We start from the raw sequence: 57,671 nt of genomic DNA on the forward strand, positions 1-57,671 counted from the left end.
AAAGCCCTTCATAAATCATTTTCAAATCAAAATATAGAAAGCAATAAAACTTGGAAAGAGCAAGTAAATGATGATTTTAAAGAGTTTCAAAAATTCGGCCTACCATCAGAAAACTTCAAAAAGATTTTACGAGTTTTAGAATAGTCTATCTCTAACAATCCAAAAATCTAATAGTCTAACAGTCTAACAGTCTAACAGTCCAACAATCCAACAATCCAACAATCCAGCAATCTAGAAAATGATAGCCACTTACCAAAAATACATCTTAAACTTCAAACGACCATCTGGAACCTCTAGAGGCGTTATGAACGAAAAAGAAACGTGGTTCATCATTCTAGAAGAGAACGGAAAAAAAGGAATAGGAGAGTGCGGCATCCTTCGCGGACTTTCAGCAGACGACAGACCCGATTATGAAGAAAAACTACAATGGACTTGTCAAAACATCCATCTGGGAAAAGACCAACTTTGGGAGGCACTTTTAGAGTTTCCTTCTATTCAATTTGGCGTTGAAATGGCGTTCCAATCATTAGCTTCAGAAAATCCTTTTTTATTGTTTCCATCAGAGTTTACTGAAGGCAAAAAAAACATGGACATTAATGGTTTGGTTTGGATGGGTGATGAGGTGTTTATGAAGGAGCAAATTGAAGAAAAATTAGCGCAAGGTTTCCATTGCATCAAACTAAAAATAGGTGCCATAGATTTCCAAAAAGAACTCGATTTATTACACTTTATACGTCAAAATTTTGATGAAAACACTATCGAAATTAGGGTAGATGCTAACGGTGCTTTTAGTGAAGATTTAGCTTTAAATAAATTAAATCAATTAGCTGGTTATAAATTACATAGTATCGAACAACCTATCGCAAAAAACCATACTGACACTATGGCAGAGCTGTGTAAAACCACTCCAATTCCTATTGCTTTAGACGAAGAGCTTATTGGTGTGTTTTCATACGAAGAGAAAGAACAACTTTTGCAAAAAATAAAGCCACAATACATCATTTTGAAACCTAGTTTTGTAGGCGGATTTCGTGGTACAAACGAGTGGATTGATTTAGCTAATAAGCACCAAATTGGTTGGTGGATAACTTCTGCATTAGAAAGTAATATAGGTTTAAATGCCATCACACAATGGACATTTTTACACCAAAATCCAATGCATCAAGGACTCGGAACTGGAGGATTATATACCAATAATTTTGATAGTCCGTTAGAAGTAAAAAATGGGCAAATTGCTTACAATACTTCTTTAGATTGGGTGTGTAAATTAATCTAATTATTACTTCCGAATTTCATTAAATTTTCGTATATTTGATAGGCGATTTCATTCGTTTAATACCTTTTCAGATGCGATATTTTCTAATTTCTTCCATAGTCATAGGTTTTCTATTGATTTCTTGTTCTAAAAAAGAACTAACCGAAACACAACCCAAAAAAGGTGATGTAACCGAAAGTGTTTATGCTTCGGGAATTGTAAAAGCAGAAAATCAATATATTGTTTTCTCAACGGTTAATGGTGTTTTACAAACTATAAATGTTGAGGTAGGACAAACGATAACCGAAGGTCAAGCTTTATTTCAAATAGAAAGTGATAAAGCAAACCTAAATACTGAAAATGCACAACTTGCTTATCAACTCAGCAAACAAGACAATAATTACATTCGAGATAAAATTTCCGAAATGGAAACTAAGGTTCAAGCTGCTAAAGATAAATTGGCATTGGATTTATCCATTTATAACAGAAATAAGAACATCAAGAAATACAATATTATTTCTGAAGTAGATTATGAAAGGATTGAATTGGCTTATAAAAATTCTAAATCCAATTATGAAGCAGCTGTAAAGCAATTAGCACAACTTAAATCGCAACTGCAAAATGACCAAACTCGTAATAGTATCAATTTAAAAATTAGTCAAAAAACTAAAGCTGATTATACTATTAAAAGTGCCTTCTATGGCGAGTTATTTGATGTTTTAGTCAAAAAAGGGTCTATGGTTACTACACAAACACCACTAGCCATTATTGGAAAGAAGAATTCTTATTTACTCGAATTAGAAGTCGATGAAAACGATATGGTTCGCGTCAAATTAGGTCAAACCATGCTGGTAAGTATGGATAGTTACAAAGGAAAAGTATTTGAAGCAACCGTTGATAAAATTTATCCGATTATGGATGAGCGTTCCAGAACATTCAAGATAGAAGCTCATTTTATAAATACACCACAACAATTGTATCCAAACTTAACAGCCGAAGCTAATATTGTAATAAAGGTTAGAAAAGACGTAATTACTATTCCGAAAAGTTATCTTATTGATGGCGAATATGTTTTGGTTAACAAAGACGAGAAACGTAAAGTAAAAGTAGGATTAAGCGATTATCAAAATGCTGAAATTTTATCAGGTTTAACGGTTGACGAAACCATTTATTTACCACAATAATGAATTTCAAGCTAATTTTTAATATTGCCATCCATTTACTTAAAGCCAGACTCAAACAAACCATTGTGGCTGCAGTCGGAGTTACGTTCGGAATTGCAATGTTTATCGCTTTAGTGAGCTTTATGAATGGTTTGAATGATCTATTAGATGGGTTAATGTTAAATAGAACCGCTCATGTTAGACTTTACAACGAAATAAAACCTACTTTAAAGCAACCCATTGAATTGTCTGAAAAATACAAGAACAGTACTAATTTTATAAGTTCTATTAAGCCAAAAGACAGAGGAAAAGCCATCTACAACAGCCAAGCAATTATCAATTATCTAAAGCAAGATAACCGTATTATTGATGTGGCACCCAAAATCAATGTACCTGTTTTTTTTAATTCCGGAACCATTGAAATTTCTGGAGTTATTAACGGAATTGATGTTTTGCCAGAAGAAAAACTATTCAAAATAAGCGATTATGTTATCGAGGGTAAAGTGGCTGATTTGATTCAAAACAACAGTATCATTATTGGTAAAGGATTGGCTGATAAAATGTTACTTGCTGTTGGTGATATGATAAAAGTAACCTCGGCAAAAGGAAATCTTGCGTCGTTAAAGATTGTTGGAATTTCACAATTTGGTATCGCAGAATATGATAACACAATGAGTTATACTTCTTTGGCAACAGCTCAAAAACTGCTTGGCGAGTCTACAAATTACGTTACTGACATTCAAGTAAAATTGTTTGATATAACCACAGCTCCGAGTGTTGCAGTTGAATTTCAAAACAAATTTGAAATTGATGCAATTGATTATCAAACGGCAAATTCACAATTTGAAACAGGAAGCACAGTGCGAAGTATTATTTCCTATGCTGTTGGCGTTGTGTTGCTTATAGTAGCTGGATTTGGAATTTATAATATTCTAAACATGATGATTTTTGAAAAAATGGACAGTATTGCCATTCTAAAAGCAACTGGTTTTTCAGGTAATGACGTAAAATGGATTTTTGTTTTGTTAGCGCTAATCATCGGATTGGTTGGTGGTGTTTTTGGATTGATTTTTGGGTTTGTATTTTCCTCAATCATAGATGTAATTCCGTTTGAAACGGCTTCGTTGCCAACAATAAAGACTTATCCAATCAATTTCAATCCATTATTTTACGTAATCGGAATTGTTTTTGCGTTGCTTACGACCATTATCGCTGGACTTTTTCCAGCACTCAAAGCCAGTAAAATTGATCCTGTAGAAATCATTAGAGGAAAATAAAATGAGTAAAGTATTAGAAACAAAAGGTTTGACCAAATATTTTTACGACCCAGTTAAATTTCAAGTACTGAAAGGTATTGACATGACCATAAATCATGGCGAGTTTGTTTCCATAGTTGGAAAATCAGGTTGTGGAAAATCTACATTACTGTATTTGCTTTCAACAATGGATACCGATTATGAAGGACAATTGTTTATAAACGAAGAGCTTATAACAGGAAAATCAGATAAAGAATTAGCAGCAATCCGCAATGAAAAAATTGGATTTGTATTTCAGTTTCATTATTTACTTTCTGAATACAATGTGCTTAAAAATGTCATGTTGCCTGGAATGAAACTAGGAAAACTATCAAATTCTGAAATCGAACACAATGCGATGGAGCATTTGAAAACTCTTGATATGCAAGAACAGGCTCTAAAAATGCCAAATCAATTAAGTGGTGGACAAAAGCAACGTGTAGCTATTGCAAGAGCGTTAATCAACAATCCATTAATCATTATGGGCGATGAACCAACAGGAAATCTGGACAAAAAAAACAGCGATTTAGTTTTTGATATTTTTAAAAAACTTACGTTAGAAGAGAAGCAAACGCTATTAATAGTAACCCACGACAACGATTTTGCCTCAAGAACCAACAGAATCATAACAATGGAAGACGGAAAAATAATTAAAACCTAAAACTTCCCACTTCTCACTTCGTACTTCGTACTTCTCACTTAACAATAATATCATATTTCTCTAAAAGTCCTTTCAATCCGTCTTGTGAGAAAACAGCTTTTTTAATTTTGTTTTTATCTGGGTCGAAAGCGTAATCATAACTAGTAGAAAAATCAGCTTTATTGGCGATGGTATCAATGAAAACAGCTCTTCTTAGGTTGCAATTATCAAACAATACTTCGGTTAAATCACTGCTCATAAAGTCGGCTGAAATCAAACTGCAATTGATGAACTGCATTTTCTTTAGCTTTAAAGCATAAAATTTAGCGTAGTCTAACAAGCAATCTTTAAAGTGAAATTCAAACAGTACTTGGTCGGTCATGGCAAAATTCACATTCGTGAAATTACATTTAGTAAAAAACACACCACGTAAAGAAATATAATTGATTTTAGTTTCCGCAAAATTGCAATCAAAGAAATTACAATCAATAAAAGTTACCGTTTGAAACGTACAAGCTCTGAAATCGCAATTGTAAAAAGTACAATTCTCAAAATCTTTAAACTTGGTATTGGTATCGTCAAACGTTTGGTCTCTAAATTCTTGGTCTAAAATATAATCGGTGTGCATGTTTTTTATTTTGTGAGCGTAAAGTTAGGGAAAAATAGTGTTTAGTGTTCAGTATTCAGTGCTCAGTGTTCAGTATTCAGTTTTCAGTTCTCGGTTTTCAGTTCTCAGTATTCAAGTTTACAACCACCGTCACTTCGAGTGTTTTTTATATAATTGCGACCAAGTAATTATATAAAAAATTTATCGAGAACTTAGAAGCAATAAATAGCATTCTTTAACTGTGAGCCACCAAAAAAATCCGCCTCAATCCGCGTTTGCGAAGCATCCGTTTCATCCGCGTTCCAATTTCATTACAAAAACACCAATTATTCTGCCACTGATTCACAGATTATTCTTTGTACTCTATTTAAAGCGAAGCGACTTTATGTTCAAAGAAAATCTATGTTTCTATGTGGTTTAAAAAAAATGTGTAACTCTGTTCACCAAAAAAATCCGCCTCAATCCGCGTTTGCGAAGCATCCGTTTCATTCGCGTTCCAAAACTAAAAACTCACACCTTTTTGTTAATAAATTCCAATAATATTATTTCATATAAACCCAACGATATGATACATTTGAACGTAATGTAAACGAACAAGAAATGAGAATAGAAACCGAACTAAAATTAGGATTTAAAGATGTAATGATAAGACCAAAACGTTCTACACTAAACAGTAGATCGCAAGTGTCATTAGAAAGAGATTTTAAGTTTAAACACAGTACCGTTACATGGACAGGAGTTCCAATAATGGCAGCCAACATGGATACTGTTGGAACTTTTGAAATGGCTTTGGCTTTGGCAAAAGAAAAACTATTTTCATGCATTCACAAACATTATACCGTTCAAGAATGGAATGATTTTATTAAAAAAGCTCCTTCAGATATTTGTGATTACATTGCAGTAAGCACAGGAACTGGTAAAGCTGATTTTAAAAAGATTGCAGAGATATTTGAACACAATCCGCAACTCAAATTCATTTGCATTGACGTAGCTAATGGCTATTCTGAGCATTTTGTGTCGTTCTTGAGACAAGCGCGCAAACAATATCCTGATAAAGTTATCATTGCAGGAAACGTTGTTACTGGCGAAATGGTAGAAGAATTGCTTTTAGAAGGTGCTGATATTGTAAAAGTAGGAATCGGACCAGGTTCGGTTTGTACTACAAGAGTTAAAACAGGAGTAGGATATCCACAACTTTCTGCAATTATTGAATGTGCCGATGCGGCTCATGGTTTGGGCGGACACATTATTAGCGATGGTGGCTGTGCCATTCCAGGTGATGTTTCTAAAGCGTTTGGAGCTGGAGCTGATTTTGTAATGCTGGGAGGAATGTTAGCCGGACATACCGAAAGCGGTGGTGAAACAATTGAAATTAACGGAGAAAAGTTCAAGCAGTTTTACGGAATGAGTTCGGAAACTGCAATGAAGAAGCATGTTGGAGGAGTAGCGGAATACCGAGCTAGTGAAGGAAAAACGGTTCAAGTTCCGTTTAAAGGTGATGTAATTGATACCTTGCATGATATACTTGGTGGCATTAGAAGTACTTGTACTTATGTTGGGGCTTCTAAGTTGAAAGAATTAACTAAAAGAACCACTTTTATTAGAGTTTTAGAACAAGAAAATCGAGTTTATACCAAATAGTATGTCAGATAACGAAGCTTCCTTCTTTAAATACTGTCCCAATTGCAGTTCGCAAAACCTAACTTATGTGAACAATTTTAAGTTGCATTGTTCCGATTGTGATTTTGTTTTGTATCACAATATTGCTGCAGCCGTAGCCATAATTTTTACTTATGAAGATAAAATTCTTTTCACAGAAAGAAACGTCGATCCAGACAAAGGAAAACTAGATTTACCAGGCGGATTTATAGATCCAAATGAAACTGCTGAAGAAGCGGCTTGTCGTGAAATAAGTGAAGAATTAGGGTTAACCATTACTTCAAATGATTTGACCTATATTACCACAGCACCAAATAATTACCTATATAGAAATGTGCCTTATAGAACTATGGACATCTTCTACGAATGTCAACTCAAGAGTGATGTAATTTCCATCAATGCAGCCGATGAAATCAAGTCGTTAATCTGGATAAAGAGAAGCGAAATCGACTTAAATAAAATCGGATTTGTATCCATTCGAAAAGTTATTGGTGAGCGATATTTGTTATAGTTTTCGGTTTTCAGTTCTCAACTAAAATAAAATCCGCGACTATCTGCGTTTGCGAAGCATCAGTTTCATCCGCGTGCCATTTTTAAACACAAAAGGCACAAAAGATTTCTCAGATTATTCCAATCTGTGTTCCAAAAATTACATTGTGTAACTCTGTGCTAAACTCCGTGCAACTCTGTGTTACAAAATCACCAAGTTCCATTTTTAAACACAAAAGTCACAAAAGATTTTAAAGATAATTCCAATCTGTGTTCCAAAAATTACATTGTGCAACATCGTGTCCAACTTTTGAGAAACTTTGTGCTCCTATAAAAATTTGTAACTTTACCCCATTACAAATCACAATGACAGCTGACCAACCCAAACCCAACCATTTCAAAGCCCTTACAGGAGTTCGTGCCATTGCAGCCATAATGATATTTGTTTACCATAACCGCAAATATTGGAAAGACGATATACATCCAGAGCTGTTTCGCTTTTGTAACGAACTAAATTTAGGCGTTCAGTTGTTCTTTGTGTTAAGCGGATTTCTTATTGCCAAAAGCTATGGAAGCAAACCTTTACAATCATTAACGCATTACAGGAAGTATTTTGTTCAGCGTATTGTTCGCATTATGCCTTTGTATTGGCTGTTGCTTACATTATATTATTTGGATGCTGGTTTTGGTAACTACCGTTTTTCTTTACCTCATTACCTTTTATTACAAGGTTTTTCCTCAACTCACTCCTTAGATGCAATTTCGCAATCTTGGTCGCTTACGGTTGAGATGACTTTTTATGCTTTTGCACCATTAATGCTATTACTATTAGAAAAAAACCTCAAATACCTATTACTTTTTTTGATAGTACTATTTACAACTACATTGCTGTTAGGTCATTTGTGGACACTTTACAACGGTAATCCCGATAAGTATTTAGTTCCTATAGAATTTGTAACCATGAGCACTTTTGCAGGTCAATCGCTCTTATTTCTTGCCGGAATATTTTTAGCCTACTATCCTAAATTTTGGAATCAAATTCCTTTTTCTAAATACGCCACAGTTATTGGTGGTTTCGGTTTTGTATTAACCTTATACGTTATCGGATGGTTCCAAGAGAGTAGAGTAGATCACGGCACCAACCATTGGCAAGGTAAAGTGTTGTTTTTTATTGTTTTGCCTTTTTTTATAGTACTACTATTTCAAGGTTTGATGAGCCAGCGAACTTATTTACAACAGTTTTTATCTTCCAAAGTCATGGTCTTGTTGGGTAACGCTTCTTTTGCCTTTTATCTGGTTCACATAAGTTATGTTAATTTGAAACTTAAATCTTTTGTGTTTTTTCCAGACCGAAATTTTATACTTTTATGGTTGGTATCCATTGCTTTATATTACGGTTTTGAAAAACCAATTTATGATTGGTATAGAAAGAAGCGGTCATAGAGGTGTTATAAATACAAACAGTAAGCGATACTATACGTTAAAAATAAATTTACAAGTATGATAAATAAACAGTTACTTCTTTTAGGAATAGTTTTACTAGTAACAGCTGACATAAACGCACAAAAGAAAGACTATCTCGATTCTAAAAAGCCAATAGAAGAGCGCATCGATTTACTAATGAATCAAATGACTTTAGAAGAAAAAGTAGGTCAAATGAATCAATATAATGGATTTTGGGATGTTACAGGCCCTACTCCTAAAGGTGGTACAGCCGAAATTAAATACGAACATCTTCGTAAAGGATGGGTAGGCGCAATGCTTAGCGTTAAAGGTGTTAAAGAGGTAAAAGCAGTTCAAAAAATTGCAGTGGAAGAAACTAGATTGGGAATCCCAATATTATTCGGATTGGACGTAATTCATGGTTATAAAACATTGAGTCCAATTCCTTTGGCTGAAGCAGCAAGTTGGGATTTAGAAGCCATAAAGAAATCAGCTCAAGTAGCTGCCGATGAGGCCTCAGCATCTGGAATTAATTGGACTTTCGGACCCATGATGGACGTGTCTCGTGAAGCACGATGGGGTAGAGTAATGGAAGGAGCAGGTGAAGATCCTTTTTTGGGTAGTAAGATAGCAGTGGCAAGAGTGCAAGGTTTTCAAGGTGAAACTAGTGCCGATTTAGCTAAAGCAAATACTATTGCGGCTTGTGCCAAACATTTTGCTGCCTATGGTTTTGTCGAAGCCGGTCGCGAATACAACACTGTTGATATCAGTAATTCTAATCTATATAATCTTGTATTACCTCCATTTCAAGCGGCTAAAGAAGCTGGAGTTAGAACCTTTATGAATTCGTTTAGCATTCTAAATGGAGTTCCAGCCACAGGAAGTAGTTTTTTGCAACGTGAACTTCTGAAAGGAAAATGGAACTTTGATGGTTTTATTGTATCCGATTGGGGATCCATAAGAGAAATGAAAAACCACGGATTTGCAAAAGATGCTATCGATGCTACAGCCAAAGCTGTTATCGCAGGCTCTGATATGGACATGGAATCTCATTTTTATGTTGCAGAATTAGTCAATTTGGTTAAATCTGGAAAGGTAAAAGAAGCATTGATTGATGATGCCGTTCGAAGAATACTACGAGTGAAATTTGAATTGGGACTTTTTGACAACCCATATAAATACTGTGATGAAGCAAGAGAAGAAGCAGTTGTAGGAAGCAAAGCCATCAATGAGGCTGTTTTAGATATGGCAAAAAAGTCAATGGTATTGTTGAAAAATGAGAATAATCTATTACCACTAAAGAAGTCCGGACTTAAAATTGCGCTAATTGGTTCCTTAGCAAATGATAAAACAAGTCCGTTAGGTGGTTGGAGAGTAGCTTCAGAGGACGGAACGGCTGTTTCTGTTTTGGAAGGGATGCAAAGTTATAAAGGCAATACCTTAGCTTTTGAAAAAGGAGCCGATTTGACTATTGGAAAAACCACTTTTGTAAACGAACTGGTTTTCAATACCACAGATAAAAGCGGATTTGAAGCCGCTAAAAACCTTGCTAAGAATTCTGATGTTGTAGTGATGGTTCTTGGCGAACATGGCTTTCAATCTGGTGAAGCTAGAAGTCGCTCCAATTTAGATTTACCTGGCGTTCAACAAGAGTTGTTAGAAGAAGTTTATAAAGTTAATCCGAATATTGTTTTGGTTTTAAATAATGGTAGACCTTTAGTGCTATCATGGGCAAAGGAACACATTCCGGCTATTGTAGAAGCTTGGCAACTTGGAACACAAACTGGAAACGCAGTAGCTCAAGTAGTGTATGGTGATTACAATCCGAGTGGCAAATTACCAATGAGTTTTCCAAGAAACGTCGGACAATGCCCAATATACTATAATTATTACAGTACTGGAAGACCAACGAATGATGAGAAAAATGTGTTTTGGTCACACTACACCGATGTTGAAAACACACCTTTATATCCTTTTGGCTATGGCTTGAGTTATACCAAATTTGAATACAAAAATTTAAAAGTTAGCCAACCAGAATACAATAAAGGCGAAACGGTAAAAGTCACCATAGAAGTCACCAACACTGGAAACTTCGACGGAAAAGAAGTAGTGCAACTCTACCTTCACGACGTTGTGGCAAGTATAGCAAGACCCGTTCAAGAACTAAAAGGATTCGAACTAACCAGTTTGAAAAAAGGTGAAACCAAAACCATATCATTCACTCTAACCGACAAAGAATTAGGATTTTTCAACAACGAAGGAAACTATCTTGTAGAATCAGGCACCTTCAAAATAAGAGTAGGCGGTAGCTCCGATAGTGGTCTAGAAACACAATTTGAGTTGAAGCAGGGCTTCGAGTAACCTCAGCCACCGCATAACGTAGGCAGTGACTTCGAGAGCCTCAGCCACCGCTAAGAAATTCTCATAAAACAAAATATCTACGTTGGCTGAGGTCACTCGAAGCCAACGTTACGTGAACACCTCCGTTGTCTGATGCTTTTAATTATAGGATATTCTCTGTTGGCTGAGGCTCTCGAAGCCAACGTTACGAAATGCTCTCGAAGCCAACGTTAAGCAAACATCCTTCAAAACCCTTTTTTATCTTACTCAAATCAATTGGTTTTTAAAGACTTATATTGCTTTTAAACCTTTAATCTGTTTTTTTATTACGTTAATCGAGTTTATTTTATGCATACTTGTATTAAGTTGTAATTTTTCACAATAATTAAAGATTTTAGATATTTTTTCAAAGCAAATTTCTTTAAAAAGGATAGTTTAAGATAGCTAAAACAGTTCATGAAAATAAGGTTAACCTGGAAACAACAACAAAATGAGAAAGATTATTTATGCAATTTTATTTAGTACTACTTTAGGATTTCAAATGAATGCTCAAGTAGGTATAGGTACCACTTCTCCTAATTCAAGTTCTAGCTTAGATGTTAGTTCTTTAAATACAGGTGTCTTAATACCTCGTGTAAGTTTAACTTCAACTATTGTTGCCGCACCAGTAACCACACCGGCAACATCGTTATTAGTTTACAATATCAATACGGCTGGAGATGTTACGCCAGGGTATTACTATTGGAATGGAGTTTGGGTTCGTTTAGCTACTGGAAATCCTTGGACGATTACTTCTAACAATTTTAACAATACTGGAACACAATCTATTGTAACCTCTATTCCCTCTACTATTACTTCAGCAAGATCAGCTTGGTTGGTAGGAACAAATGCAGCCACCACTAATGCTAATACTGCTACTGGATATTTAGGTACAAGTACTAATCAGCATATTGATTTGGTTTCTAATAATCTTGTAAGAGGTAGATTATCCAATTTAGGTGAATTTTTTATAGGAACCACCAACACTGTTTTGGCAGGAGATTTAATGAATGGTGTCGGCAATGCTGCTTTTCCATGGGCAGTTAATGGTTATTCCTCATTTAATGGTAGTGGAACTTTCGGACAAATTACTAGTGGTACAACGGTTTTTGGCGGTGTTCAAGGTGAGTATAATGGAACAAGTTTAACTGGTGCAGGTGTGAGAGGAATAAGTTTTAATCAATCCATAGGAGTTAGCGGACAAGAAATAAGTTTCAATGGTTGGGCATTACGTGCAGATGGTGATGTTGCAACTACTGGTAATTATTTTTTAATTTCTGATGGAAGACTTAAAAAAGATATTGCTCCCATAGAAAAAGCATTAGACAAAATACTAAAAATTGAAGGTGTATCTTACCATTACGATACTGAAAAATACAAAAAATACTCCTTAAATCCACGTCACCAATTAGGTTTTATAGCTCAAGATTTAGAGAAAGTATTACCTGAAGCTGTGGCTACCAAAAATCTTTCTACTACCAATACCAGTAGAGAAGAAGGAGGAAAGGATGTAGAAGTAATACAAGTTAAAACCGTAAACCTTGATGCTGTAATTCCAGTATTAGTAGAAGCTATAAAAGAGCAACAAGCACAAATTGAAGATCTTAAAAAAGAAATTCAATTGTTGAAAAACAACACAAAACCATAAGCAGGGCTTCGAGTACCTCAGCCACCGCATAACGTAAGCAGTGACTTCGAGAACCTCAGCCACCGCCAAAACTCTTTCATAAAGTAAACACCACCATTGGCTGATGCTCTTTATTATAGAATATTCTCCGTTGGCTGAGGTTACTCGAAGCCAACGTTACGTGAACATCTTTCAAAACTCTTTCTTAAACAAAATATCTCCGTTGGCTGAGGCCACTCGAAGCCAACGTTACGTGAACATCTTGCAAATCTCTTTTTTAAGCAAAATAACTCCGTTGGCTGAGGCTCTCGAAGTCAACGTTACGTGAACGTCTTTCAAAAACTTTTTTTCAAGCAAAACACCTCCGTTGGCAGAGGTTTTACATTGAGGCTCTCGAAATGCTCTCGAAGCCAACGTTACGCAAACGTCTTATTGGTGCCTGAGGCCACTCGAAGGCAAATCTCTGTAGGCCTTCGCTAATTCAGGCAATAAATCTAAATTACCTTCAATTAAAGCTTCTTTCTTTTTTCTACTCCAACCTTGAACTTGTTTTTCACGATAGAAAGCCTCATCGATTCTTTGGTATTCTTCATAATATAACAGCGAAACAGGCAATCGTTTCTTAGTATGATTTGCACCTTCACCATTTTGATGTTGCGCCAATCGTCTTTCTAAATCATTCGTACTTCCAGTGTAATAACTACCATCCGAACAAAGTAAAATGTACATATAACCTTTCATAAAATAAAATATAATAATAAAAACATCTCCACAAGCAGTGGCTTCGAGTAACCTCAGCCACCGCTAGAACCTTTTTTTAAGCTACATATCTCCGTTGGCTGAGGTTACTCGAAGTCAACGTTACGCAAACATCTTAAAACCAATCATTCATCATCATCATCATCAAAATCCAAAAAATCATTGATATCAAATCCTTCATTTAGACCATCATCTACAGGAGGAGTTGCGCCTTCTGGATTAAACAATTCCCATTCATCCCAATAATAGTTGGTGGTGTCAAAACTTTTTACCCATTCTATAAAAAGTAGTCTAAAAGCATCAATTTCATTACGAATCAACTTCACATATTCTAAATCTTTATATTCTTTATGAAATCGTAGGCTTCCTACTTGAACATACAGATGCATTGCGTGTTCTCTAATAATAGCTGCATTTTGCATTCTTATGCTATACATATCGCCACCTTCAGCTCCAGCAATTTTTGCCGGAATGATCATAGCGTCTTCCATCATTAAATGTTTTGTTGCTTGTATGTATTCATCCTCCTCAGGAAGTGAAGCAACTAAACTTTGCACCAATTGAAAAAGCAATTCCGCTTTTTGATAAATAGGTAAATTTTTTAGTTCGTCTAAGGCCATAACAGTAGTTTGTATAAAAACAAATTTACACTTTTTATAAATAAAAAACTCCCTAACTTTTGATTAGGGAGAAAAGGATTACTTTTTATTTTTCTGATTTGGATTCAGCTGTTTTCCTCTATTTCCTTGGTTTTGGTCGTATTGTCTATTCGTTCCAATTGTTCCAAAATTTGGATTTTTAATGTTCGCAGCATTGTTTGTTGGTGTGATTTTTTTTGTCATGATAGTTTTTGAGTTATTGTTAATTTTCAGTTGTTATTTGAATTCCTAATTTTTTCAATTCTAAAAGTATCCATTCTATAGCTTCCTCATTAGATACTTCTTTACTAAATACTTCCTCAAGGTATAAAGCTCCTTTGTTGGTTGCTTTTGCAGGATAACCATAACATGAGGAATAATCAGCCCAACCTTCTAATTCTGCAACAGAGAACATCATTCTTCTCAACATAGCAGGATGAGCTAGGCAAAATGCAAGCTCCACCATTTGTAACGGTTGATTTGCTTTCTTGAGTGTTACATCAACTTCAAACCATCTTTTTTGAGAAGTTTCATAAGTTCTGTCAGAAGCGGAATAGGAAGTAGCCATATTGCAAATAAGCTCCACACGATAACCTGCATATTCTATAGCATCAATTAAAGCACAAATGATGGCACCTCTCTGAATAATGATATTTGCAGAAATAGCTGATGAAAAGGATATTGAACATACTATTGTAATAATTTTTCCTTCTTGTTCTTTTTCATCATAATATTTGTTTATGAAACATTCAGGATCATTTGCTAAATAAGTTCCTATGTCAATACTTCCACCACTAATGCTATATTCTTGAGTAGTTTGAACAATCTTATTTGTTAATAATGGACTGATTGATGCTTGAATTTTTTCAATTTTTTTCAATCCTTTTACCCATCCATTTTGAGCCAATTGTTTGGATTGATTCCAAGTCAAATTCCCATTCCATTCCTCCGATAAATCTCTTGAGCTTTTTTTCTTAGAATTACTTTCTCTAAAAGCAAAATCCCAATAATCAGATAAATTTTCAAATAATAAATACTTATCCATTTTACAAATTATTTTTGATTAAGCGAATGGAGTTTTCATCCAATCCACACCATAGAACAGCATTCTCTACTTCGTTTCTTGATATACCAGTATCCAATAATTTAGCACCTTTTATAGATGCTCTTGGGCTAATTAGTAGGCGTAAGCCATTTTTCTTAACCGACTTACGAACACGCTGAACATAAGTTACCCATTCTTCATTTTTAGCGATTTCTCTTTCTAAATCCTCATCAATTTCCCAGTTTAGGAATATAAATCGGTCTAATGATGCAGCATCAAGTTGATTTCTACCCACATATTGTCTGTCTGCACCTGAACCAAAAGTATTGGCTGCAGCAATGCAATAAAAATCTTTATGACGTGGTACCTTTTTATCAGGAAAATCCATGAAATTATTTGCTAATGCAGCATTGAAAGCCAATATTGCTCCAGGCATACTAGCATCAATTTCATCAAATAAAAATAAACCACCATTTTCATAAGCTTTTCTGAATTCTGTAGAAACAATAGTTCCTTGAGCGTTTATGAATCCAGTTAATTTATATTCACTATTAATGGCACCTGTGAAATAAAATGGAATATTTAGTGCTTTTGCAATATTTTGACAAGCGGTAGTTTTACCAGAACCAGCAGAACCTACAAGATAGATATTCTCTTTTGTTTGAACATACTTCAGAAGTTGTCTGAATTGGTAATGTTGTGTACCAAGATCTTTAATTATACCATCATTATTTACTACAATTGAAATGGTTTTTTTATTTTCTAATAAACTAAGTTGTCCTTTTATTTTTTTTAGTTCCGCTTTTAGATTACCATCGTTACTTCCAATGCGTCTGTTTAAAACTTGTAGTATATTTTCTTGATTTTGAAATTTTACCTCATAGCTTTTTTCTAATGAGTTCAGCTCTTTTTTCCATTGTTCTTTTAAAGATAATGCTAATCGTTCCTCCATCTTTTTATCAATGGTAGGAAGGTTCTTTTTGATGGTTTCAACGATATGTTGTTCAATCAGGTTGTTTCCAAAAGTGTTGCTTCTGTTTTTCTTTTTTTGGTTGTTAAGGTCTGGTATCATAATTGGTTTTTAAGATTATGAGTCAAATCTCAGCAGAAACCACAACAGAAAATAATACTGGATAACATTATCCTACAAGGAGGAATGAAAGGGTAAAATAGGAGTAATGAAAGCGGAATTTTAAAGTACGAAGTATAAAATACGAAGTGCTTTCTACTTGATAACAAAAAACTGACAACCGAAAACTGACAACCGAAAACTGACAACTGAGAACTGACAACTCTACAACTTCTTAAACTGCTTCACATCTGCAAAATAATTCTCAGAAACCGGTAAACGTTTGGTGACTGTTTTTCCTGTAGAAAGAAAAACTTCTACCTCAATTTCTTCCTCTTTTTTGTCAAAGAGTATAATGTGGTTTTTATTTACTCTTATCGATTTATGGATGGTAATGAATTGCGATTTTAGGAATCCTTTTTCTTCCATTCTGGTAAACGAAAAATCAATTAGCTTTTCTACTTTTCTATTTTGGAAGTAAATGGTTTTGTTGTTCGATTGCGAACCATGCGCTTTGTCGGCTTCAAGATAGACAATGGAATTCACATTGATTTTATTGCGTTTGCTCGCTCCAAAATCTAAAGAAACATAGTCTTCTTTTGCAAAATAGCTAACCTCTTTTAAGAAGCGTTCAGTGGTTTTTAAAAACTCTTCTTCAGTAAAAGGTTTGGTAATGTGGTCTACACATAAATTATAATTGCGCTTGAGATTTTCAATTTCTTTGATGTATTGCGCCGTATTACTACTCACAAACAGCGTAGGTAACTTGAACAGATGAGCTACTTCCATACCGGTCATGTAGGAATCACCCAAATTCAAATCAAGAAACAATACCTCGGCTGTAGTATTTTTAATTTCTTTAGAAAAAACCTCCGACGAACTACAAGCCAATACCACAGTCACCAAACCAGATTGTTCCAACATATGCTGGTTTTTCAGTAATTGTTCTTTATTGTCGTCAAGAAGAGCAACTTGTAATTTGGTCATGAGTATTAAATTGAGTTCCTAAAACTACATTTTTTTTACTAATATAGCAATTATCCTTATGCTACATGTTTCCGTTGGCTGAGGTATTTTATCATAGGATATTCTCCGTTGGCTGAGGTCACTCGAAGTCAACGTTACGTGAACGTCTTTCAAACTTTCAATTAAACAAAACACCTCCGTTGGCTGAAGTCCTCAAATCTAGAATATCTCCGTTGGCTGAGGTACTCGAAGTCAACGTTACGTGAATACCTCAACCACTTACAATACCTTGACAGGAATCCAAAAAGTGTACGTTTTATTTTTGTTTCGAGCTCTATAACTTAAAAGTATTTTATACTTACCATCTATAACCGCTTTTTCATCAATAGTTGTGGTGCATTGAATGTAGTTATCACTAAAAGCTTTTTCATCATGAAGTATTCTAATGCCTCTGCCTATAACAGCCGTTTTTCTAATATCAATATTTACTGTGCTAATCGTAAACCTTGTTTCTTTATTTAATTCTATTTCGGTTGCGTTGTTTTCTAATGTTAAGGTTATGGTTGCTTTTTTGTCTTTAATGACAAAACTACTTTCTTGCGAATAGATTATCGATGAAATTAAAAGTAATAGGAGTAAAGTAATATGTTTCATTTTGTGCTGTTGTTTTTTAAGACATATAGTTCTGCTTCCAACAATAGTTGTTTTTTGGTTTTAGTAACCAATAAAACAGTACCAATGACATGAAAAATAAATCCCACAATTACAATAGCTCCTCCCATAACCATTTCGGTTTCTTTGTAGGGTTTAGCAGTTGGTATCATTTCTATTTGACTGTAATGGCAATTGCGCTCTCCATTGGTGTTGCCCATACCAAACATACCCAAAGCAACAAGAAACAGACCAATAAATAGGAGTAGTACTCCAAAGAATTTATTCATATTTTTTTCATTTTTCAATGTTGTCAAATTGATTATTGATGTTTTAAATAACTACTCTCTTTCTATATATTTCCAATTTATATGTCTACAATAACCCTCAAGATCTGGGAAGATTGATTTGGCATTTACTCCCATAAGAGTTAGTTTATTTAATAAATCTAACTTTAAATCTGAAGGAATAGTAATTTTAGTTAATTTTTTAGAAATAATAGGATCTTCATCAAGGGCTATAAATTTTTTGTTCTTCAACGAATAGTTGTGTATTGTGAACCAACCAAATTGAGCTATTATTCTTTTATTATTTAATGTTGGTTTTAATATTTTTATTTCTTTTAAAGAAAATGGGTCTTTTTCATCATGCTTACTAATTGCCATATCAGAATTACTGGCTAATATATAAACATATGAATCTTGGTTGTATTTGTATTCTTTTTCAATCGCAAACCAAAGTGCCACCAATGGATTACTCGACCAATCTAATAATCTAGTCAGCATCTTGTTGTGTTGAGCTATTATTAATGTTTCCCAATCATCATTTGAATCCTTTAATTTCATGTAGCCAACTCTTTTTAAGTGGTCTAACATTTCTTTTTCTTTTTTAAGAATATTTTCGTCTTGGTTCTTTCTAGCTATGCCAGGCAGTAAAGAATTATTATCCGATTGTCCTCTAAACAATAAATAATCATATTTTTTTAATCTCAAAGGCTCGATTATTTTTAGATAATCTTCCAAACCTTTTAATGTAATCTCATTCATTTTATAAATTTTTCAAAATAATATTTAAATTATTAATTATAACATAGATATGTTAATACTAATTCAGTCATTTGATATTTTTTATAATTAATAGCCTCTTTATAAACAACAATAAAAACCAATATTATTGCAATAAAAATTGGGATATATAATTTTTCATTACAAATAGGATCATTAATTAAACTAATTGCAAAAGCAGTTGACCAAGAAACTATTGAAAACAATAATCCCTCAAAAGTTGCAGTCTGGACCCAATAGCGTTTTAAAAGAGAAAAAGAATTTAATGCTTTATTATTTTCTCTAACTTTTACCCAAAGCATGCAATATAGTTGTCTCATTGCTTCTTGTTCTTTTAATTTATTCTTTTTTGAATCTTCACTATTTGTTTTAGATTCTGTAAAATAGGATTTATATTTTTTGTATAGTTCATCGTTTTCTGCGTTGTTTGCTTTAAAAAGTGTTTCAATGCTTAAATAACTGATTTCAGGAAATAAATTTCTTATTGCTTTTCCAAGAACCCACGAAATTAAGCCAAGTAAATACGCAATAATTATACTTAAAAAAATTAAGTATCCATTTAGTTCCGAAATTGATTTTAATATTTCTTCGTCAGTAAGATTATGATAAATAAATAATATTGATAATCCTGTAGCGATACCAGAAACAATAAAAGATAAATCAAATATATCAAAGAAATCACCTAGTTTTTGTAAAATAGGTTGTGTTTGTTTTGCTAATTCTTCCATAAGTTTTTTATTTTTTTTTATGTAGATTTTCCATATATACTATTCATTCCATGAGGATAATTACTATAAATATGCTGGTTTTTCAGTAATTGTTCTTTATTGTCATCTAGTTGTGCAGCTTTTAAAGTACTCCTTTTTTTTATTTTATTAAACTAACACTTCGTTGATTAATGTTAGTTTGTCGTTGTGTTAGCACGATTAGGCTAATATTAACCACCGAGTGATTTTAACTTTTTTATGTTTATTGAAGATTATACTAATAGTGTATACATGTTATTGAAAAAAATTAACATTAACTTTTTTATTGAATTGTCTAAATCAATGTTTTTATAATTCAAGATTAACCGGATGAGCCCTTAATTCACCGTCTTTCCATTTTTTTATTGGATTTTTAATTATTGTGATTAGTGATTTATTGCTTAAAACATTTTTCACAATATAAAAACTATATTTATTTCCTTGACCTAATTTGAATTTCTTATACGCTAATGACCATTGATAACCATTAACTGGAAATAGGTCTTTATCGTCCATTTTGGTACTCTTAACTTCAATAAATTCAATTTCTTCTTCTCCTTTTTTGATAATGATATCACATCCAATTCCTTTTTTATTTTCGGAATTAAGAAGTGAAATTGTATATTTTTCGTTATTTGCATCCTCAAATTCTAAAACGCTTTCTGATTCACTTTTAAGAGTTGCTTTTCTAGACCATACTTTTTTTAAATGCTTCATTGCTAAAAATTCTCCTCTTTCACCAATATCATTTTTCATTTGTTGGCTTTGTTGATTACCTGATGGTGTTTTGGGTTTTGTTGGTTCTTGAGAATTATTAGTATTAGCATCAGGAGAATTATTATCAACTTCTTTGCCTTCAACATTAGAATCATCAAATGGTACAAAAGCATCTTCAATAGTTTCCATATCTTCTATATCTGGAGCATTTTCTAATTCTAGCTTTTCTGCTTCTCTATTTGTTTCTCTAGTAATTTCTGCAATTGCAGTTGCTAGATCAATACCTTTTTCGCTACAAAGCTTTTCAATGGCTTCAAATTGGCTAAACAATATTTTTCTATCCTCAGGTAACTGACCTAAAAGTATCTGTTCTGCCTCTGTTTGAAACTTCAAATTTTCAATTAAATAAATTCCTTCATCTGAATTGTTTATATAACCAGAATCTAAATCTTTTAATAAAATTTCTCTTGGTTTCTTTGGGATATCGCTATTGTTGGTGTAAAGCCAATTTGTTTCTTGCAAAATTTTAAGTACTGAACTTCTAAATTTAGCAGTATAATAATATCTGTAAGTCCAACTGTATTCTGATTTAAATAACGTTTTTTTATCACTTTCGTTACTCAAATAGTTTAATAAAATGTTCCAAATTATTTGTGAGTTTTCTTTTGATAAATTTTCTTGCAAAATTATATCTTCCAATCCTTCTAACTTATGGTCCACTATTTTTTCGCCGTGCCATTCTGTTATTCTTGAATCATTTATAAGTTCAAGACGTAGTTTTTCTTTCAGTTTATTTGATAGTTTTAAATCGTTAATTAGTAACCAAGGATGATTTTTAACATTACATTTTTTGAAAAAAGCATATAAAATTTCTTGATCAATATTTTTGTAAACGTTTGTATTTATGAAATATATGTTTTCAGAAAAACTAAAATATTGTTGTAATAATTCTGAAGGTAAATAAACATCCTCATAGTTTTGGTATGATTTTTCTCCGGACATTGCATTTACAGAATGAATGAATTTAATCTTATTGCCTCGCAACAAATCTATTATTTCATCTTTGAAATTATCACTTGATTTACTAAACACCTCTAGAATTAATTGAAAATGTTCTAAATGTGTTTTTTGAGTAATGTTTATTTTACTTGTTTTATATAATGGAATTATATGATTTTTTATATTATCAAAAAGATTAGGCTCTCTGATGCCTAATTTTTCTTTAATAAAGCCCATTGCTCCTTTTGATTGCAATACTTTTGGGCTAACAGTAGTATATGCTAAATTTTGTTTCTTTAGAGGTAGAAAGACTATTGGTTTGTCATTAGAATCAAATGGTTTTGAATGTTCACCATTATTCAACCTTATAAATGCTTTTTGTCTTAATGCTCCTTGATCTTTTTTATTACCACTTCTCCATAAAGATTCTTGTTTTCCATTTAAAAATTCATAGAATTTAATCATCCAAGAATCTGTTTTAGTTATAAAGAAATCGTCGGTAACTTTTCGAGCAAAATCATCTGGAGTGTATTCTTTAATATTTAGTTGATTTGTGAAGTAATTATAAAGTTCTGGAGTTTTATCGACTGTTATTTTGGTATCCATCCAATACTTCTTTTCAAATAAAATTTGCAAATCTGTAACACTTGAAATTAAAGAAGTAAGTTCACGACCTCTAACAATTGCTAAATCTTGAGCTGCTTGATAATTATTTTTAAACATCGTTGGCAAATATTTACCATTGGTTAAAAACTCCTCTTTTACAGCGTTAAAGAAATTCCAGTAAACTATTTTATTTTCATCAATCTTATAATCCAATGGTAATTGGTTTAAGAAATCTAATGAAATAAGTTTATTTTCTCTGAAATGAATAAGAACACGTTTTATTAATTGTCCTAACTCTTCTAGCAATTCTAGATTTACAGGAAGTTTAAAATCAATATTGTCTCTTGCAGGTGTTGTGCTAAAAGGTGCTTGAATTAAGTAATTTAAAAATGTTTCATATCCTGTTTCAAAAAAAGCAAATAGATTACTTGTCTCTGATTTGACAATTTGCAAAACCCCATCTACAGTTTCCTGTTTAAAAGCAACTGCAATATTTGGTTTGTTTTTTAATTTAGAAAACTCCTGACTAACTACATTAGTTTTAAATACTAAATATTGATGTTTTTCTTTATTTACAGATACTATTGAATTGAATGCTATTTCACTTCCTTTAATTGGTTTCTCGTTTTTATTGAAATTGATTTTATTATTATCCCATTTTAGAGTGATATTTTTTAGGTTAGAAAGGAATAATAAATTGTAATATTCAAAGGTTTCAAACTTTATTTCTATTAATTTGAAAATCTCGTAACTACTTAATTTTTTATGTTCAAAATTTAATGTTATTGTTGTATCGGTGTAATTATTATTGTCACTGAATTTATCTGGAAGGACAAAATTAATTATTTGGAAATCATAAATTCCGGATTGAATTCTTGGGCTTTCGGTAACAGCATAAACGGATTTAAAACCAATACCAAATTTTCCAATTTTTTCTAAATCTTTCTTTTTATCATTTTTTAAATTACTAATACCTGTAATTGCATCAATATCAGTATCTGAAAAGTGTATACCGTTATGAGTAATTATTAATTTATCAGTTTGTAAATCAAAAGTAATATCAGTCGCTTTTGCGTCTTCAGCATTTTGTAATATTTCATAAACAAAGTGAGAAGCATCAGAATATAACCCAACTAAAACGGTAGTCAAATCGAACCCATTTTTTATTTGTGCGTCAACAAATTCCTTCCTATTTTTTATTAATTCTTGAATTTTCATATTACTATTTTGATTTTGGACAAATTGATTTCCAATCGCATTTACTACAAACTTGTTTTTCTGGTTTTCTTGGAAATTTGTTTGATACTATTCCATCTATAGCGGAACTTAATTGTGCTTTTGTCTCAGCTATCTTTTTTGGTGTAATTATTACTTCTTTTCTTTCGGCTTTTTCAGCATCTAAATAATGTAAATAAGCTTTGTTGATGTTTTTTTGTAATGCCTCTTGGGCAGCAATGGTATATAATACAACTTGATGCGTGTACTTTTCTTCATAATGACTTTGAGGTTTTCCTGTTTTAAAATCGATTATCTCTAAAACATCTTCTTGACCATCGGCTCTTGAAAGTAAATCAATAGATCCGTTAATTAATGCTTTATTTTCAAAATCCATTTCAAAATTTTGCTCCGTTTTAACAGCCAATGAAAAGTCTTTTTTCCAAAGTTCTATGTAATTTTTTAAACTATTAAAACATGCTTTTCGAAGCATATCTTCTTGTTTAGTAGCTGCATATCTTAAATAAAAATGTTCGTTTACTAATTTTTGAACTTCTTTTTCAGTTGGAATTTTACCATTTCGTTCATAATTAGTGTGCATAAGATTGATTAGATTATGCACTTGTTTTCCATATCCTAATGCTTGGACTAATTCTGGATTGAAACCATAAATAAAACGAATACGATAATCATAACTGCAAGACATATAATACGATAGTTGACTGTAATTTGTTGGAAATCTAAGGTCACTATCAACTCTTTCTATATCACAAGTATTTCTGGTTGTTGGGTCATTAATTGGTGTTATAATAAAGTGATTGTCTTGTAATTCTGTAAAAAATGGATGCAATCCTGATGCTCTAGTATTACCCGTTTTAATTCTATAAGAAGTAACAAAAAGATATTTTTTCGCTCTTGTTACTGCTACATAATACAATCTTCTTTCGTCGTCAATACTACCACCATACCTACTGAAATCAATTTTGGTACTATCTAAAAAAGTAACTCTGACATTATTATTTGCGCGTGTTGCTTTTAAACTTGGAATAAAAACAACTGGGAAACCTAATCCTTTAGTTCCGTGAAGCGTCATTATTTTTACAGCATCAATTAAACCTTCATTAGCATTAGTAGAGCCTTCATCGTATGCATTAGAAACAAACGTATTAATGAAATCAACAAATCGAATAATGTCGTTTTTTGATAAATAAGTTCTTGAACCTTCAAAATCAGATATTGCTTGGCTAAAACGACCTAGATTGTATAATACAACATCATCAGCACTATCATCGTGAAATGAAATTTCATCTAATCCTAATTTTGATAACAGCTTGTAATATAGTTCTTGAAAACTCAATCTTTTTTGTTTTTCACACCAATCAATCAAATCATTAATTGCTTTTTTGAAATCGCCAAATTTTATTGAGAAAGTTAATTGAACAGCTTCGTGAATATCGGTTAGACTGTCATTTGGTTCGTTATCATCTTCTTTTACTGTCTCACCAATATATCTTAGAATTCTTAAAATGGCATTTACTTCATCGGCTTCCATTAAACCACCCATACCTGAATAAATGACATTTATTCCTGCATTTTCTAGTGCGTTTTTATACTCGGTAGCATCAGCACGACGACGGAAAAGTAGAACCATATCTGAATACTTCAGTTTTCTTGGTTCTCCTTTGTCCAGGTATTCTTTACCGTATAAGCTTTGTACTTTTTCTACAATCCAATCGACTTCTTCTTGTTGAGCATCAAAGCAAAGTTTATATAAATCTCCTCGTTCTGTGACTGCATTGTTAGGTAAAATTTGTTTAGGAATTCTGACTGTATTAGTTGCAATAAAACTGGAAGCACAGTTGATGATATTATCGTGTGATCTTCTATTAGTTGTAAGTGTATGGATTGTAACTCCTTTGTAATTTTTATTAAAATCAATAATATTTTTCACATCAGCACCACGCCATTGATAGATGGATTGATCATCATCGCCCACCACACAAACATTTTTTTGTCCTGAAATTAAACGTATAAGTTTTTCTTGAATTGGATTTACATCTTGGTATTCATCGATTGTGAAAAATTTGTATTGCTTTTGAATTTGCTGAATAATGTATGGGTCATTTTGTAAATGATGTACGGCTAAAGTTAATATGCCCGAAAAGTCCAAAAACTTTCTTTCATCCAGTTTGTCTAAATAGACTTGATATGAATTTTTAAAAGTTTCAGAAGCCATTTTATCTGAAGTTATGCTTTCTTCTCTACAGAAATCAACATCTGAAAGAAAAGTTCCTAGTGTCCAATTTTCCCAATAAGAAGGACTATTTATTGCGAAATAACCGTTGTATTTAAATCCTCTATTTTTTAAAGAACCATATAAACCCGCTAAATTAATATCCTGTTTCCATTTTAGAGAAACTGCAAATGCTTTGCGACTATTTTCATCTAACATATCATATCCTCGGTATTTTGGAACAAAATCTTGTAAAATTTTGAATGCAAAAGCGTGGATGGTTCCAATATACATATCGCCAATATCTGGCTGTTTTCCCATTAGTTCCGTAATCTTATCTCTAACCCTAAACTTTAATTCTTCAGCTGCTGCTTCGTTAAATGTTAATGCTACAATCTCAGAAGGTTTAGCAATACCTTGTTGAATTTGGTATGCAATACGCTCTGAAACGAATTCGGTTTTACCCGAACCTGCACAAGCAATAATTTGAACATTGCCTTTTAACAGTTTAGTATTGGATTGAAAAATAGGAAGATTGTGTATTGGCATATTGTTTTATTTTTTTTTTGTTTTTTCAAATACTTCCCAAGTATTTATATCAGTAGTTGGATAAATAAATTCTTTAGTAATTCCATCAGCTTCCAAACGTTTGCGAATATGATCTTCAAGACTTTTATGGATATTAAAGCAACTACAAAAACTATATTCTCTAGCTTCTTCTTCTGATTTAGTTTCCTTATACATTTCGTCACCAATTAATTCTATTGGCTTTGTTGGATGTGCATTCCAAAGGAAAACACCTTGTTGATTTTTTATATTATGACTATTATTTAATGAAAATTGAATTCCGGCATCTATATTTCTGTCACTAAAATATGCCATTGGAAAATTAATTAAGTTATCAATCATTGTGATTTTAGTGATTAGACCTGAACCATTTACTCGATTGATATCTAACGGTTTTCTGCCAGCAAAGTGTATTTCCATTGCAGCTCTTTTTTTCTCATCACCATTAGCAACCAAATTTATCATTCTTTTTAACTCTTCTTCTTGCATACTCTCGATTACATCTTCAATCATATTGCGCAAGTTTCCTTCTTGAAAGTATTCTTCTTCAATGAAATAAACACTACAATAATCTTCAATTTCTATCGTTCCCTCGTTTGCTTGAAGTCCATCTAAAGCGAAATAAACTGCATTCTGAAAACTGTATGTCCAATCCAGTAATGGAGTAGGACAATTATGATGTTGTAAAAAACTTAAAACAGAAATCGGATTTAAAGTATCGACGTGATTTGATTGTAAAAGCTCTATAATATTATCTGCATAATCGTTTTTTCCAATGTCAACTAGTTTACTTACAAAGTCTTCAAAATTAGTTCCTTCGTTAAAAAAATCATCACTTATCCAATGTCTTTGTAGTTTATTGTACAATCTCCATTTGGCTTCTCGTTGTCCTCTAAAAAGAGTGTTTGTCTTGCCTTTATATTCATCATAAATTTTATCGAATTGTTCTTCAGTATCGATGTTTTCCTGAGCAAAACTGTTCCATTTTTGAAGTGTAGACCTATATTCAGAAGCAAATTCAGAGCTGTATGGTGGAGGTATTGAATGTGAACCGAGAAGTGCAAGCATAAAAGCGTTTACTGTTGTACTAACCGTTTCAGGGTCAACTTTGCCATCCGGACCTTTTTTAACTAAAACTAAATCTTCTAGTAATCTAACACTAGGGATTTTCTCAATACCACCATTCTCCAAATATTCTTTGGTAAGCTTGATTTTTAAATCCAGATTTGAAATTACTCTTTTAGCCATTTATTTATGTTTTACAAAACACACTCAAAAACCCCAATCACTTTCAAACTACTCAAATCATCTTCTTCAAGAATAATATCCTCATATTCTGCATTAGTTGAAAGAGGCTTTAAAATAATAGATTCATGACTCCATAATTCTTCTTCAGTTTTTTTCTTGCTTCTATATTCTTTTAAAGTATAACCAGCTCCAAAATCAGCATCTTGTATATTACTATGTTCTACCAAAACAATTCTTCCATCTCGCGAGCCTCCAGAATATTTTCTAAAAAGACAGATGGAACCATTAGGTATAATTTTATTCATTGATTCACCAACCACTTTACAGGCAAATAAATCAGTTGATGGTTTGTATCTTTCTGGTAATGCAATCCAATCACAATCTTGTGCAGTTTGTAACTCGCTAAATTCGCCAGCTGCCACTTTAATATCAAACAAAGGAATGCTATTAATATAGGGTATGACTTCGTTTTGAGGCAAAAAGTTTATTACTTTTTCTACTTTATTTTTAGGTATGAACTTAGAAAGGTACTCTCTTAAATTTTTATCACAAGCATAAATATAGGTTCCTTTAATGCCTCTAAGCATAATGGTTTTATATATGTTTATAATGAAATCTTTTAATTCTTCTGGGTCATTGATAGATTGCTTTCCATTTTTGTCAAAATAGTTCTCTTTGATAATCACTATTTCATTTTTGGTTTTATCATAAGTAATCTCATTGCCAAAAATAATCCCTGCATAATTCAAATCATAACCTTGAGTAGTATGTATACATCCAACTTCATTAACCGAGTTTGGTGAATTTACCCAATCATTTGCTACACTGTTCCATTGTAGTTCAACACCATCAATTACAATATCAAAAAGCTCTTTGTTCTTGTTTGAAATCCATTGCCAAGAATAACCAGCCACTAAACGTGATAATCCATTTTCTTTATCTCTTAATTTAATTTCACTTACAATTTCCTCGATAGAATCAAACAGCATAAACTCATATTCTTTGGAATTGAATATTTTTGAAGTTGTATCTAATTTACAATTTAAAAGATTATTAATGTATTGTACATAATCATTTCCTCCACGAACTCTAAATTGAGATTTTAAATATTCAATTTTAGTCAATGGGCTAGCTTTTAATTTATCAAAATCTTCTTTTTTAGTATCGGAAGGTTTTATGGATTGATTTTCATCATAAAATAAAATGGAAGATTCAGATTGTTTAACAATCCAATCTAATTCGCTGCAATTCATTTTGTCCAACCCTAATTTATTACAAGCTATGTCAAAAGCACCATAATATGCACCTAGATTAATGCGTCGTCTTAGTCTGTGTGATTCATCAACAACAAGAATATCAAAAGTAGAATTAGATACTTCAGCTGGTCCAATAACCATATTGGCATTTAATCCTTTAATGTTTTTGAATACTTTTTTTAAGGTATTTCTAAATGACGACATCGGAACTACTAATGCCATTTTTGGATTTGGATATTTTTCTTTTAATTCATAAACAATTTGCATGAATTCTAATTCATCATTTCCAAATTCTTCAAAGTTGAAATCTTCATTATTGGTGTTTAATAATTTGAATAAAAATATTGCTAAAATAGTTTTACCAGTTCCTGCACCTCCTTCGACAACAATGTTTTTAAAGGTATTGTCTAAAAGGTTTTTCATGATAACCAATAGACCACTTTTTTGCTCTGAAGTTAAAGTTTTGTAGGGTGAATATTTAAATAAATCTGAATTATCAATAAAATCAATTGGATGTTTTGCAATACCTTCAGCTCTTAAATTATCCCATATAGACTTGAAAATATCCCAATAAACCTCTTTTTTTTGATAATAATTGTGATTTGCTAATCCTACATTTCCGTTAATCAATTTAAATTGTCCATCACCAGATATGTATTTTATTAAATTTGATTCAATGTCTAGTGTAGCAGATTTGTTAAACTTTTCACTCATAATTAAATGCAGAGCAGTAAGTTTATTTTTTTTATTGTTTTTCAAGTGACTTGTCATTCTTGCATAGGCATCAGTGGTTTCTCCAACATACGCTTCTTTGTTAATACCATCACTTATAATATAAACTATTGGCCACAAATCTTTTGCATAATGAATATTATGAAATTCATGGAATAAATTATAATCGAAATCAAATCTTTCAATTGAAAATAGAGGATTTAATTTCATAATTCATCATATTTTTTAGCAGTACCTTTAGCCTTGTCTACAGGATATTTTTCTGCATTTCTCTTAATTTTTTCTAGCACAATTTTTTCAACATCTAAGCCAAGTTTATCAGCAAGTAAAAAGGCATAGGCAAAAACATCAGCTAATTCTTCTTTTAGTTTGTCTTTATTTGCATCCTCGTGATTTTTCCAAAGAAATTGTTCTAATAGTTCATTAGATTCAATACTTAATGCAATTGATAGGTCTTTAGGATTGTGAAATTGTTCCCAATCTCTTTCATCTCTAAACTTTTTTAACTCATTAATTAAAAAATGAGTTTGAGGCTTAGAAAAAGGTTCTCTATTTATTAACAAAACAAATTCTTCTTGATAACCATGAGGAGAGAGTGAAACAGGATAATTATCATAAGTATAACCATCATTATTAATTTCATCTAATTCAATAGGATTATAATCATTATCAATTAGAAATTGATTAACTTCTTCAAGCATTTGTACTAAAGAGTCTCTTACTGGAAAGGTCTTGCAGAATATAGTTTCATCATATAGAAAACCTCCATATATTCTAGAACCTTCTTCGCTATTTGGAAAATATTTTCTTAACACTAAAATAAGTTTTAAATGATTATTCAAACCTACCAAAAATAAATCATTTTAACAAGAATTATGTAGGTAGTTTTACGTGATTTATCACAAAAATAAAAACCGCAAAACGATGTGTTTTACGGTTTTCTGTATTAGGGTAAAAATAATTTAAAAAACATAATTAAATTGGGTGTTTGGTTTGAGGTTCGGGTTTTTTGTTTTCTTCGGCAACTAGCGCAGTTTCTTTGTTGGCGTAGTTTTTAATCATGTACACCGTGATAAGTGCTAAAGGTATTCCCAAACAAGATGTAACAATATCAAGGCGCGTTAAATCGATATAGTCTTCAAGAGTTTCACCTTTCAACATTCTTTTAAAAAGGTATTGTCCAACGTAATTGGTAATAATCCAAAGCGTCCACCAAGTGCCAATAATAAAAGTATTGGTAGCCACCTCTTTTTTGGTAGCAGTGGTAAGTAATTCGCTGGTTTCCTCATCGAGTTCCTTCATAATATGGTAAGGTCGATACAAGCTTATGATGGGTACAAACCAACTTCCTGCTGCCCAGCCCTCACTGTGTTGGGTGTTACCAGTGCGCACAGCAAGATTAAAATAAGCCCTACGAAACCACAGAATAAAAAAGACTACACTCGCTATATAAGCAACGATATAGAAGTATCCAATCATTTGTTCGCGCAAATCGTTGTTTTCTAGTACTTCGTCTGGCGTAAAAATACCGTTTTTTAAGTCCATCAAAAGCTGGTATTGAAAATAGGCAGAAACCGCCGAAGCCATATCTATCAACAACACTATCAAGATAGCAATCATTACATATTTGGCTCTGTTTTCGTTGGGTTTTAAATGGTCTTGTTTGTTTTCGGTAGTAGGAATAACTTGTTTGTCTTGTTCAAAGTAAGGGCAAGATTCATCGTCTTTGGGTTTAAACCCTCTAATATTACAGATATCATCAGCTTCGAAAGTGCCTTTTTTTCGATTCAAACAAGTTTTGCATTGCGCTAGTTGTACGTCGGTCATTGGGTGGGTTGGTTTAGTTTTGTCAAACGTATCAAAAATAATTTGTTTGGGCAATTATTTGTGCAGATGTTTAGTGATATTGAGATCAAAAAAGTCATTTGAGATTATCACAGATTGAACGTATTATTGTTAAATAAAAAAAAATCCCAAGTGCTTTGACACACTTGAGATCTCAGTTCACAATTGTACTTCGGTATAACTAACTCCGTTTCCTTATGCGATTACTACCGTACCAAGATATTGGCTAGTAGCATACAGCTTATCGTCGGTGGCGGCAAAAGATGCCCACACTTGCACGGTAAGACCTGTTAAAAAAGCAGGTACTATTACATTGCTTGTACCTTGACTACGCATACCTGCATTGAGCGCATGAACGGTAGTTTTGGTAGTTGCTTCGTAGAGTACTACTACCAGTTTGTCGGTGGTTTCGGCATCACCTTGTCCGCTGTTGTCTGTCCAAGTGATGTCTACACTTTGTCCTGTTCCAGCGGCTGCAGTGGCACCGGTCATTCCTAATAAGTCGCCACGACTGAAGAGTACTTTGCTAAAATCCCAAACCAAATCGGGATCTGCATAGTTGATGGCTTCTCGCATTAGGTACGACATGGCCTGGTTGCGTCGGGTTTTGTCTCCTGTGTTGTTTCCAAAATAGCGACCGACGACGCTTTTTAGAGGAGTTAGGAATTCGGTTACCATTGTGAATTTTTCACGTTGTAACAATTGTGTTGCTGTAGCTACTCGAGTTGTTTTTCGAGGTAAACTACGCATTACGTCTTTGCCGCGCCACGATGCGCCGACAACTGGTCCGACTTTCCCAGAAAATGCACCTAAGATGCCCTTGTTGTATGTTCCCATTTTGTAAAAATTTAAGGGATTAGTAAATAAATTTTTGTTGTAGAGGCGCGCACTCTTCCAACGGTGTCAAAGATAAAACGAAAAATCAATAAAACAATCATAAAATATTGATAGTCAGATAATTGGAATAAATTAGAAGCAAATAAGACTATTGAAAATAATTGCATATTATAGCATAATTTCGGGTTATTTGAAATAGTTTGAAAGGGTTTGAAATCATTGAAAGGAAATGAATAGTTTTGAACTATTTTGAATAGTTTTGGAATAAAATGAACGGTTGCTGGGTAAAAAGTAGGGGTTTGGTTCGTATTTGGTTCGTATTTGGTTCGTAAGCGATTGCTATGCGTTTGGTTGGGAGGGAGGTTTTTGCGAACGAAGTAGGAACGAGGTAGGAGTCAGATGGCAGTGGTCAGTGTTCAGTGTTCGGTGTTCAGTTTTCAGTTTTCAGTTTTGGTGAACTTCAACATTCGTTAGTCAATATTGAATATTCAAAATTTTAAAAATGTATTGAGAACTTAGGAGCACAGAAGTAAATATAAACATTGACAAGGAGGTCCACCGATGATAAAATCAAAGTAGTAATAGCATTTAATTGTAAATTGCTAAGTTGAGGTTTGAAACAATGTATTGAAGATATAACTTTATATGACTTGGTGTAGTCGTTTGTACAACTAGTTGTACACTTTAGAAAAGATAGAAGGTGTGTTCACACGAAAGCGAAGTAATTGTTTTAATGGGTAATAGCATGGAGTAAATGCCTATTACAAATCCACCATAACCTGCAGTAGGGTCTACAACAAATGTGCGTTTTTCATTTTGTTTACAAGTGATTTTGTAAAGAAACTTTCTGGATACACAAATTTGTTTCCCATTTTACTGTATGGAATTTTATTCTCTTTTCTAAGGCGCCACAATGTAGTGTTGCTTACTTTAAATCTAATTTTTAAGTCAGCACTATCCAACCAATTAATTTCTTCTTTTAGTGGTTGTTGTAGTTTCTTGATGGTTTCTTTCATTTCAGAAAGATCTTGCAAAATTTCTTTTTCTATTTTCAAGGCGTGTAAGATTTAATTAATACCTATTTTAATTTAGACGAAGTTATGTAAATTATAACTTCATTTCCAAATGTTCGTGCTTTGATGTTTTTTCAAAAACGTCTGTTACAAAGATTGTGAATTTTAAACGAAAAAGAAAGTCAAACATATTGACAATCGGCTTTAGTTTTTAACAATGTGTAGGAAAACTACCAATTTTTACGTTTTGTATAACTATTTGTTAAATAGCGTTTTACAAATGGTCGAAATAAAAAAAATCCCTAAAAATAAGGGATTTATGATTTTTTACGATAAGTTTTCGTGGTGGTTTTGGAGGGTTTGTTTTCAAATCAAAAGATTTAATTATTTGATTCTATATTAAAATAATAAATGCCATAAACAATCATTATTTATGGCATTAATTTAATTATCTTAATCCATAAACTCATTGAGTTTATTTTTGTCAATTTTAGCAACAAAACTGTTGGTTTGCTGTACTAATATTTCCAAAACATGAGAAACATTATTCTTTTGATGTGCTAAAGCATCTTGTATTGCTTCTTTTTCCGTGGCTCTCCATTCGCTTTTTAAGTCTTTCTCTTTGCAAACGGCTTTGTAACGAATCGTAAATTTGAACGAATCGTTTTTTAGGGTGTTTTTTGCTGGCATAGTTTATTAATTATAAGGTTTAAAACTGATTGGTAAAGTGAATCTTAGTCCTATGTTGTTTCTTTCAAACAAATCATAAGTCGAATCTTTAGAATTAAAAACATTTACTATGTTGTAATATATCTCTGCATTTATAACCGATTTTTCTTTAATCTTGTTTGTGAAAGGGAAAATGATACCACCACCAAAATTGTAAACTGGTTTGGCACGGTCAGTATATTTGCTATTAGGAAACAAATGAAATCCAATCTCACTTTTCTCAAAAGGGAAATGATAAAAATGAGTATCAAGAGTGATTTGTTTCACATCGGTTCTATAATTTCCTTGGTAAGCAAAATATTTTTTAGAAACCTCTCTAGTTTGATTAGTTGTTGTTCCAAAAGTGTTAGTTTCAGTAACTTCAATTTTATCCAAAAAATTAATATTACTATTCAATCCCAAATTTAAACTAGAAGTTAAATAGGTCGCTTTAGTAGCACTTTTAACATTGATATAAGAAAATTGCGACTTAAACTCATGACTTAAATAGCTTTCTTTACTAACTTGTTTGTTATATACTTCCATAGGATTTAATAATCGGAACTCATCATTTCTAATTTTGTAAGAGAAAGTTAGCCATGAGAAACGAAATCCTTCAAGTTTTAATTTTGATATATCATTTTCTTGAAGACTTAAAGCTTTCTTATTTCCTGCTTTTAATTGCTCTTTTAATCCATCATAATCTTTGATAGTTTGTTTATTAGATTCAATATCAATTATGTTTTGAGCTATTGTGAAATTATTATTCTGAATTTTTGCATTGATAATTTCTGATTGATTAGGTGTATTGAATTCTTTTAATTTTATTTCCAATTCGCTATTTTCTTTTTGCAATTTTTCATTACTAAGAAGCTTTGTTTCATTTGCTATAATGAGTGCGTTTTTATCAAATGAAGCCTCAATTTTAGCAATATCTTTTTGATATTCTTTTTCAATTTGAGCTTCTTTTTCTTTCATTTTATCAAACTCAGCTTTTGAGTAAATAATACTTTTTTTGACTTTGTTATAGATAAAATGATATTGAATTTCAGCACTTAAATTAGTGTTCAATTTTGAATTATTAAATACAGAATAAATTCCGTCGGTAATTCCACCAGTCATTTTAACTCCAAGTATATTTCCACTTTTGAAGTTCCAAGTTGGACTAAAAGTCACCTCCGATTTTTCAACATCAAATCCGGCATAACTGACAATATTACTTGAAGATTGACCTGTTGCCAATTTTGAAAAATTTGTCAAAATAAGTTTATCAAATTGTTTTTCAGAAATCAAATCTTTTTCCATTACTTCCTTTTTTTGACCAAAGGTGTATAGGCATGATATTATGCAACCTATTAAAATTACTTTTTTCATATTTAGTGTTTATTGGTTATTTAATATAGAGTTTTCGTTGTTTGTTTTTCAAATCTTTGCTGTTAAACCAAGCTTTGTACCATCGATTGCTGGCAACCGCTAAATCGTCAAGATGCATAGTTTCGTCCGCTTTTATCTCATTGTTTCTCCAATGAAAATGGTCTACCAGTCTTAGGGCTTCAATAGCAAAAGCAGTGACTATATCTTTGTCGTGAATTTCAAGAAGGTTATCACCATTTTTTTGCTCAGGATTAAAAGCCAGGTTACTGCTACCGCAATAAACTACAGGATCATCACCTTTAAAATTGACTACTATAAACTTGTGATGAATAGCATAACCACTGATTCCGGCAACAGCTCCAAAAGGTTTAGGTAGCACATTAGAAATTCCTTTGGCAGCCACTTTGATTCCTCTTGAATTGTTAGGTTTGTATAAGAAAACTTCATAGTCTTCGGCTGTTTTACTTATAGTGTCTGTTATTCCGTAGGTATAAATGTTGTTGTTTTTTAGTTGTGTTCTAACAGCGGTTAAGATGCTGCTTTCACTGGTGTCTTTCATAATAGCAAATAAAACGTCTGTGTTTCCAGTTTTGGTGATTCTAGAACTAATTCTATCAAAAATGCGTTGGGCATCAACTTTTTCGTGTGGTGCAAAAGTGATGGTCATTTTGGGCATTCCAGTTTCATTGAATTCATAATCTAAAACGGTTGGTTCTTTTCCTTGTAAAGTTTTTATTTTGGTTACAGAAAAAGAGTTTTCAAACAGATTGTTGTAGCGTTCAGCAATGTTTTTATTATCAAAAATCAAAACATGATTGGAATTGATGTACAAGCCATTAGTAGAAAAATTTGTAGAACCAGTAAGTACCTTTACAGCTTCGTTATTGGAATTGAGCATGATAAAAACTTTGCAATGAGCAAGTCCGTTATATTTTCCTCTTACCAGTTGTGAATTGCCAGTTGCTTGAGCATGAAATAGTGCTTCAAATTTGTTTTCATAAGAATCGTGTTCGCCATGTTCGCCTGCATTATCAAGAATAATTTTTAATCGACCTTGACTTGCTAATAGCAAAAACCTTTTTACTATCTCTGGTTCGTTCAAATCGTAAGCCAAGACTTTCAGAGTTTTACTGGCGTCATTTTTAACTTCGTCAAGAAAATCTAATATGCGTTCTCTGGCTTGCCAACCCAACCATTTATGTTGTTCTTCAAAGGTATAGTCGACGCTTTCATATTTTCGCTTGGTGTCATTCCAGCGTTGGGCAACATCTGCTTTTTGAGTGATGTCAAATTGCAAATCGGTTTTATTGGGACGTACTTTATTGTTTTCCACATTAAAGCGTTTGGCATAAGCTACAGACGAAACAAAGCCACGAGTAAAACCTATTTGAGTTTTCTTTAAATCAAACGGAGTGACATTTATTTCAATGCTCACTGTAAGGGAAGTATCAATTGGTAACAATACGCCATTTACCAAATAACGAGGCGTGATTTCGTAGTTGTAATCACCAAAAACAGCATTTTGAGTGTTTACATTGGTATTGGGAACATGGACCCAATTGAATTTTTGAATAGGAGAATGGAGTGTAGAATTCTTTTCATCAAAAGGAGTATTTGATGCTGTTCTAATAGCATCTGGAAATGTAATTCGGTTATAGATATAATACTTTTCGGTACTACCTTTTATTCCATATCTAATAGTAAAACCTGCTAAATTATTTCTTAGCGATGTTTTAAGGTCAAATGCTAAAAGTGTCATAGCATCACCTTTGTAAGCGCGAACACTTACTCCATTGTTTTGATTGAATACTTCCATAAATTGCTTATTAATTAGTTCAAAATTAATGCAATTTAACAAAAATAAACTCCCTACAAATAGGTATTTTTACTTGATTATGAAATAGTTGAAATAAAATGAGCTTATTTGTCCTTCTCTAGATTTTTCAATATCTGTTCTTCCAACTCTTCAAGTTCTTCCTCGATATATTCTTTAACCAATTCGGTGATTTCGCTTTCTGTTTTGGTGTGAGTATTCATTACAGAATTGTTGGCATCTTGATGAGAGGAAACCAGTTCGTTCAATTTTAAATTAATCAATGCCGAATAACGATTGAATGATTTTTGAATTAGAAACAAACTCAAAAAAGTAGTCCCAAAAATAAAATCGCCAATATTTTGATGCGAATCGTTGGAAGTGAACAAATTGGTTGCCCACCAATAAAGCACCAAGCACAGCGCCAATGAAAAAGTAATGCTACTTCCTAATATTTTTGTGGCTAAAGCGGTAACACTTTCAAATCCTCTTTCAATCTTCAGCGTAATTTTCATAAGAACGGTTTTTATAGTAAAGTGCAAAGATGGTCATAATGCCATCAACTTTAGGAATAATAAGCACTTATCTAACTATTCAGTATAAAAAGAAATCCGTGACCATCAGTAGCATCCGTTTCATCCGCGTTCCAACTTCACCGCAAATTCGCAAATTTTCTTTGTTTATAATGAAGATTTTTAGTTTTAAAACAATAACTCTGTGAAAAACTCCGTGTAACTCTGTGTTACAAAAACTCAGTTATTAGCCACTGATTCACAGATTATTCTATGAAATCTATTCTAAGCGAAGCGACTTTATGTTCAAAGATAATCTATGTTTCTATGTGGTTTAAAAAAACATTGTATAACTCCGTGCCATACTTCGTGTAACTCTGTGCTCCAAATAAAAGCCACCTCGACCTTCGGCCACTCCTCCAGAGGAGGAGAAATCTAAAAAAGAAACTCTGTGTAACTCCGTGCCATACTTCGTGCAACTCTGCGCTCCAAAAGAGCAAAAGATTATCGCTTCATACTAAAATGCCCTTTATGCGTTCTACCATCGGCACGGTAGGCAACAAACCAATAATCGTCAGAAACCAGTAGATTTCCGTTGTAAGTGCCATCCCAACCAGCACTCTTTGAAGTGAAAGCCGTAACGGTTTTACCATATCTATCAAAAATCTCTACTCTAAATTCAGGTTCGTTTTCAGCGTCTTTAATTCTCCAGTAATCGTTATAGCCATCACCATTGGGTGTGAAATATTTGGTGTAGTAAAGCAACCAAATGGTTTTAAGGGTAATGCCGCAACCAGCTTTGTCTTTTACATAAATGGTATACAATCCTGGTGCTAAATTGTTAAAGTAGTTTTCGTCTTGAAACGTAGTGCCATCTAAAGAGTACTCATAAGAACCATTGCCAGAAGTTATCACAGTAATACTATTTTCATTCGAAGTCCAATCGGAGGTTTCAAAACCTTCTATAACTGGTGGTCCCGAATTAATTACAGTGATGTCTTTAGTGTTGGTACAGGTTTGTCCGTTGTAAGTATTTGTTGCTGTAACCGTTAGGTTGGTTACACCAATAGCCGTAATACTTACCGATGGAGTAGTAGCACCATTCGACCAAAGGTAAGTGGTTGTTGGTAAATTATTGAGCGATGCATCAACGACCGTAGGATTTGTTGAGCAATTTAAATAGCTGGAATTAAGATTCAAACTAGGAGTTTGTCCAACAATTAAATTAAAACTTCTTAATTCATAACAATTAGGAAGCGAATTAAGTACGATTCTAGTATGAATAAGTTGCGGATTACTTACCGGATTGAAATTAACCAAGTTAGTAATAGCGTTAGTTCCATTTTGTGCATCAGCCAATGTAGTGTGATAAGTTATGGTATAATCACTAGCTGGTTGCGTACCCAAAATAACAGCAGTTTGTTGCGTTAAATCAAAAGTTTCGTTGTTGGTAATAACCGTTTTACATTCCAATACATCACTTGGAGTTGTTATCAAAATGATGGAACCAAGTGTACTAACATCAAACAATCGGTTGACAATATTGCCGCAAATATCTTCTATTTGAAAAAGATAAATGGCAGGCGCTAAATTGAAAAAAGTATTGGAAGTACCATTGTCAAAAAAGAAAGGCAATCCGTCTTTTTGTACCAAAGTATAGCGCAAAGGAGTTGTTCCGTTGGCTTCAACAAAAACATCTAACGCTCCACTAGTAGAACAAGGCAATCTATAGGCATCTATAAATTCTAAAGACTCATTATAACTTAATGTAGGAGCTAATATTTCAATACAATTTTTATCAGCGCTACTTACAACAGCTTTATTCCAATCGCTACCATTATTGTAAGATAAAAAGGCACGAACAATACGGAAAGTACCATTAAAACTGAAATTAAAATTGGTGGTATTATTGGCTAAGGAAATGGAATTAGTTTCGTTGGGTACAGTTCCATCAGTATAAAGGGCATTGGTGCTAGGATTACCCCAAGTATTAGTAACCGGATTAATTAATTTTTGCAACCAATAGGTTTGACCTGCTGTTCCGTTACTTACAAAGTTTAAGGCAATATTGAAAGAACCGCAATTAGGAATCAATGAAAAATTGGAAGCCGTAATGCTATAACCTTGTACACTTACGGTAATGGTATTAGTGAAATTACATTCGTCAGTTCCAGTAAAAGTGTAACTTCCAGCCGGTAGATTATTCATATAAAGAACACCATCAGAAGCAATGTTGGAAGACACATTAAAAGGTAAACTAAACCCAAAAGAAGCAGGAGCAGCTGTAATACTAATTGAAGTTAATTTTGAATTCAAACTTTCAATTTTAACAGCACTTGTAGTCAAACCACAACCATTTCTTATGGCACTAGCTAAACCTTGATCTACATAAGCAGGAACAACAGTTGAAATAGGAGGTATAATATCATTACAAGTATTGGTCAACTCAAAAGTATAATTCCCTAGAGGAACCGGATTTAGGGTAATAGCACCATTAGCATCAATCAAAGAAGTGATGTTATGAGGTAAAGGAAACGGATAGTCCGAAGGTGCTACCGTAACTAAGCCACTGGTGATGATATAGCCAGGTATAGCGATGTTTATGTTTCCTGTTGTTGTCAAACAGCCATTGTGAGTTCCTGTTGCTGTTGGAAGAGGAGGTCGGTCTATTATCGAAAAAGAGACATTTTGAATAGTACCACAGGCATCTGTAATGGTGGCATCATAATTCCCAATAGGTGTAGGCAACGAATCATTTCCAAAAGAAACACTATTTTGATTGTAAGGACCAGGATAGGCGTTGTTGAAAAGCGCAGGATTAAATCCAGCAGGAAATGAATTAAAATTTATGTTATATGGAGGAACAAAATTCGATAGCGTAAACGTAAAAAAGTTTTCGTTACAATCGAGTGTGGTAATGGTATTGGTTAAATTTATTCCGTTGTTTACAATAAAATTTGAAGAATAAGTTGTTCCACAAGCATCCAGAATAGCAAGCGAATAACTAAAATTCTGATTGATGTAATTGGTCATGGTTTGCACCAAATTTTGTGATGTGGCATTCCCTGAATTCAACGTACTGTTCAAAACAATAGGTGTAGCTCCAGCAGGTGGAAAAATGGTGTAAGTAATGTTTAATGGATAGCCAATAACAGTCCCAGTAGCAGCGGTCAAGGTATTGGTAACCGAAACTAAGTTGCAATTAACTGGTGAAGTTTGAGCCGTTTGAGGTTGTCCAATGGTAAGGCCGGTAGTATTTTGAACCACCGTAAAAGTCGTTACAACGCCTATTCCACAATTATCAAAAACTCTAATTTTATAAACGCCAACAGGCAAACCTGAAAAAGTATTAGAACTTTGTAGCGGAAAAAGCAAAGGACCATTAAAGATTTCATAAGAAACAGGAAATCCAGTAAGGGTATTAACCGAGATAGTACTTGTATTAGAACAAGCCTGATTTAAACTTTGAACCGAAAAAGTTAAAGGCACAACCGAGTTTACTATGGTTGCATCTTGTTGTTGCTCGGTAGTAGTGGCACCATCTGTTTCTCTTGCAATTACTCTATAGTCTCCTGCAACCAATCCGTTAAGTGTTGCAGCAGTTGTTGTTGCAAAAGGAGTAGTGGTATTGGGTAATTTATAGATGATGTACTGAATACTTCCTCCAGCAATAGTATTGGTTGCATTAAATAGCAAACTACCATTTCCAGCACAAGTTTCGTTAGCAGTTGTAACAGAAAGGTTGAATCCAAAACCATCAAATTGGTTCAGAAGAATGATAAGATGAAGTATGTAAAGGTACCTTTTCATAATAAATATTATTAACAAATCTACTAAATGTATTTTAATAAAACACGATAATTGGTAACATTTTAACGATAAAATGGTAATTTTGTTGTTTTTTGTATGTATTAGATTACATTTATTTTGCATTTAGAAAGGAGTTAGTTTTTTCAATCTGCGATTGAAAAGCTTTTTTATTCTGAATTAACTTCGTTATTCCAGAATGGGTTCTTTAGTTAGAATAGGGATATTTGTTTCAATCTGCGATTGAAAAGCTTTTTTATTCTGAATTAACTTCGTTATTCCAGAATGGGTGCTGTAGTTGAATGGGAAGGTTTTTCAATCTGCATTTTTTCTGGATTTTGCTTCGCAAGTTTCGATAGCGCGGAACTGCATTCCGTACCCACAAAGAAAATAAACAAAAAAGGCACAACAATAAAAGTTGTAGTTTTTTTATATATTTGTTATTCAACTTTACGCCAATGTCAACAAAATACAAAGCCACAACAACAGAAGAATGCTATTTTATCACAATCACAACTGTTGGTTGGATAGAGTTTTACTAGATTAAACCCGAACGCTAGGATGTGTTCTATGTTCGATAGCGCGGATGATTAATATAGCGCAAAGTCAGGAGACGTTTGCGCAGCCTTTCCATAGGACGTCAATTTAATTGTTGCAGAGCTGGAGTTACGAAGTTCGCAAATGCGTGAAGCGGCCAAGCGTTGTTTGCAACCTTACCAAAATTACTCATAAAAAATACCGTTAAACAACGGATACAAAAAGGGTGTTTTAACGGTAATACACTACAGAAATTAAACATATTTTTGAACAATATATAAACTAAGAGTAACAATAATCGTTTACAATTGATATTACAAAGTTAACTGGAGCAACCTGAAAAGCCAAACCAAGAGTAGGGAAAAACTAAAACTATAAATTATGAAAAACAAATTTAAAATTTTAATTGCTGCAATACTATTTGTACAAATACAACTTTATTCGCAAGAAAAGACCAAAGTAACATTTGGAGGTAATGCGGCATACCATATTGGAACTAGTTCTCAAAAAGAAAGCACTAGCCCATTTCTATTTTTTAAAAATGGACAATCGGCAGGACTCGACTTTACCTTGGTTCCAAAAACAGGAACAACAAGATACAAACTTGCAGTAGATTATATTATGGGAACCAATGACGAAAACGCAGTAAATATTTATGCTAAAGAGCATAACATAGAATATTCAAGCTATAAATTTACCAAATCAAATCTAAGTGGATTTAGTATAATGGCAAGCCCACAGTTTATGCTTTTTCCAAAGTCACAAAATAAAAAATTGCCTTTAATGTGGTTAGATTTAAAGGCAGGAGCTTTATTTAGCAATCAACAAAATGTACAGTTTTTTTTAGGACAAACTACTCCAAGTGCAGAAATAAAAAGCAATGCTATGAGTTTTGTTTATAATCCTACTTTAGTGGTTAATGTTATAAATACGAAAAAGCTTTTTGTAAATCTTAAAGCTGGCTATTCCAATTTTGGTGGATTTGGATTTGGCATAAATATTACTGAACAAGATTGCCGTGGTATGCCTTGTTATAGATGTGGGAATCCTGGATGTAACAATTAAACTTTGACTGTGTCGTATTTCAAGTACAAATAAAATTATATTAATAAAGATAGTAAAGCAAACCCTTAAAAAGACAACAAATAGCACAATTATGTAATACTTAGAAACCAAATCATAATGCAAAAGAAAGATAATTCCGAAAATGGCTCCCAAACCTTCAAAACCGATGGTGGCAAAACAAAATCCAATGCGATTGAAGTGCCTTCTTTTGCTTTGCCCAAAGGCGGTGGTGCTATAAAAGGCATTGATGAAAAATTTCCAGTGAATGCAGTGAATGGTTCTGCTTCTTTTTCTATTCCATTACCTGTTTCTCCTGCAAGAGGAACTTCGCCTGCTCTAAATTTGTCTTACAATTCGGGTGTGGAAATGGTATATTTAGTTGAATGGTAAGGTTTTTCAATCTGTATTTTTTCTGGATTTTGCTTCGCAAGTTCCAGAATGAGCTCCGTAGTGGAAATGAAAAGCTTTTTTTTAATCTGCGATTGAAAAACTTTTTTTGTATCCCATTTTTAATTCTTTGAGTAAGCTCAAAATTAAAAATGGGATACAAAAAAAGCCCTGACTATCGTCAGAGCTTTTCATTCTTAAGTGACCTCGACTGGATTCAAACCAGTAACCTTCTGAGCCGTAATCAGATGCGCTATTCAGTTGCGCCACGAGGCCTTTTTTGTGGGTGCAAATATAAGTATATTTGTGTAACTTGCAAACCAAATTTACTATAATATTAAAAAATATGCCACTTAAAAAGTACATCCGTGATATTCAGGATTTTCCAAAACCTGGAATTGGTTTCAAAGACATTACACCTTTGCTTAGTAACCCTGTTGCAAGACAAGAAACGCTTGAATTACTTCTTTCAACCCTAAAAGACAAGCAAATTAATAAAGTAATTGGAGTAGAAAGCAGAGGTTTCTTCTTCGGAATCTTATTAGCCGAAGCTTTAAATGCAGGCTTCATTCCTGTACGAAAACCAAAGAAATTACCTTACGAAACTATCTCAGCTACTTACGATTTAGAATATGGCACCGATACTTTAGAAATACACATAGATGCAATTGAAAAAGGCGATAGAGTGCTTATTCATGATGATGTGCTAGCCACAGGAGGAACTGCAAAAGCGGTTTGCGAACTGGTAGAACGCTTAGGTGGAGAAATAGTGCAATGCAATTTTCTAATGGAGTTAACTTTCCTTCACGGAAGAGATAAATTGGGAGACAATGAAATTTTTGCTGCGATGACTTATTAGTCAATAGCACGACAAGTTACATAGTAACGGTAAGCGATAAGCGCCATTTGCCATTTTTTAGCTTTAGCCAAATCCAATTGCTGTTTGGTAAAACTTGGCAGTAAAAGTTTGTTTATTTTAGCTAAGACTTTGTACATCACTTTTTTTTGCAAAGATAGTTTTTTAGTTTTATTTAGTTTGGAATAATAAAAAATGAGCCCGAAATAGTATCGAGCTCATTGGTTGTTAATTTATTAAAACGGATTTTATAAGCAGTTTTGCTCTTTTATTTTATCTATTAATGAATTGAAATAATTTTCATCTGCAGTATCTCTAAAACACATTATCTGATAAATCTTTTCACCATCATTTATAACAATTACCTGCATGTAAATATTTTCAATTTTAATATGAAGTCTCAAATCAATTATACAAGCATTAGTATTCTCGTATTTTTGATTAAGTAGGACTTTTGAATTGTTTTTCCAAGTTGTTATATAATCATTAGTCACCAATTCAGCTAATTTTACAAGTGACTTGCCTTTTTTATTTTTTGGAATTTCAAAGTATAAAATCCCAGTTTCATTGAGCTCATTAGAACTTAGAGCAATTTCTTCCACATTACCAATTCCATTTATTGTTCTTTCACCTTTTTCAGTGGAAGAATTTTTAAAACAATCAATTAAATAACTATAGTTTTTACTCTTCTGACCAAATGAAAAATTTGACGTAAGAAGAGTAGTTATAGTAAGAAAGGTTATAAAATATCTCATTTGCTAGGTTTTGGTAAAATTGCTACTATACTTTAAATAAAGTCTTCAAATTCAGAGACATTTTATTCTTATTTCCACTCAAATAAATGTTTGTAGCTGTTCCAGTTTGCGTAAATCAAGAAAACGTTTGCCAATAAAATAGCTGTTGCCATTGGTAAGTCTGATTTGGTAACTACCGCATGAATAAGAAAAATATTGATGCTAATAGGAAGTAGGACAATAATCCCAATACGTAGAAATTTTCCTGAAATTATAGTCAATCCTGCCAACAGTTCAATTGTTTTTGCAACAGGGAAAATGTACTTAGAAGCCATAAAACCTGCCATTAGTGTAGCCATATCACCAGTAGGTTGAGGCTGTGCCGGTCCGAGATTAAAGAAATAGGAAATGGAAGCAAACAACATCATGCCACCAAGTAGTAATCTCACAATAATAATTGCAATTCTCATAGTTTTAAAATTTATTGGTTAGTTTCTCAAAGATAATAAATTTTAATTCAAATAGAAAAACCACTACTAAGAGTGGTTCTGTATGACTATAATTCCAAATTTACTTTTTCAAATATTTTTTATAACCCAGATATCCTAAGAAGGCCATAAGGGCAAAAGGCCAAAGCACAACTACAAAAGAAATAATGCTTTCTAAAATAAACCAACCAGTTTTTAAACCATCCCAAATCTGAAGTCCAATATTCGGACGATAGGCGTTGGTGCTTTTTTCATTGGCAACCATTTCTTGTTTGACGGTTTGATCTTGATAGATTTGCAGTGTTAGTGTGCTAAAGTTCACTTGGTCTTGCAAGGATAAGTTTTCTATTGTTTTAGCATCATTTTGTTCTTTTTTGGTGTCAAGATTTTCTTCGGCATCAATAACCTGATTTAGTTTTTTGCCTTTCTCATCAATAGCAGTTGCAATTCTCTTTTCGGTAACAGTACTTCTTTTTTGAGCCATTTTATTAGACAACATTTGAAGTGTAACATCGTCGGCTTTAATAACGCGAAAGTTTAGAAAATCAATTTGCTTAGCTATACTTTTTACAACGGTATCCAATTGGGTGTTAGGAACTCTAATGGTTATATTGTTGTCAACAGTATATTTTGTGGTAACAAGCGTACTATCGGGACTTACTTTGGTTTTGTCTTCCTCATTTATATGGCTTTGAAGGTTGGTGTAGGTTACAAATCCACCAAATTTGGTAGTGGCATCTTCAATAATTGTAGTTGATTTGGCAACGTTTTTGACTTTGAATTTGATGTCGGCGGTTCTAACAAATTTTCGATTATTGTTCTTGGGCTCAACAGCAGCTGAAGAAGAAATTACACTTGTTGAATCAGCAGAAGCACTTGGTTGGTCGTAAGCCGCTTCGGTTGCGTTTTCATTTTCTGCTTGTTTGCAAGCAACGACAGTGCCCATAAGTAACACTGCCCATACGAATTTGGTGGTTTTGTTCATAGAAATTAAAATTAAAGTTATTATTTAGATAATTGTATTTAACTAGTAAGATATAAGTAGTTTTATTATCAATAATAATTTAATTTTAAGTGAAGTAATTGTGCCTATTTTCAGCAGTCTAAAAATCGTGCCAAAAAAAATGAAATTATAATTTTAGCTCAAAATATTTTTTGTTGTAATTTTGAAAAAATAAAAATTCCCTTTGAGAACAATCCAATCTAGAACTATTGAAAACCCTAAATTATTCAAGCAACAGCTTTTGTTGTGGTCCAATCAATTTAGAGAAGTGGTTTTTTTAGATTCCAATGAGTACCATCAACACTATTCCAATTATGATTGTGTAGTTGCCGTTGATGCTTTTACCTCAATAAAAACCGATTTTGATAAGTCATTTGAAGACTTACATCAATATCAAAGTCAGTCAAACGATTGGTTGTTTGGTTATTTATCTTACGATTTAAAAAACGATATTGAAGATTTACATTCCAACAATTATGATGGTTTGCACTTTCCTGATTTGTTTTTCTTTCAACCCAAAAAGTTGTTTTTATTGAAAGGAAATCAACTAGAACTGCACTATTTGTATTTGTGTGATGATGAAATGACTTCGGATATTGAAGAAATCAACCAGTGTTCCGTTTTTAGTACACAACATTCGGAAGTAGTAATTCAACAACGCATTTCTAAAGAAGATTATCTTTCTAAAGTGAGCAAAATGTTGCATCATATCCATCGTGGCGATATTTATGAAGCTAATTTTTGTATGGAATTTTATGCTGAAAATGCGATAATAAATCCTCTAGCTATTTATCAAAAGTTGAATGCCATTTCGGAGCCACCATTTGCCGTCTATTTTAAAAACAACACCGATTATTTAATGTGTGCTTCTCCAGAGCGTTATTTGAAAAGAGAAGGTAATAAAGTGATTTCACAACCCATCAAAGGAACAGCAAGACGAAGTTTTGATTTAGAACAAGATGCGCTTCTAAAGAAAGAGCTTTCAAATAACGAGAAAGAACGCTCAGAAAACATCATGATTGTTGATTTGGTTCGTAATGATTTGTCTAAAACAGCTACCAGAGGTTCAGTTCAAGTAGAAGAGTTGTGTGGCATTTACACTTTCAAACAAGTGCATCAGATGATTTCAACTATTGTTTCAGAAGTTGAAGGCACTACATCGTCAACAGCTTTGTTGCAAACTACTTTTCCAATGGGAAGTATGACTGGAGCTCCAAAGATTTCGGCGATGAACATCATTGAAGATTTAGAAGAAACCAAGCGAGGTTTGTACAGTGGTGCAATAGGTTATTTTACTCCCAATGGTGACTTTGATTTTAACGTAGTTATAAGAAGCATTTTGTACAATGAAAAATTGCACTACGTTTCATTTTCTGTAGGAAGTGCCATAACTTCAAAGTCAGTACCAGAGCAGGAATATGATGAATGTTTGTTAAAAGCCAAAGCAATGTTAGATACCTTACAAAATAATTAATTTTTTATGTTTAACTTAGCGCAATCTTACAATTTAAAAAAGGTATTATGAAGAATTTCAAGAAACTAATAGTGTTGGCAGTATTACTGTTTACTACTTCATTTTTTGCTCAAACCTCTCCTAAATATTATGTGGTTTTGGTTAAAGCAAAATGGTGTTCTACTTGTATTAAAAACGAAGATAGAGTAGTTAGCGAACTCCTATCAAAAGTGGATAGCAATAGTATGACAGTTTTAACAAACGATATAACTAATAAAGAAACCAAAGCCGCTTCTGCAGAAATTTTGAAAGCCAATGGCTTGGAATTTGTAAAGTTGCGTTCTTCAGGAATTCTATTTTTTGTTGATGCAAGAACTAAAAAAATCGTAGAATCAATTCCGATTTCAAAAACTACTGAAGAACTTACTAAAACCCTTGAACGAGTAGCTTCTCTATAAATATAAATAAAAGTTTGATGAGTTCTTTTCGTCAAACTTTTATTATTACTACTTTAGCGTTTTGATACTATAAATGCTACACCAATTTCAAAATCATTTGCAAAATAACTTTCCTTTTCTAAAGGAAAAGAAGCTCCTTTTGGCTACAAGTGGCGGAATTGATAGCATGGTTTTGGTACATTTACTGCATCAATTAAAGTATAATTTTGCTGTTGCTCATTGCAATTTTCAGCTTCGTGGAGAAGAAAGTGATGGTGATGAAGCTTTTGTTACTTCTTTTTGTAATGAAAGGCAGATAGAAGTTTTTGTTCAAAAATTTGATACTGCAAAGTTTGCTGAAGATTATAAACTTTCCATTCAGTTGGCAGCTAGAAAGCTTCGTTATGGTTGGTTTTATGAACTTTTAGATAAAGAACACTTTGATTATTTATTGACAGCACATCATTTGGATGACAGTTTAGAAACCTTTTTAATCAATTTAAGCAGAGGAACAGGTTTGGATGGATTGACTGGAATTCCCAATCAAAATGATCGAATCATTCGTCCGTTATTGTCTTTCTCACGATTAGATGTCGAACTTTATGCTAAAGCAAATGAGGTTAATTGGCGAGAAGATTCAAGCAATGCTTCCGATAAATATTTGCGTAATAAGTTGCGTCATGATGTGGTTCCGGTTTTGAAAGAATTGCATCCCAATTTGTTAGCTTCTTTTGAAAACACTTTAGAACATTTGAAACAAGCACAATCTTTGGTGGAAGATGCTTCTAAATTAGTTTATAAAATTGTAGTTAAAGAGGAAAAGAATCTTTTAAAATTTCAATTAAAAGAGTTGTTGAAATTGCCCAATTACAAAGCTTATTTATTTCAATGGCTTAAAAATTATGGATTTACTGCTTGGGATGATATCTATAATTTGGTTGAGGCACAATCAGGCAAACAGATTTATTCCGAAGACTATTGTTTATTGAAGGATAGAGATTGTTTGATTTTATCTTTGAAAGAGGAAGCCACTGCAACCGATGTTTATTTGATAGATAAAAATGTAAGCCAAGTTAATATTCCCTTAAAATTTGAGTTTTGTAACGTAGGTGACATTTCTGAATCAAATTCTAATAGTATCTTTGTCGATGAAGAAAAATTGTTGTTTCCGTTGGTCTTGAGAAGATGGCAAGAAGGCGATTTTTTCTATCCTGCAGGAATGCTTGGTAAAAAGAAAGTTAGCAAGTATTTTAAGGACGAGAAATTATCGTTGATTGAAAAATCAAATCAATGGTTGTTATGTTCTGATAATCAAATTATTTGGATAATTGGAATGCGACAAGATGAACGATTTAAAGCAACTTCAAACACCACTAAAAATTTAAAAATAACCATTCAATAAATGAAGAATTTCTTTTACACATTGATTGCTTTTTTGGTTTTAACCAATATAAATGCGCAAATAAAAAAGCCAGTAACTTGGACATCTAAAGTAGAAAAAGTATCTGATACTGAGTTTAATTTGGTTATGAATGCTACTATTGAAGAAGGTTGGCATGTTTATTCTCAATTTACTCCAGAAGATGGACCTTTACCAATTGTTTTAGAATTTAAAAACCAAAAAGGAAATTATGAATTGGTAGGTAAGGCAAAAGAAAGTCCCTACAAAAAACAATTCAATGCCGATTTTGGAGTAGATGAATACTATTTTGAAAAGAAGTTTACACTGATTCAAAAAGTAAAAATTACCAATCCTAAAGTTGGTAAAATACTTCTAAACGTTGATTATCAAGTTTGTAAAGATGGTTGTATTAATGATAATAAAGATTTTAGTTTTGCTATTCCAGTAATAGAAACAGCAGCTGTAGTTACTCCAGCTGTAGATACCACCAAAGTAGCACCAACAACAACTGTTGATACTACTAAAACGGAAGTTAAAGCTGCTACAGAAACAGCAGCAAAAGTTGCTCCTAAAAAAGAAGAGAAAAAAGGACTTTGGGCTATATTTTTTCTAGCATTCTTAGGAGGTTTTGCAGCATTATTGACACCATGTGTGTTTCCAATGATTCCGATGACGGTTAGTTTCTTTACTAAACAAAGTAAAACTCCTGCACAAGGAAAGCGAAATGCTATTATTTATGGTATTTCAATTATTGCAATTTATGTTGTTTTAGGATTATTAATTACAAAAATATTCGGAGCAGATGCATTAAATGCGTTATCAACAAATGTTTGGTTTAATATAATATTCTTTGTTTTATTAATTGTATTTGCAGTATCATTTCTTGGAGCTTTCGAGATTATGTTGCCAAACTCTTGGGCAAATAAAGTTGATAGACAAGCAGATAAAGGCGGAATAGTTGGTATCTTTTTTATGGCATTAGCTTTGGCAATAGTTTCGTTCTCTTGCACAGGACCAATTGTTGGAACTCTTTTGGTGGAATCTGCTTCTAAAGGAGGTATTGCGCCAATTATTGGTATGTTAGGATTTTCATCAGCTTTGGCTTTACCTTTTATGCTTTTTGCTATGTTTCCGGGTTGGATGCACTCGCTACCAAAATCTGGAGGATGGTTGAATACGGTGAAAGTATCTTTAGGATTTTTAGAATTAGCTTTGGCGTTCAAATTTTTATCAAATGCTGATTTAGTATTGCAATTGCATTATTTTGAAAGAGAAACATTCCTAGCAATTTGGATTGCTATTTTTGGAGCTTGGGCTTTCTATTTATTTGGAAAAATCACATTGCCTCACGATTCACCAATAACTCATATTTCTGTAGGACGATTAGGATTGGCTTTAACAGTATTAGCTTTTACCATTTATATGATTCCAGGGCTTTGGGGTGCACCTTTAAAATTAATTAGTGCATTTCCACCACCAGAAACTTATAGTGAAAGTCCGAATGGAGTAGGAGGTTCTTCTAATGGTACTGGAGAAAAATTACCAGAAGGCGCTGAACTTGGTCCGCATGGTATAGTAGTTTTTACAGATTATGAAGAAGGAATGGCTTATGCTAATAAAGTAAAGAAACCAGCATTATTAGATTTCACAGGACACGCTTGTGTGAATTGTAGAAAAATGGAAAACAATGTTTGGTCTGAAGAAAAAGTTTTGAAAATATTAAAGAACGATGTTGTTGTAATTTCGTTATTTGCCGATGACAAACGTCCGTTGCCAAAAGAAGAGCAGTTTGTTTCTAAATCTACAGGAGCAGAAATAGAAACTATTGGTGACAAATGGACTGATTTTATGATTACTAAGTACAACACCAATACACAACCATTATACGTATTGGTTGACAATAAAGGTAGTAATTTGAATAAGGTAACGCCAACCACAAGTTATGATCCTGATGTTGCATTGTATGAGAATTGGTTGAAACAAGGAATTGTAAATTTTAAAAAATAATAAAAAATCCCATCTTAATTTAGATGGGATTTTTTTTAATCTGTTGTTTCTAAGGTAAAAATGTCTTCTACAGGTTTTTCAAAAAAGCGTGCTAGTTTAAGAGCTAAAACTGTTGAAGGAACATACTTTCCTTTTTCCATAGCATTTATCGTTTGACGACTGACTTCAATTTGCTTGGCTAAATCTTCTTGCGATATATTCTTAATAGCTCGCAAGACTTTCAAATTATTCGTCATCGTTAGTAGCTTTATTTAATTGATAAATTTTGTAGTGGAATCTTATAATAAAGAACAATAACATAGCTGCAATGTTAGCTATTAGGATGTAGAAATAAGGAAATCCAAAAATAAAAAGGGTTGTAAAAAGTAATAAACCAAAATTAAAATAGGTTGCCCAAACAAGACTTTCATATCTTATTTTTGAGATATATTCATCTTCATTTTTGGTTTTTGAAAACCCTACTAGTATGCCGCCAACTATTACTAAAACTGTAATTAATTCATCAAGTATACCATTTTCTATAAAACTAAAATATGTTGATTTAAATATTATTTGATCTTTGAATATTGCAAATGTTTTTACAACAAATGAGTTGTCAAAATCAAAGCCACTCAAAAGAAGGTAGGTACCAAGAATGAAACTTGGCACAAACAACAACCATCCAATTTTTTTAAATGAGTTTGGAAATAAAAAGTGTGTTTTCATGTGTTAATGATTTAAAGTTAAAACAAATGTAAAGTATATTTTACACATAGACAACTTTATTTTACAAAAAGAATGAAATATTTTACTTTTTAGTTTTGATTATATTTTGATTTGTATATTTTATTTAGGTTGCTTTGATGGTTTTCTAAGTTAATGAGTCTACCTTGGATAAAAGTTTCCTTTAATTTATTGGTTCTCATATCTAATGCATCACCTTCTGAGATGAATAGAGTTGCGTCTTTACCTTCTTCTAAGGTTCCACAAAAAGAGTCTATTCCTAAAATTTTGGCTGTATTAGAAGTTATTAGTTGTAAGGCAATTTCTTTATCAAGACCATATGCAGCGCACGTACCAGCAAGAAAAGGTAGGTTACGAGTATTCATACGCTCCATGTTTCCGCTATTTTCAAGTCCAACAAGAATTCCTTTTTCGGTAAGTATTTTAGCCATTTTAAAAGGAAGATCATAGTCTTGATCATCGTTTACAGGCATATCATGTACACGTCTTAGAAGAACAGGAATGTTGTGTTTTAGTAACAACTCTGTTGTTTTATAGGCTTCATATCCTCCAACAATAACTAGTTTATTGATTCCGTTTTCTTTGAATAGATTAACAGCATCAATAATCTGTTTTTCATCATTGGCATGTATAAATAGTGTTTGTGTTCCGTCAAGTAATCCTTTCATTGCTTCAAGTACAAGGTTTCTTTCTTTCGGAGTACTGCTAGAATAGCTCTTCGCGGTATTGATGAAATTTACAATTTCTTCAATTTGTTTGATGTAGTCTTTGTTAACTTCAATAACACCATTTTCTGCTCCACGACCAGTTCTAAAAGTATTAGGAAAATTCAAATGAATGCCATCATTTTCTTTAAGAACAGCATCTTTCCATGTCCAAGCATCCAATTGAACGATAGAAGATGAACCAGAAATTCTTCCACCTCTTGGAGTGATTTGAGCTATAAGAATACCATTAGGAACTACAGTTTCGGTTACTTTTGATTCAGCATTATAAGCTATTAAACTTTTGACATTTGGATTAAAGTTTCCAATTTCATCTTCATCATCAGAGGCTTTTACGGCATCAATTTCAACCAATCCTAATGTTGAATTTGGAGCAATAAATCCCGGATAAATGTGTTTACCAGCCGCATCAATTTTTAAATCATAAGCAGTCATATCAATTCTAACAAGAGTTGCATCGGCGACCAATTGCAATTTTCCATCTTTAAATCCGATAACGCTATTTTCTATAACTTTTCCGTTGCCTAAATGAGCTGTTCCGTTCATAATTAAAACGGATTTGCTTTGTTTCTCAGCTATCTTTTTTTGAGCGATTAAGTTTGTTGTTAAACTTAAAATCACAATAATTATATATAAATTTTTCATTTTAGTTTTCTTCTAAAGTGTCACAATGATATTCTTTCTTTTCTTTTTTTATAGGCTCTTGCGTAAGCATACCTTTATTTTTTTCGTCAAGTAATTGACTAATCAATTCATTTTTTTCTTTTGTAATTGCTTCTCTTTGTATGGTGTCTTTTTCAATATCGAAATAAACTACACCTTCAATTATTGTTTTCTCTGCTTTTGCGTAAATAGATAACGGATTTTCGTTCCACACTACTAAATCGGCATCTTTACCAACTTTTATACTTCCTACTTTATCATCTATATGCAATAATTTTGCAGGATTTAGTGTTACAAATTTCCATGCTTCTTCTTCAGAAACATTGCCGTATTTTACTGCTTTGGCAGCTTCTTGATTTAAACGTCTAGACATTTCAGCATCATCAGAATTGTAGGCAACTAACACACCAGCATTATGCATTATCGGACCATTGTAGGGAATGGCATCATTTACCTCAAATTTATATGCCCACCAATCGGAGAAGGTAGAGGCGCCAACACCATGTTCTTTCATTTTATCGGCTACTTTATATCCTTCTAAAATATGAGTGAAGGTATTCATTTTGAAATTGAATTTTTCAGCCACGTTCATCATCATCAATATTTCAGATTGCACATAAGAGTGGCAAGTAATGAATCGTTCTTTGTTGATTATTTCTGCAAGGGTTTGTAATTCTAAATCTTTTCTTGGAGCTTTTGTATTTTTTGAATTGGCACGGTAGCTTTTCCAAGCGTCATCATATTCTTTGGCACGTTGAAAATAATCGGTAAAAACTTGTTCAACACCCATTCTAGTTTGAGGATAACGTGTTGGATTTTCGATTCCCCAATTGGCTTGTTTTACATTTTCACCTAAGGCAAATTTGATGAATTTTGGTTGGTTTTTATACAGCATTTCGTCTGGTGCTAATCCCCATTTCCATTTAACAATGGCCGAACGACCACCTATTGGATTAGCAGAACCATGTAGCAATTGTGATGTTGTAACGCCACCAGCAAGTTCTCTGTAAATATTAACATCTTCAGAATTTACTACATCTTCTATAGTAACCTCTGCAGTTGAATTGTGTCCAGATTCATTTACACCTCTTGAAATTGCAATATGGGAATGTTCGTCAATTATTCCTGAAGTAATGTGTTTGCCTTTAGCATCAATTATTGTTGCACTTGCATCCGAAATATTTTTTGCAATGGATACAATTTTTCCATTTTTCACTAATACATCGGTTTCTTCAAGTATGCCTTCTTTTTCGTTGGTCCAGACCGTTGCATTTTTAAATAGTAAATTTTGTGATGCTAATTTTTGCGAATTTCCAAAAGGTAAATTAGGGTAGGTTACCGGAAAGACTTTGAAAGGTTTTTCAACTTCATTTACTTCCTCTTTATTTACAAAAGGAGCTGTTTTTATGGCGCTCCACGATACTTCTTTGCCATCATTTAAAATAGCTTTACCAGATAGACTTGAAGTATTTTCAACATATCCAGTTAATCTATTTATTGATGGATTGATAGTATCTTTTGATTTGAGAATAAGTGTAATCCAATTGTTTGAAAAAGAAAATTTAGAGCTTACTGTTTTATCTTCTTTTGTTTTAATGTTTACTTTTGGACTAGCAATTTTTCCTTCAATTTTCATTTTGTAGGTATCATTGTCTAGGGTTAAATCGTAATCGCCACGTATATCTTTTATAGTTCCATCGTTTACTACAAATTTTGTTCCTTGTACCCAGTTTTCAAAAAGTAGGGTTTCTTCACTAAATATTTCTCCAGATGTGATAAGAAAATTGGCATAACTTCCTACTTTTAGACTTCCAATTTCGTTGCTTTTTCCAAGCATTTGTGCAGGAATAGTTGTTAATGATTCTAAGGCTTTAGTCTTATCAAATCCTAACTTAATTGCACGTAATAGATTGGTTCTAAAATCGTCTAATTTTTTTAGTTTATCAGTTGTTAGCGCAAAAGTAATTCCGTTTTCTGATAATACTTTCGGATTGGTAGGAGCTTGATTCCAATAGCGTAAATCATTTAATTCCATTTGATTGGCTTGAAATATATTGGAAACATCGTAAGCTTCAGGAAAATTTATTGGGATGATGAATTTGGCATTGGTTTTCTTGATTTCGTCAATGCGTTCAAATTCGTTTCCAAAACCTTTAAGTAGGTAATTGATATTAAATTCGTTTCCAATTTTTGATGCTCTTAAGCTGTTTAATTTATCTTCTGATGCGAATATTTGTATTAATTTTTCATTTTTAGCTAAAGCTTCAAGAGACAAATCGGTAGTTTCTGAATTTCCTTTTTTATACCAGTCTAAATCATAATACATTTGTCTAAGTAGAGCCATCATTCCCATAAGAGAATTTGGATATGATTGTGCCGAACCAGAACTTCTAGTAAATCCAAAATGATTTGAAATGGAATTACTTATAATTTTAGAATTGTTTGGAGCATTATTAAGTGCTATTAAACTTCCAGTACCACGAGCAATACCGTCTTGATTATGAGTTCCTACAACACCAAAGCCAATTTTTAGGAAATCCTCTGCTTTTTTTTCATCATACTTAAATAACTCAAAAGCATTTATTTCTGGACGAATGTGCTCGTTCCAATAATATCCTTTTCGTTTAGTATCATATAATTGACCACCTTCGAAACTGCTAATCGACTTGGGTTTTTCTACTCCAAAATTGGTATAAATATCAATAAATGAGGGATAAATAGATTTTCCGTCGATGTTAATAATTTGACAATTTTTAGGAATTGAAACAGTAGTTCCTACGGCAATAATTTTTCCATCTAAAATTAACAATGTTCCTTTGTCAATAACTTGAGTTGGTGTAACGTAAATCTTTGCATTGGTAAAAGCAGTATAATTAGTGCTTTTATTTTTTACATTTTCATTGATAGGAAAATAATCTTGTGCGGAAATTGTGCTAGTAATTAAACTAATTACAATTAGAAATAGAATTTTCTTCATAGTAGTTAATAGTATATTCGTTAAAAGTAAAAAACGTTTTAGTAATACTAAACTTTTGTTTGTTTTTTTTTGAGTTTTAACTTTTTTAGAATGAAATGAAGAACTGATGATGGATAAAAAAAGTCAAAAGTTTTTGTTGAATAATTTTTTTTTAGATATTTGTAACTTAATTATATACGCCATGTTAGTAAAAGTCTATGGAAGCGCCGTTTTTGGCGTTCAAGCCACAACAATCACTGTTGAAGTAAATATTGATAAAGGAGTTGGATACCATCTAGTAGGTTTGCCCGACAACGCCATTAAAGAAAGTAGTTATCGAATTGCTGCTGCACTCAAAAATAATGGTTATCAATTACCAGTAAAAAAAATCACAATAAATTTAGCGCCAGCCGATTTGCGTAAAGAAGGATCTGCTTATGATTTGACATTAGCAGTTGGAATTCTTGTAGCTTCTGGTCAAATTAAAGCCGATGATGTAGATAAATATGTCATTATGGGTGAATTGTCTTTAGATGGAGGCTTGCAACCCATAAAAGGTGCTTTATCCATTGCAATTCAGGCTAGAGAAGAAGGTTTTAAAGGTTTTTTTCTGCCAAAACAAAATGCCAAAGAGGCTGCAGTTGTTGATGGATTAGAAGTTTATGGCATTGAAAACGTAACTGAAATAATCAATTTCTTTGAAGGAAAAGGAACGTTAGAACCAACAATCATAAACACAAGAGAAGAATTCTACAAGGAATTAGATTTTCCAGAGTTTGATTTTTCAGATGTTAAAGGTCAAGAGTCTATTAAAAGATGTATGGAAATTGCCGCAGCTGGCGGACATAACATTATTTTAATTGGTCCACCAGGTTCAGGAAAAACGATGCTAGCCAAGCGATTGCCAAGTATTTTACCACCAATGACTTTGAAAGAAGCATTGGAGACTACTAAGATACATTCTGTTGCCGGAAAAATTAAAGATGCAGGATTGATGAGTCAACGACCTTTTCGAGCGCCACATCATACCGCTTCAAGTGTCTCTCTTGTTGGAGGAGGAAGTTATCCTCAACCTGGAGAAATTTCTTTATCTCATAATGGTGTTTTGTTTTTAGATGAATTACCAGAATTTAAAAGAGAAGTTTTAGAAGTAATGCGTCAACCTTTGGAAGATAGGGAAGTGACTATTTCGAGAGCTAAATTCACAATTACTTATCCATCGTCGTTTATGTTGGTAGCGAGTATGAACCCAAGTCCG

50 protein-coding genes and 1 tRNA gene (2 of these 51 running past the window's edge) are annotated in these 57,671 nt (G+C 32.7%); 18 read left to right on the forward strand and 33 right to left on the reverse strand.

Annotated elements, in window-relative coordinates:
- The 5 genes from ACYU7A_RS11860 to ACYU7A_RS11880 all read left to right on the forward strand — a co-directional run.
- Positions 1-144: the 3' portion of a tetratricopeptide repeat protein gene (locus tag ACYU7A_RS11860; RefSeq protein WP_460576804.1), read on the forward strand. 1,062 nt of this gene lie to the left of the window's left edge; 144 of the gene's 1,206 nt are visible here — the last part of the coding sequence; its start codon lies beyond the left edge, outside the window; it ends in the stop codon at positions 142-144.
- 94 nt (positions 145-238) lie between these two features.
- The gene (locus ACYU7A_RS11865) at positions 239-1,276 is read left to right on the forward strand and encodes an o-succinylbenzoate synthase (protein WP_460576806.1); all 1,038 of its coding nucleotides are present in this window, start codon (positions 239-241) and stop codon (positions 1,274-1,276) included.
- Positions 1,277-1,347: 71 nt separating this feature from the next.
- A complete protein-coding gene (locus tag ACYU7A_RS11870) occupies positions 1,348-2,439 on the forward strand; it encodes an efflux RND transporter periplasmic adaptor subunit (RefSeq protein ID WP_460576807.1) in 1,092 nt (363 codons plus the stop codon).
- Positions 2,439-3,695: an ABC transporter permease gene (locus ACYU7A_RS11875; RefSeq protein WP_460576809.1), complete on the forward strand. Its 1,257-nt coding sequence runs from the start codon at positions 2,439-2,441 to the stop codon at positions 3,693-3,695. Before ACYU7A_RS11870 ends, ACYU7A_RS11875 begins: the two co-directional genes overlap by 1 nt.
- A gap of 1 nt (position 3,696) precedes the next feature.
- Complete coding sequence (locus ACYU7A_RS11880) at positions 3,697-4,374, forward strand: ABC transporter ATP-binding protein (RefSeq protein WP_345091157.1); 678 nt, start codon at positions 3,697-3,699, stop codon at positions 4,372-4,374.
- A 34-nt stretch (positions 4,375-4,408) separates the two neighbouring features.
- Here ACYU7A_RS11880 and ACYU7A_RS11885 read toward each other — a convergent pair whose 3' ends face one another.
- Positions 4,409-4,981 (reverse strand): pentapeptide repeat-containing protein, encoded by a 573-nt coding sequence (locus ACYU7A_RS11885; RefSeq protein ID WP_460576811.1) that lies wholly within the window; start codon positions 4,979-4,981, stop codon positions 4,409-4,411.
- A 579-nt stretch (positions 4,982-5,560) separates the two neighbouring features.
- On the opposite strand from ACYU7A_RS11885, the gene ACYU7A_RS11890 reads away from it, so the two are divergent.
- From ACYU7A_RS11890 to ACYU7A_RS11910, 5 genes are all read left to right on the forward strand, one after another.
- Positions 5,561-6,601, forward strand: a complete 1,041-nt coding sequence (locus ACYU7A_RS11890; protein WP_460576813.1) for a GMP reductase — start codon at positions 5,561-5,563, stop codon at positions 6,599-6,601.
- A 1-nt stretch (position 6,602) separates the two neighbouring features.
- The gene (locus ACYU7A_RS11895) at positions 6,603-7,130 is read left to right on the forward strand and encodes an NUDIX hydrolase (RefSeq protein ID WP_460576815.1); all 528 of its coding nucleotides are present in this window, start codon (positions 6,603-6,605) and stop codon (positions 7,128-7,130) included.
- Between the two features lie 344 nt (positions 7,131-7,474).
- A complete protein-coding gene (locus ACYU7A_RS11900; RefSeq protein WP_460576817.1) occupies positions 7,475-8,551 on the forward strand; it encodes an acyltransferase family protein in 1,077 nt (358 codons plus the stop codon).
- A gap of 57 nt (positions 8,552-8,608) precedes the next feature.
- Positions 8,609-10,912: a beta-glucosidase BglX gene (gene bglX, locus ACYU7A_RS11905; RefSeq protein ID WP_460576819.1), complete on the forward strand. Its 2,304-nt coding sequence runs from the start codon at positions 8,609-8,611 to the stop codon at positions 10,910-10,912.
- 469 nt (positions 10,913-11,381) lie between these two features.
- Positions 11,382-12,578 (forward strand): tail fiber domain-containing protein, encoded by a 1,197-nt coding sequence (locus ACYU7A_RS11910; protein WP_460576821.1) that lies wholly within the window; start codon positions 11,382-11,384, stop codon positions 12,576-12,578.
- A 408-nt stretch (positions 12,579-12,986) separates the two neighbouring features.
- Here ACYU7A_RS11910 and ACYU7A_RS11915 read toward each other — a convergent pair whose 3' ends face one another.
- From ACYU7A_RS11915 to ACYU7A_RS12025, 23 genes are all read right to left on the reverse strand, one after another.
- A complete protein-coding gene (locus ACYU7A_RS11915; protein ID WP_460576823.1) occupies positions 12,987-13,286 on the reverse strand; it encodes a GIY-YIG nuclease family protein in 300 nt (99 codons plus the stop codon).
- Positions 13,287-13,441: 155 nt separating this feature from the next.
- Positions 13,442-13,936, reverse strand: coding sequence for a hypothetical protein (locus tag ACYU7A_RS11920; RefSeq protein ID WP_460576825.1), 495 nt, complete (start codon positions 13,934-13,936; stop codon positions 13,442-13,444).
- Positions 13,937-14,014: 78 nt separating this feature from the next.
- Entirely contained in the window at positions 14,015-14,158 is a 144-nt protein-coding gene (locus ACYU7A_RS11925) for a hypothetical protein (protein ID WP_460576827.1), read from the reverse strand.
- Between the two features lie 19 nt (positions 14,159-14,177).
- A complete protein-coding gene (locus ACYU7A_RS11930) occupies positions 14,178-14,999 on the reverse strand; it encodes a DUF7192 family protein (RefSeq protein ID WP_460576829.1) in 822 nt (273 codons plus the stop codon).
- Between the two features lies 1 nt (position 15,000).
- Positions 15,001-16,071: an AAA family ATPase gene (locus ACYU7A_RS11935; RefSeq protein WP_460576831.1), complete on the reverse strand. Its 1,071-nt coding sequence runs from the start codon at positions 16,069-16,071 to the stop codon at positions 15,001-15,003.
- A gap of 222 nt (positions 16,072-16,293) precedes the next feature.
- Entirely contained in the window at positions 16,294-17,055 is a 762-nt protein-coding gene (locus ACYU7A_RS11940) for a LytR/AlgR family response regulator transcription factor (protein ID WP_460576833.1), read from the reverse strand.
- A gap of 258 nt (positions 17,056-17,313) precedes the next feature.
- Complete coding sequence (locus ACYU7A_RS11945) at positions 17,314-17,688, reverse strand: hypothetical protein (RefSeq protein WP_460576835.1); 375 nt, start codon at positions 17,686-17,688, stop codon at positions 17,314-17,316.
- Positions 17,685-17,975, reverse strand: coding sequence for a hypothetical protein (locus tag ACYU7A_RS11950; RefSeq protein WP_460576837.1), 291 nt, complete (start codon positions 17,973-17,975; stop codon positions 17,685-17,687). The genes ACYU7A_RS11945 and ACYU7A_RS11950 overlap by 4 nt, the downstream gene beginning before the upstream one ends.
- Positions 17,976-18,026: 51 nt before the next feature.
- The gene (locus ACYU7A_RS11955) at positions 18,027-18,731 is read right to left on the reverse strand and encodes an FRG domain-containing protein (RefSeq protein ID WP_460576839.1); all 705 of its coding nucleotides are present in this window, start codon (positions 18,729-18,731) and stop codon (positions 18,027-18,029) included.
- 32 nt (positions 18,732-18,763) lie between these two features.
- Positions 18,764-19,477 carry a hypothetical protein gene (locus ACYU7A_RS11960; RefSeq protein ID WP_460576841.1) on the reverse strand — a complete coding sequence of 238 codons (714 nt, stop codon included), beginning with the start codon at positions 19,475-19,477 and terminating at the stop codon, positions 18,764-18,766.
- A 327-nt stretch (positions 19,478-19,804) separates the two neighbouring features.
- Entirely contained in the window at positions 19,805-23,035 is a 3,231-nt protein-coding gene (locus ACYU7A_RS11965) for a sacsin N-terminal ATP-binding-like domain-containing protein (protein ID WP_460576843.1), read from the reverse strand.
- Between the two features lie 4 nt (positions 23,036-23,039).
- Entirely contained in the window at positions 23,040-25,814 is a 2,775-nt protein-coding gene (locus ACYU7A_RS11970; protein WP_460576845.1) for an ATP-dependent helicase, read from the reverse strand.
- Between the two features lie 6 nt (positions 25,815-25,820).
- On the reverse strand, positions 25,821-27,080 hold the full coding sequence (locus ACYU7A_RS11975) for an FRG domain-containing protein (protein ID WP_460576847.1): 1,260 nt from the start codon (positions 27,078-27,080) through the stop codon (positions 25,821-25,823).
- An 11-nt stretch (positions 27,081-27,091) separates the two neighbouring features.
- The gene (locus tag ACYU7A_RS11980) at positions 27,092-29,278 is read right to left on the reverse strand and encodes a DNA/RNA helicase domain-containing protein (protein WP_460576849.1); all 2,187 of its coding nucleotides are present in this window, start codon (positions 29,276-29,278) and stop codon (positions 27,092-27,094) included.
- On the reverse strand, positions 29,275-29,883 hold the full coding sequence (locus tag ACYU7A_RS11985) for a nucleotide pyrophosphohydrolase (RefSeq protein ID WP_460576851.1): 609 nt from the start codon (positions 29,881-29,883) through the stop codon (positions 29,275-29,277). The genes ACYU7A_RS11980 and ACYU7A_RS11985 overlap by 4 nt, the downstream gene beginning before the upstream one ends.
- Positions 29,884-30,043: 160 nt before the next feature.
- Entirely contained in the window at positions 30,044-30,895 is an 852-nt protein-coding gene (locus ACYU7A_RS11990) for a DUF4328 domain-containing protein (protein WP_460576853.1), read from the reverse strand.
- A gap of 213 nt (positions 30,896-31,108) precedes the next feature.
- On the reverse strand, positions 31,109-31,750 hold the full coding sequence (locus ACYU7A_RS11995; protein WP_460576855.1) for a DUF6266 family protein: 642 nt from the start codon (positions 31,748-31,750) through the stop codon (positions 31,109-31,111).
- Positions 31,751-32,541: 791 nt separating this feature from the next.
- On the reverse strand, positions 32,542-32,805 hold the full coding sequence (locus tag ACYU7A_RS12000) for a hypothetical protein (protein WP_460576857.1): 264 nt from the start codon (positions 32,803-32,805) through the stop codon (positions 32,542-32,544).
- A gap of 411 nt (positions 32,806-33,216) precedes the next feature.
- Positions 33,217-33,453, reverse strand: a complete 237-nt coding sequence (locus tag ACYU7A_RS12005; protein ID WP_460576859.1) for a hypothetical protein — start codon at positions 33,451-33,453, stop codon at positions 33,217-33,219.
- A gap of 6 nt (positions 33,454-33,459) precedes the next feature.
- Positions 33,460-34,845, reverse strand: a complete 1,386-nt coding sequence (locus ACYU7A_RS12010) for a hypothetical protein (RefSeq protein WP_460576861.1) — start codon at positions 34,843-34,845, stop codon at positions 33,460-33,462.
- 16 nt (positions 34,846-34,861) lie between these two features.
- Positions 34,862-36,661: a phospholipase D-like domain-containing protein gene (locus ACYU7A_RS12015; RefSeq protein ID WP_460576863.1), complete on the reverse strand. Its 1,800-nt coding sequence runs from the start codon at positions 36,659-36,661 to the stop codon at positions 34,862-34,864.
- Positions 36,662-36,765: 104 nt separating this feature from the next.
- The gene (locus ACYU7A_RS12020) at positions 36,766-37,173 is read right to left on the reverse strand and encodes a low affinity iron permease family protein (RefSeq protein WP_460576865.1); all 408 of its coding nucleotides are present in this window, start codon (positions 37,171-37,173) and stop codon (positions 36,766-36,768) included.
- Between the two features lie 501 nt (positions 37,174-37,674).
- The gene (locus tag ACYU7A_RS12025; protein WP_460576867.1) at positions 37,675-40,980 is read right to left on the reverse strand and encodes a T9SS type B sorting domain-containing protein; all 3,306 of its coding nucleotides are present in this window, start codon (positions 40,978-40,980) and stop codon (positions 37,675-37,677) included.
- A gap of 915 nt (positions 40,981-41,895) precedes the next feature.
- On the opposite strand from ACYU7A_RS12025, the gene ACYU7A_RS12030 reads away from it, so the two are divergent.
- Together ACYU7A_RS12030 and ACYU7A_RS12035 are read left to right on the forward strand one after the other, a co-directional pair.
- Positions 41,896-42,579 carry a hypothetical protein gene (locus ACYU7A_RS12030; protein ID WP_460576869.1) on the forward strand — a complete coding sequence of 228 codons (684 nt, stop codon included), beginning with the start codon at positions 41,896-41,898 and terminating at the stop codon, positions 42,577-42,579.
- Positions 42,580-42,696: 117 nt separating this feature from the next.
- Positions 42,697-42,969, forward strand: coding sequence for a SpvB/TcaC N-terminal domain-containing protein (locus tag ACYU7A_RS12035; RefSeq protein ID WP_460576871.1), 273 nt, complete (start codon positions 42,697-42,699; stop codon positions 42,967-42,969).
- Positions 42,970-43,168: 199 nt separating this feature from the next.
- Here ACYU7A_RS12035 and ACYU7A_RS12040 read toward each other — a convergent pair.
- Positions 43,169-43,242, reverse strand: a tRNA-Arg gene (locus ACYU7A_RS12040).
- A 70-nt stretch (positions 43,243-43,312) separates the two neighbouring features.
- Here ACYU7A_RS12040 and ACYU7A_RS12045 point away from each other — a divergent pair.
- Positions 43,313-43,825: an adenine phosphoribosyltransferase gene (locus ACYU7A_RS12045; protein ID WP_460576872.1), complete on the forward strand. Its 513-nt coding sequence runs from the start codon at positions 43,313-43,315 to the stop codon at positions 43,823-43,825.
- On the opposite strand, the gene ACYU7A_RS12050 is transcribed toward ACYU7A_RS12045, so the two are convergent.
- The 4 genes from ACYU7A_RS12050 to ACYU7A_RS12065 all read right to left on the reverse strand — a co-directional run bounded on the left by ACYU7A_RS12050 (position 43,822) and on the right by ACYU7A_RS12065 (position 46,029).
- Complete coding sequence (locus ACYU7A_RS12050) at positions 43,822-43,962, reverse strand: SsrA-binding protein (RefSeq protein WP_298306146.1); 141 nt, start codon at positions 43,960-43,962, stop codon at positions 43,822-43,824. The two genes, ACYU7A_RS12045 and ACYU7A_RS12050, sit on opposite strands and share 4 nt — an antisense overlap.
- 108 nt (positions 43,963-44,070) lie before the next feature.
- Entirely contained in the window at positions 44,071-44,577 is a 507-nt protein-coding gene (locus ACYU7A_RS12055; RefSeq protein WP_460576874.1) for a hypothetical protein, read from the reverse strand.
- A gap of 68 nt (positions 44,578-44,645) precedes the next feature.
- Complete coding sequence (locus ACYU7A_RS12060; RefSeq protein WP_460576875.1) at positions 44,646-45,026, reverse strand: DoxX family membrane protein; 381 nt, start codon at positions 45,024-45,026, stop codon at positions 44,646-44,648.
- Between the two features lie 100 nt (positions 45,027-45,126).
- Positions 45,127-46,029 (reverse strand): DUF4349 domain-containing protein, encoded by a 903-nt coding sequence (locus tag ACYU7A_RS12065; protein ID WP_460576877.1) that lies wholly within the window; start codon positions 46,027-46,029, stop codon positions 45,127-45,129.
- A gap of 202 nt (positions 46,030-46,231) precedes the next feature.
- Between ACYU7A_RS12065 and ACYU7A_RS12070 the strand changes: the two genes are divergently transcribed.
- From ACYU7A_RS12070 to ACYU7A_RS12085, 4 genes are all read left to right on the forward strand, one after another.
- Positions 46,232-47,521: an anthranilate synthase component I family protein gene (locus ACYU7A_RS12070; protein WP_460576879.1), complete on the forward strand. Its 1,290-nt coding sequence runs from the start codon at positions 46,232-46,234 to the stop codon at positions 47,519-47,521.
- Positions 47,522-47,568: 47 nt separating this feature from the next.
- Positions 47,569-47,958 (forward strand): hypothetical protein, encoded by a 390-nt coding sequence (locus tag ACYU7A_RS12075; RefSeq protein WP_344817085.1) that lies wholly within the window; start codon positions 47,569-47,571, stop codon positions 47,956-47,958.
- Between the two features lie 73 nt (positions 47,959-48,031).
- The gene (tilS, locus tag ACYU7A_RS12080; protein WP_460576882.1) at positions 48,032-49,339 is read left to right on the forward strand and encodes a tRNA lysidine(34) synthetase TilS; all 1,308 of its coding nucleotides are present in this window, start codon (positions 48,032-48,034) and stop codon (positions 49,337-49,339) included.
- The gene (locus tag ACYU7A_RS12085; RefSeq protein WP_460576884.1) at positions 49,340-51,346 is read left to right on the forward strand and encodes a protein-disulfide reductase DsbD family protein; all 2,007 of its coding nucleotides are present in this window, start codon (positions 49,340-49,342) and stop codon (positions 51,344-51,346) included.
- A gap of 35 nt (positions 51,347-51,381) precedes the next feature.
- Here the strand turns inward: ACYU7A_RS12085 and ACYU7A_RS12090 are convergent, their stop codons facing one another.
- From ACYU7A_RS12090 to ACYU7A_RS12105, 4 genes are all read right to left on the reverse strand, one after another.
- Positions 51,382-51,582: a helix-turn-helix transcriptional regulator gene (locus tag ACYU7A_RS12090; protein ID WP_298306121.1), complete on the reverse strand. Its 201-nt coding sequence runs from the start codon at positions 51,580-51,582 to the stop codon at positions 51,382-51,384.
- Complete coding sequence (locus tag ACYU7A_RS12095) at positions 51,572-52,051, reverse strand: hypothetical protein (protein WP_460576887.1); 480 nt, start codon at positions 52,049-52,051, stop codon at positions 51,572-51,574. Before ACYU7A_RS12095 ends, ACYU7A_RS12090 begins: the two co-directional genes overlap by 11 nt.
- 89 nt (positions 52,052-52,140) lie before the next feature.
- Positions 52,141-53,439 carry an amidohydrolase family protein gene (locus ACYU7A_RS12100; protein ID WP_460576888.1) on the reverse strand — a complete coding sequence of 433 codons (1,299 nt, stop codon included), beginning with the start codon at positions 53,437-53,439 and terminating at the stop codon, positions 52,141-52,143.
- Position 53,440: 1 nt separating this feature from the next.
- The gene (locus ACYU7A_RS12105) at positions 53,441-56,434 is read right to left on the reverse strand and encodes an amidohydrolase family protein (RefSeq protein WP_460576891.1); all 2,994 of its coding nucleotides are present in this window, start codon (positions 56,432-56,434) and stop codon (positions 53,441-53,443) included.
- A gap of 181 nt (positions 56,435-56,615) precedes the next feature.
- Between ACYU7A_RS12105 and ACYU7A_RS12110 the strand changes: the two genes are divergently transcribed.
- Positions 56,616-57,671, forward strand: the 5' portion of a protein-coding gene (locus ACYU7A_RS12110) for a YifB family Mg chelatase-like AAA ATPase (protein WP_460576893.1). Its footprint extends 480 nt past the window's final position; only the first 1,056 of its 1,536 coding nucleotides appear in the window; the start codon lies at positions 56,616-56,618; its stop codon lies beyond the right edge, outside the window.

The sequence above is a fragment of the Flavobacterium koreense genome, assembly GCF_054776075.1.

What these genes read in the sequence shown, in the direction of transcription:
- ACYU7A_RS12020 (WP_460576865.1), bottom strand. Translation starts at nt 37,173, where the DNA reads ATGAAAATTACGCTGAAGATTGAAAGAGGATTTGAAAGTGTTACCGCT.
- ACYU7A_RS12045 (WP_460576872.1), top strand. Translation starts at nt 43,313, where the DNA reads ATGCCACTTAAAAAGTACATCCGTGATATTCAGGATTTTCCAAAACCT.
- ACYU7A_RS11995 (WP_460576855.1), bottom strand. Translation starts at nt 31,750, where the DNA reads ATGGGAACATACAACAAGGGCATCTTAGGTGCATTTTCTGGGAAAGTC.
- ACYU7A_RS11875 (WP_460576809.1), top strand. Translation starts at nt 2,439, where the DNA reads ATGAATTTCAAGCTAATTTTTAATATTGCCATCCATTTACTTAAAGCC.
- ACYU7A_RS11890 (WP_460576813.1), top strand. Translation starts at nt 5,561, where the DNA reads ATGAGAATAGAAACCGAACTAAAATTAGGATTTAAAGATGTAATGATA.
- ACYU7A_RS12060 (WP_460576875.1), bottom strand. Translation starts at nt 45,026, where the DNA reads ATGAGAATTGCAATTATTATTGTGAGATTACTACTTGGTGGCATGATG.
- ACYU7A_RS12030 (WP_460576869.1), top strand. Translation starts at nt 41,896, where the DNA reads ATGAAAAACAAATTTAAAATTTTAATTGCTGCAATACTATTTGTACAA.
- ACYU7A_RS11980 (WP_460576849.1), bottom strand. Translation starts at nt 29,278, where the DNA reads ATGAAATTAAATCCTCTATTTTCAATTGAAAGATTTGATTTCGATTAT.
- ACYU7A_RS11885 (WP_460576811.1), bottom strand. Translation starts at nt 4,981, where the DNA reads ATGCACACCGATTATATTTTAGACCAAGAATTTAGAGACCAAACGTTT.
- ACYU7A_RS11920 (WP_460576825.1), bottom strand. Translation starts at nt 13,936, where the DNA reads ATGGCCTTAGACGAACTAAAAAATTTACCTATTTATCAAAAAGCGGAA.
- ACYU7A_RS11910 (WP_460576821.1), top strand. Translation starts at nt 11,382, where the DNA reads ATGAGAAAGATTATTTATGCAATTTTATTTAGTACTACTTTAGGATTT.
- ACYU7A_RS12065 (WP_460576877.1), bottom strand. Translation starts at nt 46,029, where the DNA reads ATGAACAAAACCACCAAATTCGTATGGGCAGTGTTACTTATGGGCACT.
- ACYU7A_RS11960 (WP_460576841.1), bottom strand. Translation starts at nt 19,477, where the DNA reads ATGGAAGAATTAGCAAAACAAACACAACCTATTTTACAAAAACTAGGT.
- ACYU7A_RS12035 (WP_460576871.1), top strand. Translation starts at nt 42,697, where the DNA reads ATGCAAAAGAAAGATAATTCCGAAAATGGCTCCCAAACCTTCAAAACC.
- bglX (WP_460576819.1), top strand. Translation starts at nt 8,609, where the DNA reads ATGATAAATAAACAGTTACTTCTTTTAGGAATAGTTTTACTAGTAACA.
- ACYU7A_RS12050 (WP_298306146.1), bottom strand. Translation starts at nt 43,962, where the DNA reads ATGTACAAAGTCTTAGCTAAAATAAACAAACTTTTACTGCCAAGTTTT.
- ACYU7A_RS12090 (WP_298306121.1), bottom strand. Translation starts at nt 51,582, where the DNA reads ATGACGAATAATTTGAAAGTCTTGCGAGCTATTAAGAATATATCGCAA.
- ACYU7A_RS11970 (WP_460576845.1), bottom strand. Translation starts at nt 25,814, where the DNA reads ATGCCAATACACAATCTTCCTATTTTTCAATCCAATACTAAACTGTTA.
- ACYU7A_RS12015 (WP_460576863.1), bottom strand. Translation starts at nt 36,661, where the DNA reads ATGGAAGTATTCAATCAAAACAATGGAGTAAGTGTTCGCGCTTACAAA.
- tilS (WP_460576882.1), top strand. Translation starts at nt 48,032, where the DNA reads ATGCTACACCAATTTCAAAATCATTTGCAAAATAACTTTCCTTTTCTA.
- ACYU7A_RS12025 (WP_460576867.1), bottom strand. Translation starts at nt 40,980, where the DNA reads ATGAAAAGGTACCTTTACATACTTCATCTTATCATTCTTCTGAACCAA.
- ACYU7A_RS11915 (WP_460576823.1), bottom strand. Translation starts at nt 13,286, where the DNA reads ATGTACATTTTACTTTGTTCGGATGGTAGTTATTACACTGGAAGTACG.
- ACYU7A_RS12075 (WP_344817085.1), top strand. Translation starts at nt 47,569, where the DNA reads ATGAAGAATTTCAAGAAACTAATAGTGTTGGCAGTATTACTGTTTACT.
- ACYU7A_RS12055 (WP_460576874.1), bottom strand. Translation starts at nt 44,577, where the DNA reads ATGAGATATTTTATAACCTTTCTTACTATAACTACTCTTCTTACGTCA.
- ACYU7A_RS12010 (WP_460576861.1), bottom strand. Translation starts at nt 34,845, where the DNA reads ATGAAAAAAGTAATTTTAATAGGTTGCATAATATCATGCCTATACACC.
- ACYU7A_RS11895 (WP_460576815.1), top strand. Translation starts at nt 6,603, where the DNA reads ATGTCAGATAACGAAGCTTCCTTCTTTAAATACTGTCCCAATTGCAGT.
- ACYU7A_RS12085 (WP_460576884.1), top strand. Translation starts at nt 49,340, where the DNA reads ATGAAGAATTTCTTTTACACATTGATTGCTTTTTTGGTTTTAACCAAT.
- ACYU7A_RS12095 (WP_460576887.1), bottom strand. Translation starts at nt 52,051, where the DNA reads ATGAAAACACACTTTTTATTTCCAAACTCATTTAAAAAAATTGGATGG.
- ACYU7A_RS11870 (WP_460576807.1), top strand. Translation starts at nt 1,348, where the DNA reads ATGCGATATTTTCTAATTTCTTCCATAGTCATAGGTTTTCTATTGATT.
- ACYU7A_RS11950 (WP_460576837.1), bottom strand. Translation starts at nt 17,975, where the DNA reads ATGAATAAATTCTTTGGAGTACTACTCCTATTTATTGGTCTGTTTCTT.
- ACYU7A_RS11935 (WP_460576831.1), bottom strand. Translation starts at nt 16,071, where the DNA reads ATGATACCAGACCTTAACAACCAAAAAAAGAAAAACAGAAGCAACACT.
- ACYU7A_RS11940 (WP_460576833.1), bottom strand. Translation starts at nt 17,055, where the DNA reads ATGACCAAATTACAAGTTGCTCTTCTTGACGACAATAAAGAACAATTA.
- ACYU7A_RS11925 (WP_460576827.1), bottom strand. Translation starts at nt 14,158, where the DNA reads ATGACAAAAAAAATCACACCAACAAACAATGCTGCGAACATTAAAAAT.
- ACYU7A_RS12105 (WP_460576891.1), bottom strand. Translation starts at nt 56,434, where the DNA reads ATGAAGAAAATTCTATTTCTAATTGTAATTAGTTTAATTACTAGCACA.
- ACYU7A_RS11965 (WP_460576843.1), bottom strand. Translation starts at nt 23,035, where the DNA reads ATGAAAATTCAAGAATTAATAAAAAATAGGAAGGAATTTGTTGACGCA.
- ACYU7A_RS11865 (WP_460576806.1), top strand. Translation starts at nt 239, where the DNA reads ATGATAGCCACTTACCAAAAATACATCTTAAACTTCAAACGACCATCT.
- ACYU7A_RS11900 (WP_460576817.1), top strand. Translation starts at nt 7,475, where the DNA reads ATGACAGCTGACCAACCCAAACCCAACCATTTCAAAGCCCTTACAGGA.
- ACYU7A_RS11955 (WP_460576839.1), bottom strand. Translation starts at nt 18,731, where the DNA reads ATGAATGAGATTACATTAAAAGGTTTGGAAGATTATCTAAAAATAATC.
- ACYU7A_RS11945 (WP_460576835.1), bottom strand. Translation starts at nt 17,688, where the DNA reads ATGAAACATATTACTTTACTCCTATTACTTTTAATTTCATCGATAATC.
- ACYU7A_RS11930 (WP_460576829.1), bottom strand. Translation starts at nt 14,999, where the DNA reads ATGGATAAGTATTTATTATTTGAAAATTTATCTGATTATTGGGATTTT.
- ACYU7A_RS11880 (WP_345091157.1), top strand. Translation starts at nt 3,697, where the DNA reads ATGAGTAAAGTATTAGAAACAAAAGGTTTGACCAAATATTTTTACGAC.
- ACYU7A_RS11975 (WP_460576847.1), bottom strand. Translation starts at nt 27,080, where the DNA reads ATGGCTAAAAGAGTAATTTCAAATCTGGATTTAAAAATCAAGCTTACC.
- ACYU7A_RS12005 (WP_460576859.1), bottom strand. Translation starts at nt 33,453, where the DNA reads ATGCCAGCAAAAAACACCCTAAAAAACGATTCGTTCAAATTTACGATT.
- ACYU7A_RS12100 (WP_460576888.1), bottom strand. Translation starts at nt 53,439, where the DNA reads ATGAAAAATTTATATATAATTATTGTGATTTTAAGTTTAACAACAAAC.
- ACYU7A_RS11990 (WP_460576853.1), bottom strand. Translation starts at nt 30,895, where the DNA reads ATGACCGACGTACAACTAGCGCAATGCAAAACTTGTTTGAATCGAAAA.